The following is a 57,671-nucleotide window of genomic DNA, read 5'->3' on the forward strand; positions in this document are numbered from 1 at the left end:
TCATGTCATCCGTAAACTGGATAAAGTAACGGCTATTAACTCAGCACTGGCTATTGACCTCACAGGTCAGGTTTGTGCAGACTCTATCGGAACAAAACATTATTCCGGTGTTGGTGGTCAGATTGACTTTATCAGAGGTGCAGGGCATTCAAAAGGTGGTAAGCCGATAATTGCACTGCCTTCTGTAACGGCTAAAGGCGTTTCAAAAATCTCTCCGATTCTGTTGCCGGGTTCAGGTGTGGTTAGTACGCGTGCTAATATGCACTGGATTGTAACTGAATATGGTGCTGTTAACCTTTACGGGAAAACAATGCAGGAACGTGCCAAGCTGATCATTTCCATTGCACACCCAAGTCATCGTGAATCACTCGATCGTGCAGCATTTGAACGTTTTGGCCCACACTATCACTTCGTAAGTAAAAAATAATAGAAGACAACGTCTTTTATAACTCATAGTTATTAACCCCGGTTTTCCCGGGGTTTTTTGTTGTACTGTTTTTAAAACAAATTTGCTTTTATTGCCGTTAGTATAAAGAATTTAAAAGAGATTAGATTTTATGGATATCAGAGTTGGTTTTCTATTGCTGTTAATTGTAACGCTGGCAGGATGTAAAGAGTTAGATAAGCTGACACAGTTTGAGATGGCTTATGATGAAACGGTAACAATACCTTCAGCAACAGGTGTTAATTTACCTTTTAATATTATGAGTCCTGATATTGAAACGGATTATCAGTCTGATTTTGAGGTGAATGATACCAGAGCAGATCTGGTTGAAACCATAAATCTAAAGTCTATGAAACTGACCGTAAATTCACCTTTAAACGGAGATTTTTCTTTTTTTAAGTCTGTTTCCATTTATCTGGTGGCCGATGGATTACCTGAAATAAAAATAGCCTGGAAAGAAAATATTCCGGATACAATAGGTTCTGAACTCGAACTGGAAACAACCAATGAAGATATTAAATCTTACATTATAAAAGATAAATTTTCATTAAAGGTAAATACGGTCACCGATAAGCTTATTACATCAGATTATGAAATCAATATTCATTCTGTATTTGGGGTTGATGCAAAAATTCTGGGACAATAAATAGTTTATTTAGTGGTTTTGTAACTTCGGTTTTTGAATGATTTTTCTATTTTTGTTAAAAACATAGAACATGCCCTTTATCAATTCTTTATTTTCATGGATCAATATAAAACGATTGAACCAGATCGATGAAATGCGTAAGGATCCCGTGTTTTTTCAACACGAGGAATTTAATAAACTTATTAAAAAGGGTGAGCGGACAGAATTCGGTAAAAAATACGATTTTGAATCCATTACACATATCAAAACCTTTCAGCAAAGGGTTCCTTTTCATAAATACGATGACCTGAAACCGGATATAGAACGGATGATAAAGGGAGAGGCCAATATATTATGGCCTAAGGAGGTGAAATGGTATGCCAAATCATCGGGAACAACCAGCGATAAAAGTAAATATATCCCTGTTAGTAAGGATTCAATGGAAGACTGCCATTTTAAAGCTGGTAAAGATGTATATGCGATTTACACGGATATTTACCCCGATAATAAAGTGTTTTCAGGTAAAAGCCTCACACTGGGAGGAAGTCACCAGGTAAGTCCGTTCAGTGACAGATCACAGGTGGGCGATCTTTCTGCTATATACCTGCAACATGTTCCGTTCTTTTTTGATCTGTTCAGAACGCCGGATACATCTATCGCCTTACTGGATGAATTTGAAGAGAAGATCAATAAGATAGCAGAGGTCTCGGTGGAAGAAAATGTGACGAGTATTGTGGGTGTACCATCGTGGAACCTGATCATGTTAAAACGTGTGCTTGAGGTAACCGGTAAATCAAATATACTTGAAGTATGGCCTAATTTTGAACTGTTTGTACACGGAGGAATCAACTTTGATCCTTACCGCGAACAGTTTCGCCGGATCATACCGAGAGAAGATATGCGGTATATGGAGACATATAATGCATCGGAGGGTTTTTTTGCTATTCAGGATGACCTGAGTTCGCCGGATATGTTATTGATGATGGATTACGGTATTTTTTATGAATTTATACCGATGGAGGATATTGAGTCTTCCAATCCAAAGGTATACACGGTTGATGAAGTTGAAACCAATAAGAATTATGCTGTTGTTATAAGCACTAATGGTGGTCTTTGGCGTTACATCATAGGCGATACGGTTCAGTTTACTTCACTTTACCCGCATAAGGTTAGGATCAGCGGAAGAACCAAACATTACATCAATGCATTCGGGGAGGAACTGATGGTGGATAATGCCGAGAAAGCGCTGAAAGAAGCCTGCCAAAAAACGGGGGCTATTGTTCACGAATATACGGTAGCACCTGTGTTTATGGGAGATAAAAGCAAGGGACGGCATCAGTGGATGGTTGAGTTTGATCATGAACCGGATGATCTGAATATTTTCTCCGAAATTCTGGATCAGGCCTTACAAAAAGTAAATTCCGATTACGAAGCCAAGCGCAGGAGAAATGCAACGCTCGAACCACTCGAACTGGTTGTGTCGCGTAAAGGTCTGTTTCTGGACTGGATGAAAAAAAGAGGAAAACTGGGTGGACAAAACAAGGTACCCCGACTGGCAAATTCACGCACCTATATGGATGAACTTATTGCCATGAACCAATAGAGAATATGGGGCATTTATTCATTGTTTTTTGCTATTTTTGATCCAATTATTCAAAACATAACGATATGCATATTGCTGTAGCCGGAAACATTGGAGCAGGAAAAACGACACTAACATCTTTACTGGCAAAACACTACGCCTGGACACCACATTATGAATCTGTAGATGAGAATCCGTATCTGGATGACTTTTATGAAGACATGAAACGCTGGTCTTTCAATCTGCAGGTGTATTTTTTGAATTCCCGTTTCGGACAAATGTTGAAAATCAGGGAAACCGGGGAAGATGTGATTCAGGATAGAACCATTTACGAAGATGCTCACATTTTTGCACCGAACCTCAGGGAAATGGGCCTGATGACCAACCGTGACTACGAGAATTACGAGTCTCTGTTCCAGTTGATGGTAAAGCTGATTCAGCCACCGGACCTGCTGATTTATCTGAAGGCCTCGGTTCCTACACTGGTAAATCAGATCCAGAAGCGGGGACGCGAATTCGAAGCATCAATCCGCCTTGATTATCTGAAAAGTCTGAACGAACGGTACGAGGAATGGATCAAAAGTTATAATTACGGAAAGCTTCTGATTATTGATGTGGACAAGACAAATTTCGCTGAAAATGCCACAGAGCTAAGGAGCGTGATCAATAAAATTGATGCCGAACTACACGGTCTGTTTTAATCATATTTCATGGAACATATTACGGTAGTTAAAGTAGGGGGGAAAGTTGTAGAGGATCGTGATTCTCTACAGAAACTGCTGGAAGGATTTTGTGCCATCAAGGGGCATAAACTGCTTGTTCATGGTGGGGGAAGACTGGCTACGACCATTGGCGATCAGCTTGGAATAGAAAGTAAATACATCAACGGTCGCCGTATTACTGACGAAGAAACATTGAAGGTCGTTACCATGGTATATGGCGGGCTGGTGAATAAAAGCATTGTTGCAAGTCTGCAGGCTTTGGGATGTAACGCTATTGGACTTACCGGTGCCGATATGAATGTGATTGAAGCCCATAAGCGTCCGGTAAAAGATATTGATTACGGCTATGCAGGTGATATAGATAAAGTAAATGCAGGGTTATTAGCCGATCTGATCCATAAAGATGTGGTTCCTGTGATGGCTCCCCTGACACATGACCTGAACGGAGGCATGCTGAATACAAATGCAGATACCATTGCTTCGGAAGTAGCACGGACTCTGACGGAGTTTTATGACGTTTCGCTGGTATATTGTTTTGAAAAGAAAGGTGTGCTTCTGGATGAAAATGATGATGAAAGTGTCATCGGTGAACTGACAAGAGAACTCTATAAAAGATATGTGGATGAAGGCCGTATTTCCGGCGGTATGATTCCTAAGCTGGATAATGCATATGCTTCTATTGATAAGGGTGTAAAGAAAGTCATCATCACCCGTTCTGATTTGATACATAAAAATTCCGGTACAACAATACTGTAATTTATGAATGCGGAAAAAGCCATCGAGATCTTAAAAAAACTGATTTCCATTCAGTCTTTCAGCCGAAATGAAAAAGAGGCAGCTGATTGCCTGCAGAAAGAGATTGAAGATCTGGGATATATAGTGGACCGGCAGGATAATAATCTTGTGGTAAGAGCGCATCACTGGAATGATACGAAACCTGTTCTGCTGTTTAATTCACACATTGATACGGTAAAACCTTCGGATAAGTGGGAGAGAGATCCGTTTACTCCACAGGTGGAGGACGGGAAATTGTATGGTTTGGGATCCAATGACGCAGGCGCAAGTGTCGTTTCATTACTGGCTTCATTCATGATCCTGGATCAAAAGGAGCAGCCCTATAATTTAATTTATGTGGCATCGGTTGAGGAGGAAATTTCAGGATTAAACGGTATTGCCAGCCTGATAGAATACCTGCCACAAGTAGCCTTTGCTGTAGTAGGTGAACCGACCCAAATGCACATGGCTACTGCAGAAAAAGGACTGATGGTGCTTGACTGCACGGCGATGGGGAAATCGGGGCATGCTGCAAGAAACGAAGGAATTAATGCAATTTACGAGGCAATACCTGATATTCAATGGTTCAAAACCCATAAGTTTGATCGCGAGTCTGAATTTTTGGGAGAAGTGAAAATGACAGTGACACAAATAGAAGCCGGACGTCAACATAATGTGGTGCCTGATAAATGTACATTTGTGGTGGATATAAGGTCCAACGAACTTTACAACAACGAAGAGCTGCATGAGATTATTCAGAGCCACGTAAAGTGTGAGGTCGTTCCACGGTCGTACAGGTTGAATTCTTCTGCAACCCCGATGGATCATCCGGTTGTTTTGAAGGGACAAAAAATGGGACGTGAAACCTATGGAAGTCCAACAACATCGGATCAGGCCGTATTGCCATTTTTTTCGGTAAAAATGGGCCCCGGAGATTCTGCCCGTTCGCACACTGCTGATGAGTATATTGTTCTTAACGAGATTCGTGAAGGGGTGAATATCTACTGTGAATTATTCGATGGGTTAGCTATTTGTTGATAATTTAACTGAGCTGGATACAAAAAAGCACGTTTTTCTCTTTATTTTAGGCTAAACTTATGCTAACATGTCATCTGATAGCTTCCGGGATTCTCAGGACAAAAACGTAGTTGCGGCATCTGAAAAATATGATCTGTTTTCTGTATTGCAGGATGAATTAATTTCCGGAACAGACAGCGGGTTTTCAGAAGCATTGTCCTCTTTTATGGATGTTTTGCCCAATGCCTTATTAATTACTGATTTAAAAGGAGAGATAGTTTATTCCAATTCAGGTTTATCAAATATGTTATTGCGTATTGGTCCTGACGTTCGAAGAACACAACAAATTATCAGAGAGGAGCTTAAAGTTTTACACAGAAATACACCTGATGTTCAGGGTAGTTACACCAAGCAGATTGAAACGGTTAACGGACTATTGGTTTTTGAAATTCTTGTTTCCGGATTAAAAGGATCAACGGGAAACATTAAAGGCTATATTTATTCATTTTCGGACATAACAGCTCAGTATCTCAGCGATAAAGAGCTTAAAAGGAAGCATCATCAACTGATTGAATCACAACGCATATCTCATGTTGGTAGCTGGGAATATAATTTTGAGACAGACAGTTTTTTATGCTCCCAGGAATTTATCAATATTATTGGTATTGATTTTGAACCGGATTTAAATATCAAAAGATTGCTTGTGTCAGTCTTCGATAGACAGAAAAGATTGGAGGTCATTAATAAATATAAGCGCATAATACAGAGTGATCTTGATCTTTACACCCACGATATTACATTCAGAAATCAGTGGGGAAAGTTAATTATTCTATCTGATACGGGAAAAATTCTGCGGGATAAGGAAGGGAATGCAATACGTATTTATGCTACGACACAGGATGTGTCTGAAACACGGATGATTAACGAAGAATTGCGGAGAAGCAAGGAGAAAATCACGAGTCTTTTAAAGGCATTACCCGACAGGGTTTTGGTTATTAACAGGCAGAGTGTGTTTACGGAATATTATGATAACCTTCCCGTTTTGTCTCAAGATGCATCTGTAAATTATCGCGGATATCATATGACTGATGTGTTTAACCCGGAAACCTCTGAATTATTTCTGAATGCCTTGGATGAGACACTTAAGACAAAACAGCAGTGCAGTTTTGAATATAACGAAGGAGAGGGGCTTTTCGAAAGGTGGTATGAGGTGCGTACATCGTTATGTAATGATGATGAAGTTGTTTTTCTCGTGAGAGAGATTACTCAAAGACGAAGATCCACACAGGAACTGATAAAAGCCAAACAAAAGGCTGAAGAGAGCGATAAGCTGAAATCTTCCTTTCTTGCTAACATGAGCCATGAAATTCGTACACCTTTGAATGCCATGATGGGGTTTTCGAATCTGCTCGCTACGGAACAACTGAGTGAGTCAGAAAAAAAGAAATATGCTTCCATAATTAATAAGAACGGTGATCAGCTGACCTCATTTCTCACCGATTTGCTTGATTTCTCGCGCATCGATAGTGGACAAATGAAGATTTATAAGGAGCAGATCCATTTAAATGATGAGCTTGATAAATTGTATAACCAGTTTTCAGTTCAGGTAAAAGATTACGGGAAAACAGATTTGCAGCTTAAGCTGGTTACTCCTTTAAATGATGAGGAAGCAGTGATAATAACAGATCCCACGCGGTTTTCACAGGTGTTCTCCAATCTCCTGACGAATGCCCTGAAGTTTACGGAAAAAGGATTTATTGAGCTTGGATACCTGAAACCTCAAAACAGTAAGATAAGATTTTATGTTAAGGATACAGGGAAGGGTATCCGTAAAGAGGAGCAGGAGTATATTTTTAAACGCTTCAGGCAATCTGCCTCCAATGATGTAAAAAAGCATGGTGGCACAGGTCTGGGGTTAGCCATATGCCAAAGCCTTGTGGACCTGATGGGAGGTCGCATTTGGGTAGAATCGAGTGAAGGCAACGGTGCAACATTCTGGTTTACACTGCCATATTAATCCCTTGTTCAATCCGATAAAAAAGGTATACCTTGTACCGGTAATAAGTCAATAGTGAATGCATGTTGATTTCTGTTGTTATTCCGGCATATAACGAAGCTGATTTTCTGGAGGAAACCATCCTGAATATTCAGGATAGGCTTAATAAGCTTTTACCTGGAAAAGGCTTATGGGAAATTATTGTTTGTAATAATAATTCAACGGATCATACAGGTGAAGTCGCAAAGCGTCTTGGTATCCAGGTCGTTTTTGAATCGGTCAATCAGATTTCAAGAGCGAGAAATACCGGAGCGCATTCAGCCAAAGGGGAGTGGATTTTGTTTTTGGATGCGGACACGCATCCCGGAATGGAACTAATGAAAGATGTGCTTGACATCATCCGAAGTGGACGTTATATTGGTTGCGGTGCCACGCTGCAAATTACGGGCGGAACAAAATTCAATAAAATGAGGTTGGAACGGGTCAACCCGATTATACGCTATTTAAAACTTGCCGCTGGTTCATTTTTACTGTGTCGCAGAGATCTGTTTGAACAAACCGGAGGATTCAACGAAGATCTATTTGCCCTGGAAGAGATTGATTTTGTATTTCGATTAAAACGTATCGGCAGGAGGGTGAATAAGAAATTCGGGGTGATTTATAACCATCCGGTGGCGACATCCGGACGGAAAGATGAGTTGACTGTCTCGTCAATGTTCAGACTGTTCTTTTCTAATTTCATGGCAATTTTGTTATTTATTCTACATTTTATTCTGCCATCAAAACTAAACAGGTCTTTGGGTGCCAGGCTGTTGGGATACTGGTATAAAAAACAGAACTGAGTCTATCATTTCTCTACATAATGTTTAAAATTATTTAGTATGGCCTGCCAGCCCTCCCGCTGCAATTCAATTGGATTGCTCTGCTCAGCTTCAAATGTTTCAATGATAGTGGTCCTGTCTTTATGTGCCCTGAATTCAACGATAACCTTTCTGTCATCATCAATGGTATAGCTGATCAGTTTATTCGGGACAACCTCCGTATATGTACCACTGAAATCGAACCCGGAACTTTTATCCCTGGCTTCCATCCGGTAAACAAACCTGCCTCCTTTCTTCAGATCATTTTTTGCCTTGGGCGTATGCCAGTCATTACTGGCATTATTCCATTGTTTAATATCTTCCGGAGACGTCCAGCTTTTCCATGCCTCTTCAACCGGTACAAGAATTTCTGCCTGTACCGCTATCGTAGTTCCATCCATAATCTGTTTAATTTATTTTTTTTCAGCGCAGTTAAACATCCAGAGTACACCAAATTTATCGACACATGTTCCGAAGTAATCGCCCCAAAACATTTCCTGTAATGGCTGGGTGACTTTTCCCCCTTCAGAAAGGGATACAAAAAGTTTGTCGGTTTCAACCCTTGTGTCCGGTTCAAGATTGATATTTATATTGTTTCCTTTATGTATGTTGAAGCCAAAAGTTTCCGGTGCATCTGCGCCCATCAGTTTGAAACCGTTTAAAATTGGAAGGGAAACATGCATGACCAGATTTGCTTCTTTTTCAGGAAGTGGAGGCATGTTTTCTGAAGGAGGAACATCTTTGAATCTCATAATTCCATCACCCTCGAATTCTGCCCCGAAAACCCGTTTATAAAAATTAAAGGCTTCTTCAGTCTGATCCTTAAAATTCAGATATAAACTTACGCTTGCCATAGTATACGATTTTGTTATTTAGATCCAAAACAAATAGATTGCGTGTTTTGTTTGGTTCCTGCTTCAACAAAAACGTGAATTTTAAGGATTTAACAATTGCCGGGCCTAAAATTTAACAGGGACTATTTTGGCAAAATCACTCCATGAATCGGAGTTGACCGAGTCAGTATAATTAACATTGTAATAGATGTCCTGTTTCATATCCCGGTAGTCCTCTTCGGAAATGTTATGCTCATCGATCACAAAAAATTCGAAGGCTTCATTTTCGGTGAATTCAATGGTAAGGTCGGATTTGATATCTTCCAGGGTTTTATCGAATAATTTGCGATCCCGCTTTTTAATAAATGCAAGGGGCCGGTTGATGGTCACATGAATATCAGATTGTTTCGAAAATTGTTTAAGCCGGTAACTGTCACCGTTCTTCTCGAAATAGATCGATGCTTTGAACATATTTTCGGTGTATCCAACGCCTAATAACTGAATTGACTTTCCTGTTTTATCGGGGGCATATTCATAATCTGCCCTGAGCAAGGCATAGGTGTCGGATGTAATGTACATGCGTCCTTTGTATAATCCTCTGTTTTTGGGTGTAAAGCTTATGATATATACATATTCATCGTTAATGATGGTGCCACCCTCCAGCTTAAATTTATACCTGCCCGGTTCGTACAAGAACTGCCAGAGATCTTTATCCGAGAAACCTGTATAGCTCAGATTAAAATTAATATTCTTAAGTAGCAATACGAGCGGCTCCCTGCCCAGGGAATCATTAAGTATGGTTTTTTTTACAGTGTCTCTCGGAACCGATTTTCGGTCATCTTTCAGTTCAATTCCGATTATACCCGTTCTCATTTTCCAGTATTCGTTGGTATCCACATCCAGAAAGGAGAGATTTGTGATGGAGTCTGCCACAAGATTTAGAGCATTCATATCAGGATTTAATCGCAAAGCGTCTGTAGATTTCAGTTTCGTTTTCAACGTATCTTTTTTGTCTGCCGTTGTATAATAAGTTCCGATAAAATCGGTGTAGGATATGAATTTCCGGTTCATCATCGTATTGATGTTTTTTGCAATTTGTTTTATCGGTTCTGCTGTTCTCTTTCTCAGATCAATATCAAAATCGTTAAAGTCGGTTACCGATCGATGACGTACGAAAACCTCACGTTTCGAAGTTAAAGTTGTGTAATTTTTTGCTTTGTTTGCCAGAACTTTTTCCACTATGGCACGGGGATCAAATTTGTCAGGAAATACCGTAACCTCACTAATATTAAACGTGTTGCTCTCAAGATAAACATCAGGATTTTGAAGCAGCACACGGTAAGGAATGAGCTGGTTTTTGTACCCGATGTGCCTCAGGCAGATGGTGTCATCAGGCTCCGCATTTAGTTCTGCCGGTGAATACCTGCCCTGTTCGTTACTGATTATGCCATCATAGGTTCTCACCACAAAAATATTGACATAGGGCAGAGGCTCTTTTGTTTTGACATCAGATACGGTTCCCTGACGATACAAATTATTCGTGATCTCTGTGTTGTTTTGGGATGAAATGACTTGACAGCTGCAAATAAAGATCAAAAGAAACAAAATGGTTTTCATATACGGCATAGATAATCTGATGAACTGGAATTATTACTTTCTTTAAAAAACGGCTTTAAGGTAATTTAGTTACTTTAGAAATGTGCTGTTGTTGTTTGTTTGAACTCTTTAAAATATATAATCCATCCGGATATTCAGACAGATCAATTTGTGATGTGTTGCAAAAAGTACCTAGTTTTTCCCCGTTTACATTGTAAAGCATCGTCACAGAATTCTGCGAGTTGTTCGACGAAATGTTAATAACGCCGTTGGTTGGATTTGGATAAACCCGGAACTCATTTGTGGCGTCGATCTCATTTTTACTCAACGATGACGTGCAATCCTTAAAATTGATCACCTTGTCCCATAAATCGGATTTTTCGGACCGTACACCGCACTGACTGCCATTTGGTGTGGCTTTAATCTCAAGATAACAATCTTCAGACGCAGCATATTCCGGCCAGGTTGTAAGACCGTTTGTATTCGGGTTTCCGGTTCGTGCAAAATTGGTCCAGTATTGCAATATGTTGTTTTGAACACTGTCATCCTGCGGTTTAAATAAGAAGCCGCTACCCAGCGTTGCATTTTCCCAGTTATTGAACACGTAGAACAGTTCCATTCCATGGTAGGAACCCAAAGATGCAAGTTGAGGGACAGAGTGAGTGTATGTAAAAAAGTAGCGCCACACCGGTTCAGTCTGGTTCAGTTCGATGCATTGTGCTGTTCTTCGCACTGCAGAGGTGAACTGTGCATCTGTCAGGATTTGAACATATGCGTTTCTGGCCTCGTCCTGCGTTGATCCGGGCGGATAAAGCAACAGGGCTTCCGGCCTGAGAATTGCAGGAAGGTAAAGCGATACCAGGGCATTTACCATGGAAGGATAGACCACCAGTGGCGCACTCAGGCTCATTTCATCAGCATTTGACCCGATGATTAACGGCATATGGTTGAACTGGCCTGACTGTATGATGTTTTCAGGATTATCTGTAAATAGCACATCATCAGTTACAGGACGCCAGTTTTGCTGTACGATACCGCCGTTGATAGGGATACTCAGTGTTTCAGACAGGCTGTCCGCGGGAATTTTTCGCATGTCGGCTATTTTTTCTTCATCTGTGCCGGTGTTAACAAAGTTGTCAACCAGTTCTATACCCTTCAGTTTTGCTTGGGCATAATCATCCAAACCAGGTATGGCACTTTGTATGATGGCTTTGTGAAAAAGTCCTCTGGCTTCTTCCGTAAGGATCAGGTTTCCTGTATTTACACCGCCGGCACTTTCACCAAACAGGGTTACATTTGTTGGGTCACCACCGAAGGCTGCAATGTTGTTTTGTATCCAGTGCAGGGCCAGAATCTGATCCAGTACACCATAATTCCCGGAGATACCTGCCGTATTTTCAGCTTCCAGTCCTGGATGAACCATATAACCAAGAATGCCCAGACGATACTGGATGGTTACCACTACCACGTCACCACGTTCACACAGGTTTTTACCGTCGTACAGTTTTGTTCCACCTGTTTCCTGACCGGTTGAGCCCTGCTGGTTACCGCCGCCATGAATGAACACCATCACCGGAAGTCCGCCGCTAAGGTCAGGACTCCAGACATTAAGATAAAGGCAGTCTTCATCTCCCATGATAGTAGCAGTAGTATCACCCTGTTCAAAGTTTTTCTGCGGGCAAGCCGGGGGATAATTCATGGCTTGCAAAGTATCGGTATGATTGTCAGGAGGAACAGGGGCCCGCCAGCGTAGTTCATCAACAGGAGGTGAGGCAAACGGAATGCCCCGAAATTCAAATACATTGCCGCTTTTATTGCCCGACACCGGTCCATATGCCGTTGTCACAACCTGCGACCTGAGGCAGTTGCTATTAACAAATAAGATGAGAATGAAGAATGTAATGCTTTTTAACTGCATAAAATCTGATCCTTTTAATCTTTCGTATAACGAAATTCACCACCTCCCTGTTTTAGTACCATGGACTTATTTTCCGGATCAAACTCCATGACTATGCCGGCCTGATCGAAGTGAAACACATTGGGTGCAGTTTGCTCCAGCGGAAAGGATGACTGTCCGGTTGCCTGTGCCTTTAGTGTATTTCCTTCGGTAAAAATCTTTATCTTCAGGGCAATCTGAGTGCTGGAGTATTCTCCGGAATATTTTTGCAGATCTGCTTCGCTTGTTTCAATTGCATTGAATTCGGGAATATCGTAAGGTATGTTGTAATAGCTGTTCAGTACGTCAATCATGATGGAATTCATATTGTAATTCATGCCGTTCGACGTCATGGCTACACTCACTTTATCCTGAGTAATATAGCCGAGATTTGAGCGAAAACCATCAATGCCACCGTTATGCCCATATGCTTTTTTGTCGTGAAAGCCGTATTCAAACATGCCCATCCCATAATTGTCTTTCATGGTTTTCATCTGATCCAGGCTTTCCTGTGATATAATCTTCCCATTAAAGAGTGCGGTAATAAAACGACACAGATCCGATGGTGTGGAAACGAGGGCGCCGGCTCCTACAGGTATGGACATATCTGTTTCGGGTGCTTTTACCCAACCCTGATCATAATGGTAGGAATAACTGTCCCCATTTTTAGGGTCAGCCGGACCACCATACGCGGTGTGCTTCAATCCCAGTGGTTTTATAATATATGTTTCAACCAGTTCTTTATACGGTTTTTTATATGTTTTTTCCAGGATAAAGGTTAGCAATACATAGTTTGAATTACTGTATTCTGCTTTGCTGCCCGGTTCAAAGTCGCTTTTAAAACCGGATATCAAATCGATCAGTTGCTTTTCCGTCCGCGGTTCTGTTTCCCAGTCCGTGTAATCCGGTTCACTGGTAAGGTTGTGGATGCCGCTGTGATGGTTCAGCAGATAACGAATCTTTATCTTATCGGCATTGACTACCTTAGGAAAGTATGTTATTATAGTTTGATCCAGATCCAGAATGCCTTTTTCCACGGCCTTAAATGCAAGGGCGGCGGTAAACATTTTAGAGATGGAACCAATCCGGTATTCCGTTTCAGGCGTAGCAGGTATAGAATCCGTGAGATCTGCAAACCCGACTGCTTTGGTGTAAATCAGCTTCCCATCGTACGCCACTGCAACGCTACCCATGAATTTATCATTTTGTTCCAGTGCTGTGAGCAGACTGTCCAGTTTGGCGCTGTTCATCTCCTGCGCCTGTACTATAGGACTTAACGATATAAGTAGGGTGAAAACCAGTAAGGTTCGTTTCATAATGTTTATTTTTTATTGGTAAATACGATGTCTTTTCCTTTTTTCAACGTGATCTCTCCATGCCATTCGGTGTAGAGGTATTGTTTGTTGCTGTACCTGATTCCTGACGCTGTTGTGTCCTGGTGCAGAAGCATGGTGTCACCATCATGTACCAACTCACAGGTTCCAGCCTTATTGTTGTATTTCAGAATCAGGGAATCTCCATCCAAATTATACACCGTGGTTTTTACGTCCTGCCGGACGGGTTTTGTTTCTTTAGAACCACATGCCGTAAGTATCAGGATAAGAGCAAGGATGGTTAAAAATAGTTTGGCGAAGGTTAGTATTTTATTCGTGCGCATTTTGACATGGTTTAAAATTGATCCCAATTTACGAAAAGGCATAATGGATGTCAATTAATTCTTTTTAATGATTAAAATGGGATAAGCGTTTCCTTTTTAATCTGAAACAACTAATTTTAGCATCTGTTGTCTACGCTGGCTGCGTAAACTTTTTACGGATTAAGTTGTATTAATAGTATCATGGTGCATTTACTGGAAGAAATCAGGTCGTGGCTCGACACCATATTGCTGACAGGGAAGGATTATACAATTACCATCTCCAACCTGTTGATAGCTTTGCTTATCATATTAATTACCTTACTTGCTCTGAGGTTAATTAAAAAAGGTTTCCGTAGGTATTTTAAAAAGAAAACACCACAGGAAGCATCTTCCTTCTATTCAGTGTTTCTTATTATTAAGTACTTCATTTGGGTAATCGTCATCATACTCATTCTGGATTCATTTCATGTGAAGATATCAGTTTTCCTGGCCAGTTTTGCAGCTTTACTGGTTGGTGTTGGTTTAGGTATTCAGCAGGTATTCGGAGACGTGGCGGCCGGTATCATTCTTTTGTTTGAACGCAATCTGAGAATAAACGATGTGATTCAGCTGGATGACGGAACAGTAGGAAAAGTGACAGAAATAGGTCTGAGAACATCAAAAATAAAAACCCGGGACGATATTGTCACCATTGTACCGAATTCCAAGTTTGTCAACGATAAAATCATTAACTGGAGCCACATTGATTTTAAAACCCGTTTCAATGTTGGGGTGGGAGTGGCTTATGGTTCCGATGTGGAGCTGGTGACTAAGATTCTGCTGGATTGTGCTGATCAGGTGAAGCTGATTGCAAACACACCCAAACCCTTTGTGCGTTTCGAAAATTTTGGCGACTCATCGCTGGATTTTAAAGTCTATTTCTGGGTGAGCGATTCTTTTCATGTGGAAAATGTTAAAAGTCAGATGCGTTATAATATAGACAGGGAATTCAGAGCGCATAAGATAACTATCCCATTCCCGCAACGCGATGTTCATTTTTTTAATCCGGCTGCAAATGAAAAATAAGTTACTCATTATCTTCTTTATTCTTCCCCTAATAATACTGGGGCAGAATTTTACACCGGATCAGGCTGAGGTATTAAGTAAGCCTGCCTTAAAGTGTATTCAGAAGCCTTATCCGTATAAACCCGGAAAGGTGTTGGGATCCGATGCCGATGTAGTGGAACCCAAAGTGGATCATCCGGCCTTTTACGGCTGTTTCGACTGGCATTCCTCGGTTCACGGACACTGGACCCTGGTACGCCTGCTAAAATCCTATCCGGGTTTACCGGAAGCAAAACAGATCAGAACCATGTTAGATGAGAACCTGACAGCAGAACATATTCAAAAAGAGATTGCATTTTTTGCTGATCCTAACAATAAGACATTTGAACGCACCTACGGCTGGGCATGGCTCCTGAAACTGCAGATGGAACTGCGCACCTGGAACGATCCGCAAGGGAAGCAACTGGCTGCAAATGTGCAACCCCTGGCCGATACCATCGTGAGTCAATACAACCGTTTTCTGGATAAACTGAATTATCCCATTCGTGTGGGCGAACATACCAATACAGCTTTTGGTTTGACCTTTGCCTGGGATTATGCTAACGCGTTTGGTGAAACCATATTGAAGAACAAGATTAAGGATAAGGCTCTTGAATTTTACGAAAAAGACAAAAATTGCCCCATATCCTGGGAGCCGGGCGGCTTTGATTTTCTGTCTCCCTGTTTGATTGAGGCTGACCTGATGACACGTGTAATGAATGAAGTGGATTATATGCTGTGGCTGCAACAGTTCTTACCCGGATTGGGTGATGACGTAGGCATAAAGCTAAAACCGGCTGTGGTAAGTGACCGCACAGACGGTAAACTGGTACATCTTGACGGACTGAACCTGAGTCGTGCATGGTGTCTGTTCAATATTGCACATAAACTTCCGGGAGAAGATGAGGATATTGTTGCCATGGCCAAACAGCACCTTAATGCTGCCCTGCCTCATGTGACCAGCGGCGCTTACGAAGGCGAACACTGGCTTGCTTCATTTGCCGTGTATGCAGTAATTTGTGAATAGTATTATTGTATTTAATGATAAATTCTGGTTATGCCTGAAGAAAGCAAACTGATCTACTATATTAAAAAGTGGATACACATCACCGAAAAGGAGGAAGAAGTAATTCTATCAGCATTTGAACCGGTTTTTATTAAGAAGAAGAAAGAAATTCTGGAACCGGGAGATAATTGTGATTATATATATTTCATTATTGAAGGGTGTTTAAGGTCGTATTTTGTAGATGAAAAGGGGGTTGAACATATATATCAAATCAGGTTGGATAACAGCTGGATAAGTGATCTTGAAAGTTTCTTTTCACGACGGGCATCAAAGTATTATATTGAATCATTGGAAAATACCCGGTTACTGAGGGTATCATATGAACGGCTGGAGTCACTTTACAATGAAGTGCCAGGTCTTGAAAGATACTTCAGGATTTTATTTCAAAAAGCATATGTAAATGCCTTGCAAAGGTTGAACTCTACAATGTGGGAATCTGCTGTTGACAGGTACAATGAACTGCTAAAGGAACATAAGGATATTTTTCAGAGAGTTCCGCTCGTATACATTGCTTCTTACCTTGGCATCACTCCGGAGAGCCTTAGCAGGATACGTAAAAAGCTGTGAACACCTGTTTCTCTTAACATACATCAATTTCATTTCTTACCATAGGTCAAGTGTGCGTGGCATAACTGCACGGTAACTTTGTACCATAAAATTTAAAAACAAAAAGAAATGAAAAAGGTAAACTTAATTTTAGCAGCATTAGTGCTGATAGGTACATTAGCTGCAAGTGCACAGTCAAATAAGGAACTTGCTGAAGCAAAGAAACAACTCAATGAAATTTTAGCCGGTAATAAATTAACAGAGCAGTATCTGCAAAAATTCGACACTCTGGATTTTGTAGTTTACAGTAACCAGGAATGGGAAAGGTTGCACGAAAGTCATGCACACAACATTCTGGTTTATTATCCTGACGGGAGCACGACTGTTGGTTTGGAAGATCACATCGCTGCGTTAAAACCAATGTTTGTTTTTGCTCCGGACACCAAGATTACGGTTCATCCTATTCGTTTTGGAACCGGACAATATACTGCAGTTACAGGCTATATTGAGGGAACATTTTCAAACCCCATGCCACTTCCCAATGGCGGCTCAATTCCACCAACCGGAAAATCATTCAAATTACCGATGGTTACCATTGGATTATGGAAAGACGGTGTGATGTATGAAGAGCACCTGTTTTGGGACAACCAGGCATTTATGAAACAAATAGGACTGGCAAACTGATGATAAAGACTGTTTTTAAAGAATAAAAACGGATCATCAGGTAATTTTAATAAGAAAGAAATAAAAAACAAAGTAACAAAGATGAAAATTGGAATAACAGGAGCAACAGGTCAGTTAGGGAGTCTTGTTGTAGAACAATTAAAAAAGATTGTTGGTAAAGAAAACGTAATTGCATTGGTGCGTACACCTGCTAAAGCAGAAAAACTTGGTGTGGAATCCCGTGCTTTTGATTATGAAAAAGCAAGTGAGTTGTCCGATGCGCTGGAAGATATAGATCGCTTACTTCTTATTTCAGGAAGCGAGATTGGGCAAAGAGCACGGCAGCATGACAATGTTATTAATGCGGCCCGAAAATCAGGAGTAAAATGGATCGTTTACACCAGTTTATTGCATGCAGACTCGTCTTCACTGAATCTGGCAGAGGAACATCTGCTTACAGAAAAAACGTTGAAAAATTCAGGTATTGCTTATACTATACTACGCAATGGCTGGTATACGGAGAATTATACCGGATCTGTACAGGGTGCCTTAAATGCAGGAAGCTTTGTAGGAAGTGCCGGTGACGGTAAGATATCATCCGCAAGCAGGGCTGATTTTGCAGAGGCGGCGGCTGTGGTTATCTCTGATGAAAAACATAAAGGGCTGGTTTATGAACTTGCCGGTGATGAAGCATATACATTGGAGGAACTGGCAGCCGAAATTATGAGGCAGTCAGGGAAAACAATTCCTTATACCAACCTGCCGGAAAAAGAATATGCACAGATTCTCAAAAATGTTGGCTTACCGGAATTTTTTGCCGCAGCAATAGCCGGATGGGATACCAGTGCATCCAAAGGCGATTTATTTGACGATTCAAAACAGCTTTCAAAACTTATAGGCAGACCGACTGAATCCCTTGCGAATGCAGTGAATGCTGTATTATAATTAACAGAAAAGCCTGGTTATTTTGCCTGCAATATTATGTTGCAGGCAAAACCAGAAGCTTGATTTAAAGAGCGGTATAATGAAAAGCACTATATATAATATGACGGAAGGCAGACTCTCACCGGATGCAAAAACATTTCTGATGATGGAAAATGAAGTCCTGCGATTTCAAATTTTTCAGAATAATGTACTGAATCAGGAAGTTGTTTTAAAGGCTGGTTATGAATTTATATCCGGAAAGTTTTTCAGGCAGGATATCCCAACATATGATGAAACGGATTATGCCATTAATCATATCGAGGATCAGTTGATGACACATAAATCCCGTATCCAAAACAGCAGGATATTGTATACATCAGATGAAGCACTCAAAAATGTATTCAGAAAAAATGACCTTAATGAGAATTTGTACTCTCGCGAAAGTATTGAAAAACTATTTAGTAGTTATGCCCGCGTAATCATGGGTGCGCCTGTTTCGGAGCTAAAAGCAGGCATCGCACAAAAAGATTATGCAATTGTTCTGGTATTGCGGGAAATAATGCACCACTTAGACTTTGAATATTTAAACTTTTCGAATTAACATGCAGTATATTAATATTATAGTATGTTTGACTAAATTGTCTGTTGACGCTTCTTAATCCCTTATTCTATTGTTCCTCTAGTAATAATGAACACCCGCTGTCAAAAAGCGGTTATATGTTAACTGACAGCTAATTAAAGCAATTGAATTTCACATAAATAAATGGCAGGTTACGACAGGTATTATAAGACTGAGGAATTGTTTGGAGAACCTTATCCTGAGTTGTTGGCATTTTTCAGGCAATATGAACCCAAAGGTACGGTGATTGACCTGGGATGCGGACAGGGCAGGGATGCTATTCATCTGGCCGCACTGGGATACAGGGTCACCGGAATGGATGCTTCCAAAGTCGGGATTGACCAGTTGAATGCAGTGGCTGAAAAAGAAAAGTTAAACGCAAGGGGAGTAGTCGGTGATATTTATAAGTTTGAGAACTACGGGGATTTTGATATCGTTCTGCTTGATTCCATGTTCCATTTTGATAAACGTGATAAACGGAAGGAGACGGACCTGATTTTGAGAATCGCTCAACGAATAAAACCCCGGGGTGTGATCTGCTTTTGCATTCAGGATACTGGCAAAAAAGTTAGCATTCTCAAGGATACACTGAATAGTGCTGGGGCTGAATTTGAGGTGTTAAATGATTCTTCGATGGTTTATAAATATGAGGATAAGCAAAGTGGACATACATCAGAAACGAACTATTGTATGTATATCGTGCGAAAATGTTAAGCACAGTGGTTTTTCGGTAGGTACGTTGTAGCGGCATGGGTAATACAGATCTGACAATTTAATTATGGTAATTCTAAAATCATGACATTATGGGAATAGCAGCAGGTATAATGATCATTTTAATCAGCATTGCACACAACGTGTATGGTGAAAAGAAACAGGTTCCCGAACTTAAAAAGATAACCAGTAATCCTGTCATGATTGGTTCTTTACGCATTATGATCTTCCAGGGAGGGCTGTTGTTACTGGCCGTCGGAATCATTCAGGTACTGGTTTCGGCGGGAACCATTCACCTGCCAGGCATATCTGCCTATTTCCCGGTAGGAATTGTGCTCATCAACTTCATCACCAGTCTGGTCATTGCTGCGCTTATTCACAGTGAAGTTTTTAAAGTCACTCTGCCGCAGTTTGTGTTTTTTGCCGTCATCATTGTGCTGCAGATTCTGTCTCTATCCTGAACCGTATCATTGTGTTCTTCGTGGTTTTTCATAGTGTTACTTTATGGTTTATTTTTACCACACAGGGCACGAAGGAGGCACAAAGTTCACGGAGAATATCTGTTGAACAGATGAATATTAGGTTTTGTCTTTATTTGATAATTCATGTTGTATAGTAGAAACAAAAAACTGACAGAACCAAATACATTAACTTATAGCTTGGTTGAGACGTTGATTCAACTTGTTTTCTCTTTGTGTCCCCTGTGAATTCCCTTTGTGTTGCTTTGTGGTTTAGTTATTACAAAGGATAGTATACTGTAGCCTGAATTTTCAATGCTGCAGATACGTTCCATATTTTGATGACGATCCTTGAGGCCGGATCCCTATATAAGCTGACTAAATTCGTTTAATACTTTATTGACGTTTTGTAACCGAGATCTTAAATACGCCTTTACCCTGACGAACTATATAAACGCCGGTTGGTAAACTGATATAGGACAACCTACCATGCGCAACCCTAATTCCGGACAAATTGTACACCTCAGACACAGCGTTATAATCTATGCCGGCTGTAATAGATACATTTCCGATACCGGTAGAGGTTCCGTTTTTCACTTTGATGTTGTCTATGCCTACGGTTCCTGTACCACGACCGGCAAGAATCCAGAGTCCCATAAGGATTCCATTCCCGTTTACCGCAGTTGTACCGTTATAGATGGAGTTCCCTGTTGAACGGTTGATGATAGTGACATCAACCGTCTTCGCAGTAACATCAACTTTACCACTTATGGTGATCCAGGTTCCGGATGCGATTGAGAGGGCAGACGACGCTGAACCGTTGACATACCATATGCTACCATTGCTACCGTTATAAGTCGGTGTTACAAGACGGAATATAAAACCTGAATTTGTCGTACTATTGTTTGAATTGTTATTGTCTGTACTTATTAAAGCGACTTCACTCACTGAACGATCGATTACATTGCCGGGCGTCAGCTGTACATCAAACGAAAAATTATAGCTTGTAAGACCACTAACACCGCTGAATGTATTCAAGGCACTGCGATTACCCGTACCGCCGTTAGTGTTTAATTCTATATAGTTGCTCTCAAGCGATAAGTCGTATAAGCTGGAGATAGAGCCATTAGGAGTAATCCAAGAAGATGCCAGACCTGCGTAGTCATAATCTTCGTAGAAAACATAATCAGACAAATCGACTGGTTCATAAGTTGACAGGTCGAGGTCGGCTGCATAGCCCAGGACGATATTCTTTACATCGTAATCGAAAATCAGTTTTTGGTTGCGATAGTAGCTTATGACAGCTGATACGATCTCGGCAGGAGTTGTTCCTGATCCATAGCTTGGCGTTACAGAAGCCGGGAATGTGAGCATCAACACTCCGTCTTTATAATAGGCAATGGTCTCGTCAGTATTATACGATACTGTCACATAGCAACTGGTATTCAGAAAAATCCTCCAGGCCGTCGACGAAGAATACCCTGCAGATATGGCTGCAGATGATAAGGTAGCTTTAGCTTCGTAGAAATCTGCACTGTTGTAGCGTAATACAGACAGAAACAAACTGTATATGTTGTCAGTAGAATGAGCTATTAATTCCCAGTCGCTTGTAATGTTATCCAGGTAAAAACTCAGCGACATGCCTGTCTGGGAGTTGATACGGCTGCTTGGTGCTGCTGCATTGTATTCTCCGATATCAGCGTACGATTCCAGTATAGCTCCTTCTTCTATGGGAAGGATGTCAGCTATGTTATTGGCTGATAACTGAATGGGTGATGTTCTGGTATAAACGTAATTGCCGCATGTTATGGTCAGTGTCAGAACCGTTGATGTATTGGATGTCAGATCCTTCACTACACCTTCTGAACTTATCAATGTGGTATCCCATTTCCATGCATACGTAGCTCCGTAGTAGCCTTCGGTAGGTAAGGAAATTTGTGAGCCACTGTAAGCCTCCGAGGGAACAGTACCATTCATATTCATTACATTGTAAGCGACAGTTGCATCTTCGGGAAACGGCTTTCCTTCTCCCGCCATCTTATAACCCCATATTGAGATATCGTTGCCGACAGCGGTGAAACACAGGGTGCTGTAATCCAGTCCTTCCATTTTTTGGGTCAGTAGCACACCCTGAAATGTCACATTGTTGATGCTTATAGTAATATACGGACCATCTGATGCCTGTGACCATGAGCCGGTATAGGCTCCTGTAACGGAACCGTCTGAATTCAGTTTAATCTCTTTCTCTGTTACACATTCCAGGTTGGCATAATCGGTGCCGGAACCGTGATAAAGTATGCTGTAGCTTCCTGCCACATCATTTGCAGAATAAGGTTCTGTTGCCAGGGTTTCACCGGCATACTCGAACGGTGCTGCAGTGATGTATCCGTTTTTAGTCTGGAAGAGTTGATGTACACGTACCTGATGGCCTTCTGTTCCATTGTCGAAGCGGGTGTGATAAACAAGATAGCTTTTTCCGTTTTCATCTGTAAACGCTGAATTATGGCCTTGAGCAGTGTAGCCGTCATCCATCCAGCCCCACTTATAATAGGACATCAGGCGCAGTCCTACCTGTCCGTTAACTTTTCCAACACCGGTGTTCGTTGATGAGTAGCGGGCATCCTGTCCGGTCATATCAACATAAGGTCCTGTAGCCTGATCCGAAGCAAAAACACGCATGTTGTAACCTCCTGCAGCGGTAAGGCCACCGTTGGACATAAACAGGTAGTAGGTATCGTTGATATACTGTATATATGAACCTTCACCGGACACATGATTGCCTCCTGCTACTTTGATACCCTGGTATTCATCAGATACGGCATTGGCGGCAGTCCCGTCGTTGGTGGTGTAGGTGTATGCATAATCGCGTAAACCGGTCTCAGCATCCAGACGCAGCATATATATTCCCCCGAACCATGACCCGTAAGACATCCACAGATTGCCGTCTTCATCGTAAAATACGCAGGGATCAATGGCATTTACGCCATAAGTGTGGTTCCCGTTTCGAACGATGTTATAACGCGAAGGAAATCCCTCTGACGGGTTGATCACATCATAAAAATCTGTTTCAGCGGCCTCGCTCTGGTTTGTAAAACCTGAATATACCACCGGGCCTACATAGGTCCAGTTACCATCGAGGGTGGTTGCAGTCAGTAAAACGATGGAACTGTACCAATTCTCCCCGTTGATACTCATATACATGCACCACTTCTGCATATCCTTGTTCCAGATAACATCGGGTGCCCACATGTTACCACTCACATTGTAGCTGTCGCTTCCTTTGGCAGACCAGGCAGCCGGTGCGGCAAACATAGTTGTATACGAATTGTTAATATTGTTTCTGAATGTACTCCAGTTTTTCAAATCTGTAGAATTAGCCCAGGCTCTGTGTGAACCAAAAATATAATACACCTCGGAGGCATCTGCTGAATATTCCCCGGAAATCGTGCTTCCAGTTTTATAGCCAACAACAACCGAAGGGTCATGTACGGACACATAATGGTACGATCCAGCGTTAAAGTAGGTGTTGTATAATGTTGTAATTTCGCTGATTGTAAGCGTATCGGCAGCAGTTGCTTTCACACATAAAAAGATGAGTACTGTAACCAGTACAGAAGTTGTCAGCTTTTTTATTCTCATTAGTCCTTAATTTGAAGCAGATTCTACATTTTTAATAAGTCATTAAAAATATACAAATATTCAATAAGGATACCTTTTATCATCTAAATTATTGCTTCTCCCGGTTTAGCTGCCGTGTTTTAAAACAACATAAAATAAGAGGATAATAGCTCCCAAGCATGTTTCAACAGGTAGTGCGGTTAGTGTATGAAAGCAGGATCATATTGGCCAAGATCCATCGTCACCCTCACACTCACTCTCACTCTCACTCTCACATTCCTTCATACCATCATTGCAATCTGAAGCTTTATGCGAAAGATTGGGGTTACATTCACTACGCTCATTTCCGGGGTTACAAACATATCACCCCAACGGGGTTATGAAGATTCATTAGGGTTTAATTGCAGGTTGGAAGTACGATGTAGCAACCTTCTGTATGTTAAGTCTCACACCTCTTCTCTCACACTGTTGCTCACTCTTATTTTCTTTTTATATATCCAAATTCTCCCGGAGCGGTTCATCGTTCAGTACTTAACAGAAAAACGTTAACTTTAAACCCGTAACTGACAGATACATCAGGTTTGAATTGATGGTAAAATGTTATGATGCCTGAATATCGGGTCACATTAAAAAGCAGTGGTACACTTAAAATGGACGTATTCAAAACATTCATAGAAAAACATACGCCTTTGCCGACGAAAGACTGGGAAACCATACAACGGGCTTTTACAAAAAAGGAAGTCTTAAAGAATGAACTGATCCTGAGCGAAGGTGAGATTTGCAGGAACTTTTACTTTTTAGAACGTGGCCTCCTTCGGTATTTTTACAATATTGATGGAAACGAAGTGGTTAAAACCTTTACGATTCCACCCTTCTGCTTTACCTCTAAAATCAGCTTCAGAAATCAGCGTCCGGCACAGGAAAGCATCCAGGCTCTGGAAGACTCTGTGGTTTGGCTGACCAGCTACGCACAGTACCGCGTGCTTGAAAAGATGGATGCCTGGAACCGGTTCATCAACAGTTTGTTAAACGAAATTGATGAATTCTCTGAAACAATGATAATACAATCTAAAACCTTAACACCCGACCAGCGCTACCAGTGGCTCACAAGGAACTTTCCGTCAAGCGTATTGCAACGGATTCCACAAAAGGATATTGCCTCATTTTTAGGCATTGCGCCGCAGTCTTTGAGTCGGATCAAACACAACATGCTTAAAAAAAGATGAGGCACACCCTTTTGTCCGGATGTGCCTCATTAAATTTAAATGCTTAAAACTTTCTGCCGATATAAAAGGCATAGCCGTAGTACTGATTGTTCTTCCGGTACAACGTTTCTTCGTGCCTTTGATTAGCAATAAACCCTTCGGCAAAGGTATTGCCGGCATGGTTTTTCAGAAAGTTTTCCCTGGTCTGAACCTGCTGGTCGTAAAAGTGCTCTGTCCAGCAGTTGACCGGCAAAACAAAGGCTGCAACAGGATAATACCCTGCCTTTTGCATCTGTGCTACCTTATTGGGGATGGTATCAATACCCGGATAGGCATCCATCCAGAAGTCTTCAATCTCGGCCGGACGCTCGTCGGTGAACCAGCTTGCTTCTGATACCACAACGTATCCACCTTTTTTAAGGAAACTATGCCAGTACTGCAGGCCCTTTTCAAAACCAATGTTGTAAATTGCCCCTTCAGACCAGATAAGGTCGAGCGATTCCGCCTCAAATGAGAGGTCGTCCATTGAACCGACAAGGCCCTTTACCCGGTACTGAAGATGTAATGCTTCGGCGTTCCGGTTAAAAAGATCCACAAAGGTTGGAAACAGGTCAACGCCTGTTATCTTTCCACCGGTATGCTGTGCCAGTACCATGGTCTGGCCACCGGTGCCGCAGCCAAGGTCTGCAATTTCCGGCTCGTCAGGAAGATGTTCCAGAAAACTGAGGGCTTTCAGTGTCATTTCAGAACTACCCGGTCCCTGGCGTTCTGTGCCTGAATAATATTCGACGATAAGGTTTACATCGAAATCGTGGATTGAATTAGTATCGTTACTCATGATGTTTAAATTTAATTTAAGGCCTGATTCGTGATTTAGTCGCGCTTTGTCAAACCAGTTTGTACGTATATGTATATGAAAATAACTCCGGCAGGAATTTGCCTGAGTGTGCTAAGGGATAATCAAAGCCAGGAAAGACAATGATTATTTACGATACCGAATCCAAATTTAATATAAACATCCAAAGATTTTACAGCGTCAAAAGTATATATATTTTTTAGTACAGAGGCGCAATATTTTTCATATTTTCTAATAAAAAGTGAAAGAAATTAACTTAGGTGCATTTTATTGCCGTTTAAAAGCCTAACCTTTGTCGGAAAAATTAAATGAATCCCAGTGGCAGGTTTTAAAGCAAAACTCATCCTGTATCTCTTAAGGCACAGGCATGTTTTAAAGGGACAACTCAGACAGAAAGACTTTGAACAAAGTATTGAGGCGGTATTGAAGTTCAGGGAAACATGTGAGAAAGGTGGTGAACGCTTTGGTAAATTACCGGCGAATGTCAGGGTGAAGCAGGAAATTATAAACATGGTACGGACCGAATGGATTGTTCCGGATCATGCCCCCGATCATAAGCTGTTGTTTTATGTGCATGGTGGCGGATACGTGTCCGGTTCATGCAACGACCATCGTTCAATCGTTTCAAAGCTTACCCTGAAAACGGGCATCACCACAATGTTGTATGAATATGGTCTGGCGCCGGAACATCCATATCCGTCTGCCCTGGAAGATTCCATCAGCACTTACCAAGAAATTCTAAGAAAGGGCTACCAACCTGAAAATATTATTGTTGTAGGAGAATCGGCTGGGGGAGGTTTGGCCCTGGCCTTATTGCTGGCGCTCAGGGATAAAAATATTGACCTGCCCAAAGCGGCTGTTGCCATCTCGCCATGGACGGACTTAAGCTGTTCGGGTTCATCGTATAAAACAAAGTGGAAGGTTTCTTTGGCTCCGCCTGAAAGCTGGAATGTATTCAGCCATTTTTATGTGGGAAAGAACGATGTGAATGATCCGTATATCTCACCCTTAAAAGGGAGCCTGGAAGGTCTGCCTCCATTGTTTATCAATGCCGGAGATGCGGATGAACTCTTCGACGATAGCCTGGTTTTTTATGAAAAAGCCAAACGTGCCGGAGTCGATATCACATTCAGAGCCGGAAAAGGAATGGTGCACTGTTATCCGCTTATGGCTCCGTTGTTTAAAGAAGCCACTGAGGCACTGGATGAAATAGCAGAATTCATTAAATTAAAACTTAACGCTTAAGATGACCACAAAGGAACTATACACAAAACTTTCGGAGGCCTATTCCGATAAAAACCTGAACCGGATAACTGCAAAGCTCATCCTGCTGTACAAAAACAGGAATTACAGCAAAATCAGGGAAATGGCGAATAAAATATCACGGATCATTGCCATTGATGAAGAGAATGATGCGCGCTGCTTTTCAAAGCTCATCATGTTATACCATCCCGATAAGGGCGGGCAGATCCGAAGTGCGATAGAGCGCTTATATGCGCAAAACGATGAAGCACAATTGCGTGCCTTTTCGCATATCTTATTACTGGGTGATCCGGACCTTGTTGTGGTAGAAGACGTTGCGGAAGATGTGGATTACCATCCTGAATACGTGTGGGATGTGGACGTGCAGGACGGATTTGATTATGAGGATCACGATGGCGAAGGTGAAGGATCTGCCGATGTGGATTATGAAAAATCTTTTTACAACCTTATTAAGATACGGGAATACGGGGATGTAAGCATTGAATTTCCCTCGTACTATCTGGAGGATTTTGAGGAGTTTGAAATGGCATACAGCGGACTCGAATCTCTGGATGGCGTGGAGTACTGCATTCATGCCAGGATTCTTGATCTGTCGGACAACCGGATAAGCGACATTGGTAACCTGTGGAACCTGCATCATTTAGAGGAACTGTATCTGGGAAACAACCAGATAGGGTATATTGACGGCTTAAGCAACCTGACCAGCCTGAGGGTGCTCGATCTGTCCGGCAACAGAATTGACGATATTTCTCCCCTGATGCACCTGGAAAATCTTGAACTGGTTAACCTCATTGGTAATCCCGTTCCCGCAAGCCAGATCAAACAGTTAAAAGACAAAGGCATCATTATTATGACCAGTAAGGTGTGACCGTAGGATAGTTTCCTGCTCTTGTCTCGTTCTCCGAAGTCCTGACGTAGGAGAACTCTTACCCTCTTCTCTCACTCTGTTACTCACACTGATTTTTCCCTGGTGTTAATCCTCTAATATCCATTCTGAAAATCAGTTTTACCCCGGCCCTAAAGGGAGTCTGGTTTTCAATAAACGGTACTTGCATTTTAGAAATTTATATTCGCGCTCTCTCTGTTGCTCATACTGCTGCAGTTGCTATTTGTTTTATTCCCTAAAATACTTACCTTTAAACCTTTAATGTAACGACCCCGTTCCTGTTTGGATTAGCTGTGAAAAGAATGAACCCATAAAGAAATTATTGAGAACAAAATCTGATTTAAGGTTGGTATATACTTGTTTATTGTTAAGCTAACAAGTTTTGAACGAAGTATTTGACATAGTAAGTTGTGACGAGAATAGAGAAAGTCAGGAAAAACTTTTTAAGCTAATAGAAAGTGGAGAGGGCGTTTTATTTGTAGGCTCAGGGAGTAGTGTAAGATTAAATTATCCTTCATGGGAAGGTGTTCTTCGTGATTTATCCAACAAAATTACGGAAGATGCTGTAAAAAACATTATAGAAGATAAGATTGGAAAAGGAGAGCTACTTCTAGCAGCTGAAATTATCAAAAGTAAGATTGATTCAACAGAATACAATAGTGCATTTGAGAGCTTTTTTGGTCCAAAAAAAACAACTCATGATGATTTTCACAAATTACTAGTAACTGTTCGATTTAAAGGTTTCGTAACTACAAATTATGACTCGGTAATTGAGAGCGCTCTAAAGGAAATTCAAAATCCATTATCGAATTATGGTATCATAATATCTGAAGAATATAAATCTCGAGTTCATTATTTTCTGAATTCAATTGTAAATGCGATTAACTATTCTGAACGTTATCATCTCTATTTACATGGAAAATATAATGACCCTTCTTCTACAATATTGTCGTATGGAGACTATGTAGAAAAGTATGATGGCCAAGATATTAAAAACGCTGGGAATTTATATGATGAGTTAATAGCCGGAAATCTTGAAATAGGAGAATTCGAATCAAAGTCCAAATTAAAGAATAAGGCTTTTAGAACTTTACATTATAAAGCAATCTATTTATTGTTTGCTAGTCAACGGTTGGTGTTTACTGGGTTTGGACTTAGGGATGATTACTTAAATAAAGTAATTGATGATATCCAAGAAGATTTTGATCCTGTTTATCCAAATCATTTTGCATTAATGAGCAACAATGGTTCAAAATCTTGGACTAGGTTGGATTATTTGGAGGAAAAAAAGAAATGGAAATCTAAAGGTGTTGAGCTTGTTTTCTTTAATGATGATGCAAACTATGGAGGAATTTTTAAGTTCTTCCAAGGATTATCCCCAAACAGCTTTCTTTCTGATTCAATTCAACCGGATCATTCTGCTTCAGAAGTAGATACTATAACTGTAGAACCAAAAACGTCTGAAAATGAGGAGGAAGATGAAAGTATAAATTCTAAGTTACTTGCAAAAACAAGAAAAACTGTTGAAGAACTAAAAGGAAAATGAAAATAGACCGCTCACATATAATTGAGAGATTATTCCAGTTTTCGCAAGAAGGAAATGGAGTGATTATCGGTAAACCGGGTATTGGTAAAAGTTATTCAATTGCAGAGTTAGCAGAAATACTAGTCAATAAGAATATCCCGGTGGTTATTTTGCCAATTGATACTATTCTTGATGGAACAGATTCATCTATTGAATCTGAAATAGAATCTAATGGGAATTGGATATCATACTTAGACAAAATAAAACTATCTGAAGGAGAAAAAGCGGTTCTAGTATTCGATGCTTATGATGCTGCAAGAGATGAAAAGCTAAAAAAGGAAATATTAATTCAGATCAAAAAAGCAATTTCGAAACTACATAAATGGAATGTTTTAGTAAGTGTCAGAACTTATGATGCAACCAAATCACCTCAATTATTAAGGCTTTTCGGTAATCAAAATGTTGGTAATGGCCTGTCTTGTAGATATTTTGAAATTCCGGATTTAACTGACTCTGAATTGGATAGTGTATTTAAAGACAATCCTACTCTTGAAAAATTATACCAAACGGCAGATATAGAATTAAAAAGAATATTAAAGATTCCTTTTTTTCTTAGACTATTAGAAATAGTAGAGGAAAATGCAAGTTCATCAGAGCTTGAAGAAATAAAACTGATTAAGTCAGAAACTGAATTACTCAACAAGTATTGGAATAGCAAAATTACCAATACAGATGACTCATATAAGAAAGAAGCATTCTTAAAAAGCCTTGCGGAACAGCTTGTTGAGAACAAAAGCCTAAGCTGTAAAAAAGAACAATTTCTAAGTGATGAAGAAACATTCAAAAAATTGAGGAGTGATGATTTGATAAGTGAAGTAGGAGTGGGAGAGAGGAATATTGCTTTCTCACACAATATTTTGTTTGATTATATGGCGGGAAGATTAGTTATTCCAATCGAACCTAAAGAGTTGCTTAATTTCATTACGGAAGATAAGTCTCGTCCATTTTTTTTAAGGCCAAGTTTCATATTTTATTTTACCAATCTGTGGTATCAATATCGAGATTCATTTTGGAAAAACTATGACTATCTTGGCAAAGAATCAGATTCAAATATATTGCTCTTTAAAAGGTTAATACCAACTTCTGTAATTGCAAATGAATATGATAGTATAAAGGATATTGAACCTGTTTTTAGAGATCATGATATTATTCAACAGTTACTTCAATCGATTCGATTTCTTTCAAATAGAAAGATTGAGCAAAAAGATATTGAATTATTGTATAATCTATCGAACCAGTTAGATGTTCATTTCCTTTGGGATTATGCATTCATATTTGAAAGGATACTTCTAAATGAAAGTGTTAATGACATAGAAAAATTTGGCCTAATTAGCAGAAGGTTTCTTGCATATATTCTAGAAGAACAAAAAAAACAGGCTGAGCGAAATCAATCTTTAGACAGGTTAGGAAGTACTAGAGGGGTTGAATTTGTCTCTAAGACATTTAAATCAAATCCAGAAGAATCTATCAAATTATTTCGGGAAGTTCTCAATTTACTAAAAGAACCAAATTTTGAAATTTGGTATTTCTCAAGCCTGTCCGATGATTTAGAATATTTTGTTGCAGATGCTCCTGAATTTGTAGCAGAAATATATCAAAGAATATTCTTTCATTCTGAAACCAGTGACGCCAAGACAAATATGGGAACAGTCACTTTAAATCTTGTAAGCAATAGAAGACAGGATTTTGACATGTGCTATTATCGGTTGGTTGAGTTGTTTCCAAAATTCCTCTCAGCATCACCAAGTATAGCCATCGAAACTGGAATTAGTATAGTAAATATGTATGTAAAGCAAGATAAACTGTATGTTATAAATGAGAATTATGAAAGCCTAAATGAGGTTAATATTAAGAATTTATCAAGTCATTTTTTACCTGATTTGTCTTCTATGTGGCATGATTCACTTGCCTATAACAAACCTGCACAATTAATTGAGAAAATAATTGATTTCTTTATACTATTAGCGAACGAAAATAAGGTAACGGAATTAACTCAGTATCTTGATGTTTATGTATCTAATGCAATAGTTGGCTTTATTTGGAAAAAATTGTTAGAATTCGCAAATGAATACCCTAAATTATTATGTAGCTATTTATATGAATTACTACTTAACCCAATTATTTTAACGAGTAGTGATACTACATATGAATCTGGAATTTCTATTAATAAGATTTTCCCTTTATTAAAAGTAGAACAGCGTGAAAAACTTGAAGAAACAATATTGAAATTGTTAAATGAAAAAGGGGAAGAAGGAAAAAAATACGCAGAAAATAAAGTAAATAGGCTCTTAAATTGTATACCAAAGGAATTATTAGAAAGTGAAGACGCAATAAATATTGTTGAGCATTCAGCTCCTATAAGAAATGAACCAACTTTTAAAACTTCTTGGTCAAGTGAACCATATACGACAGACAAATGGCTTAAAGATCAGGGAGTTGATTTAGAGAAAGAGAAGAATAAACAAATTTATGATCTAATAAGTGAGTTGCAGCCATTTAATAGTCAAAGGATGAATGACTCTCCGTCTCGAGGTGACTTTATTAAACTATTACCGATTGCAAACGAATTGTTTGAGTTGACCAAAAATGGTGGGTATGAAAAAGACTTAGAGTTTTCATCATTTAAAGAGGTTTTTCAATTTTATTCTATTATTACTCGGAATGCCTCACAAATTGAAGAAACAGATTATCAACAGGCTTGGGAAGCCATTCAATTTGGGTTAGAATACATATCCGAGTATGATGAATCTTTTGATGAATCCAACTCACCATCATCAGGTTATTCTCCAACTCCGCGAATTGAAGCTTCAAATGCATTAATAGGACTCTTTTCTTTTAAGAACGAAGATTCTATTTATGAAAACATAAAAGCAGCTGTTAAAGATTCAAACCCAGTCGTAAGGTTTAATGTATTAAAGAATATAGCTCTTTTATGGGAATCTAAGCCTGAAGGCTATTGGGAAATAGTATTGGAACGCCTTCAAAATGAAACTGATTCCTTTACAATCGCAACTGTTTTGAATAATGTTTATCGAAAGAAGATCATTAATGAAGAGGAAAGAGTTATAAATGTTATTGAAATAGCTGCAACCAGAATCAAAGAGTTCAAAAAAAGAGATTCATTTACGAAGACTTATTCAGGTTTACTATTATTTCTACTGGATAACAAAAAAAATAAAGTTGCTCAGAAGATTCTATATGATAATCTCAATAGTACAGATTTTATTCAAACTCTTGTTTCTAGGTTATTTGACTTTATCGATCCTAAATATACGGACAATGATTATACAGTAGAATCGACAAGAAAGGAACTAATACAGCTATTTAAGGATGCAGCATTTGAAAATATCAAAATGTTAAAAAATGATGATCCTTCTAAATTTTCGATTGAGGATAGTCCAGAAAGAGATCGATTGTTCCTTATTGATTTTATAATTCAGCGTATTTATTTCGGATTGCATATTAATGAAAGAATAGATAAGAATGATTTAAGACCAAATCAAAAAAACAAGAGAGCATTCTATGACCGAATTAAACCAATCTTGACCGATATCGTTGATAACTCAAAGGAAATTGGAGGAGGGATTATGGTGGCTCATACGGCTCACTATTTAGTGCAAACGTTAAATGGTGTAATTAGGTTTTATCCAGAAGAAGCTCAATCTATTTTAGATATGGCTTCAAAAATCACAGAACTTTCATATAAGACAGGTTATACATTTGATCCTTCTTCAATCACAGAAATCGTAAGCCTTACGGAAGTGCTTCTCGCTGATCACAAAGAGTTATTAAGAGATGATAAATCCCTAAATCAATTAGTTTCAATTCTTTATCTATATGTTCAAAGTGGATGGACTGAAGCATTAGAGCTATTATGGAAACTGGATGAAGCATTCAAATAGAAGTGACCACGAAGTATTGTGAGCAATAGAATCCAGAGAAAATCTATAATTCCTAGTCAAACCGCACTTGTATTCAATCACCTCCCTACCTTTTCAAAAAAAGTCTGGACATTTTGTACAAAAAGTCCGGACCTTTCATGTAAAAAGTCCAGACTTTTTTTGTGAAACATAAGGTCAAGGAGAAAAACAGCTAACCGTTTTCTGGTAAGACGCTGTTTTTTCATTTGCAACCAGAATATCTCCGGCCTTGATTTACATTCACTTTGCTCATTTACCCGGGGTTACAAATCTGTCACCTCTACGGGGTTGTTGTCATTCAGTATTATTTAAATGTGGGTTGGCTGCTCGAAAGGGTGCGGATTAAAGCGATGGAAATCTTACTATGTGAAAGGATCAGGTAGGTTGTTGCGGTTCTTTCGGGCAAGCTTTTTTTGTCTACTTTTTGAAGCATCAAAAAGTAGAAACCGGGTGAATCCTGAGCAAAGCGAAAGAGAGGGTTACTGAGTTTATCGAAGTAGGGTGTTAAGCCCCTCCATTCGATGCAGTATTCAGAATAGCCCGGTTGTGGTAACATCAGGCCTTGCTTTATTCTCCGAAGTCCTGACGTAGGAGAACTCTTACCCCTCTTCTCTCACTCTGTTACTCACACTGATTTTTCCCTGGTGTTAATCCTCTAATATCTAATCTGAAAATCAGTTTTACCCCGGCCCTAAAGGGAGTCTGGTTTTCATAAAGCTTCGTATTTGCCATTTAGGTATTCATATTCACTCTCACACCCACTCTTTTAATCCGTCTGTTTGGTTAAATTCCTGAAATAATTATCTTTAAACCTTTATTTGAAGCGCACTCACAATACATTTTGTTGAGTATACGTGCAAATGCGGGTTAAACCTATCCTGTTCCTGTTTGGGTCAGACGGTGAAAGAATTAAAATGGTATACTCCATATGTATCAACCTGAGTTCGGCACGCTTTAAAATTTAAATCACATATAAAACCGGCAGATATAGCGATTCAATTACATGGTTTCATGAAAAAAATTCTAATTACAATTACACTGTCCATAGTTCTGATGGCAGGCTTTGCACAAAAGAGAATCCTTTTTGATAATACAAAAAATGAAACGGCTGGTAATGCCGACTGGATAATTGACGATAATCAGGCTGCTCCCAGTCCGGATCAGGCATACATTACATCAGCAACGCCGGAAAACTACTGGCAGGGAGCTTTGTCAAGTTGGGGTGTTGAGATGGTAAAGCGCGGGTTTTATGTTGAAACCTTGCCCGGTGGCGGGTCCATTACATATAATAATTCGTCTAATGCACAGGATTTGTCAAATTATGACATTTTTGTGGTTTGCGAACCCAATAATCCTTTCAACAGCACAGAGAAGCAGGCCATGATCAGCTTTGTACAAAATGGAGGAGGCTTATTTATCATTGCAGATCACGCCATAGCCGACAGGGATGGCGATGGCTGGGATGCGCTTGAAGTATTGAATGACTTTTTTACCTCCTATAACAATCCGTTTGGTTTTACTTTAGACGCCGGCAGTAATATAAGCAGGGACCCTGCAACCAATGTGGCAGATCTACCGTCAAATACTATCCTGCATGGACCTGCAGGTGATGTTGATGGCCTGGCTTTTTACAACGGTGCAACGTTTACATTAGACAATGTTGCCAATTCAACAGCTGTTGGTCTGGTTTTTTATGATGGATATTCAAATACCGGTACCAGGGGTGTCATAGCTGTTTGTGCAAGTTTCGGCAAGGGGCGTGTTGTTGGACTTGGAGACAGTTCTGTAGCAGAAGACGAAACGGCTCACGATGGATCGAACACCTATCCCGGATGGTCTCAACCCTTGAATGCGGGTGATGCAACCGGCGATGATGGTGTATTTATGACCAATGCCACCATATGGCTCAGCATGTCGGATAATGGTAATAATAATGATGACAGCGAAATATTAAAAGAAGATTTTTCTACCTGTCCGGCTACCGGTTGGACAAGTTATTCAGTCACCAGCAATATCAACTGGTCATGTAACAACCAGGCCATGTCTGTTAATGCATATAATGGTGATGTTGCATCGAACGACTGGCTCATTTCTCCGGTTATGGATTTCTCACAATTTTCTGACATCACACTGAAGTTTGATTTATGGACCAAATACAGCGACAATGGAATTACGGATCCGGAAGTGAGGGTAAAATATTCTGTGGATTATCCGGGAAGCGGAAATCCTGAAAGTTATACATGGACAGGTTTACCCTTTAGTTTTCCGGTTGAAAATTCACAGACATGGATAAATTCCGGTACTATCGATTTATCTGCAGTTTCAGAACCCAATGTTTGTATTGCCTTTCAGTACACCTCTTCGGGAACCGGAGCCGGTACATCGTCGTGGTGGCAGCTAGATAATGTAGTAGTTACCGGACAGACGGCAATGACGCCGTTTATAATATCCACTACTGTAAATCCGGTAAATTCGGGTCTTATTACCGGATCAGGCAATTATGAAGAAGGTGAGACCGTTACGCTTTCAGCCACTGCAAACGGAGGCTTCACTTTTTTAAACTGGACCCATAACGGGAATGTAGTTTCAACGAGCTCAGAGTACACATTTACCGCTGCTGAAGATATGAACCTGGTTGCCAATTTTGAAGATATTACTGATATTGGCTCTGATATTGTTAACAGCAGCATAAGGGTATTTCCTAATCCGTCAGATAAGTATATAGTTGTTAGTGGTTTACCGGATCGTAAAAATCATAGAATTTCCATTGTAAGCATTAACGGTATGGAAGTGCAGCATTGTACGACCAAGGAGAAAACGGAGGTCATCATCGATTTAAGCAGATTAAATGCTGGCATGTATTTTATGCATATAAACGGTGAAGGATTCAATGAGACATTCAAATTTATTCATATAAAATAGGGTGGCATTCACTTTGCTCATTCATCCGGGGCTACAAACATATCACACCTACAGGGTTGTTGTCATCCAGTATTATTTAAATGCGGGTTGGCTGCACTAAAGTGTGCGGATTAAAGCGATGGAGGTCTTACTATGTGAAAGGATCGGATAGATTGAGACGGCGATTAGTCGCGTCTCTAATATTCATACAACCCGTTTGCTTTTAAAGTTTTAATTATTAATTTTAATGCATTGATAACCAGACTGGAAAGCCTGTGATTAATTAAGATGATGGAAAGTCAGTTTTTCATTTCAAAATGGATGATAAATTGGAATGAAATTCAACGTATTAATAGTTAGTTGAAAATGAACCGATACCGGGTAAAAAAAGAAATGACATGAATGATTTTTGGGAATCAATGTTTAAAAAGGAAAAAACAACATGGGGATTTGAACCATCTGATTCCGCTATTATATCAAAGGACTTCTTTCTGGAAAAAAATGCAAAGGAAATTCTGATTCCCGGAATTGGATATGGGAGAAATGCCAGGATATTCTGTGAGAACGGAATAAATATCACCGGAATAGAAATATCGAAAACCGCAATTGATTTGGCTAAGAGCACGAACAAGTTCAATATAAAAATCCATGAAGGTTCGGTAACAGATATGCCCTTTGATACTAGCATATATGATGGGATTTTTTGTTACGCCTTGATCCATCTTTTAAATCAAAACGAGAGAAGAAAGTTTTTAAAGGACTGTTTTCTCCAACTGAAGCCAAACGGATATATGATTTTTACGGTTGTTTCAAAAAAGGCTTCAATGTATGGAAAAGGAAAACAATTAAGTAAAGATAGATTTGAAGTAATGAAAGGAGTAGGGGTGTTCTTTTATGATTCAACTTCTGTAAAAAGAGAATTCGGGAAGTATGGACTGGTAGAATTCTCGGAAATTGATGAACCAATAAAACATATGGAGAATGAACCTCCATTAAAATGTATTTTAGTGAAATGTAAAAAAATATGAAATATATTGATTTAGAAAACTGGAATCGTAGAGGTCACTATGAGTTTTTCCATAAAATGGATTATCCCCAATTTAATATTTGTATGGATATTGATATCTCAAATTTTATATCATTTGCCAAACAAAACGGACTGTCATTTTACTATTCAATGGTTTATGCCAGCACTACAATAATAAACCGGATTGAAAATTTTAAATACAGGATTCGGGATGACAAAGTTGTATTACATGATAAAATACATCCCTCGTTTACCGATATGAGCAATGCTGAAAGCAATGATTTATTCAAAATGGTGACCGTTGATTTATCAGATGATATTCATGATTTTGTAAAAATAGCGAGGCAAACGAGCGAAAACCAAAAGGATTATTTTGTTCCGGAAAAGTTAATGGGAAGAGATGATCTGATATATATTACCTGTATCCCATGGATTTCTTTTACACATATTTCTCACACCATATCACTGAATAAAAACGATTCGGTTCCGAGAATATCCTGGGGAAAATATTATAAACAAGGGAAAAGGACTTTGTTACCTTTTTCCGTACAGGCGAATCATTCATTAATTGATGGGTATCATGTTGGAAAATACATTGATAAATTACAGACTTTTATCGATGAAATAAAATAAACAATAAACACAGAATTTTGGATGTGTAATGGCTCGTGATATGCTATTATTTATCCCTCACATTACTTAATCATGGCGCTGTTAAAACAAGAATTTCACATTTTAGTCGCAATTTTTTCATTGTGTTTGTTGCTTATTCCTGTTGCAGGCAAGTGTCAGTATACCTATGGTGTGATGACTTTTAAATCTGATTCTCTTAGTCAGGAGATATGGACCGCTTATGGTGGCGGGTATGGTGCAGTAAACCTGGTTAGTGCAAACTGTGTTGATCCTAATTCCAATGTCTATGTTGCAGGTAGAATTTTTATTAATATATGGTTTAATGACATTAATCTGCCTATGGGATTGTTTGTTACGAAGTATGATTCGCAGGGAGATCTTCAGTGGTGCCGGTCTTTGACCGGTGGAACTATGGTCATAAACAGTATCGTAGCAGATTCAGATGAGAATTGCTATGTCCTTGGTAAATTTTCCAGGGGTATCTACGCCGGTACTGAAGAATTACACAGTGAACACTTTTGGGACGTTTTTATAGCCAAATATGACAAAACAGGTGAAATAAAATGGCTGAAAAGTGTATTGCAATATGAAGGCAGGATTGAGCCTGGTGATATGTCAATTAATGAAAGATACAGGCACATTTATGTTACAGGATTACAGGATTCATCATTGAGCATGAAATACAATTTTTCCAGAATATTTATTGCGAAGTTTGATCTGGATAATGGGGAATTAATGAAAAAAGACTCGATTGGGTATTATTTCGGTTCACCTACTGCTTATGATAATGCAGGTTATGGTATTACAAATGATGGTTCTGACCTGTATATATCCGGCTCAATTAAAAACACGGATAGAATGGCGGATATCTATGTTGCAAAACTTGATACTGGCCTTAATATCATATGGGAAAAACAATTTGGTGATAATTATGACGGAAACTGGGGGTACGATATCACCATGGATGATGATCATTGTCTGTATGTAACGGGTGGTTTTTCGGATACTGTGAATTTTGATCATAAGATGCTTGCTGCCAGTGACTTATCAGACCTGTTTGTTGCAAAACTAACGGATGCAGGCGATGTTTTATGGGCGAAAAGTGCCGGTTCCAACGGAGGTGGTTACCGGGGAGAGGATTTCGGATATTCCATTGCTTATGATCATAAAAACAGCATTTATGTATCCGGTTATGTCGGAGCAAATGCCAGCTTTTCTGGGGATTTAAATACGTTATATCAGGGGCCATTTCTGATGAAAGTATCTAAAAGTGGAGATATCAGGTCCGCTGTTTCGTTTTACAGTATGTATGATTCAAATTACGAAAGGGGCGTTGGGTTTGTATCATGCGACAAGAACTCCAATTTGTATTTTTCAACACATTTTATCGATACCTTACTTAGTGACAGAAGTACAGGCATGATGATGAATAGGATTGACGATAATCTGAAGATATACTCCGATAATAACAGAGGACAACTAAAGATAAGTTATGAAGCGAATGAAAGTGAAACGCTTGATTTAATGATTACTGACATCTATGGTCGAAACCTATATCAAGCAGTTAAGAAACCTGTTACAGGAACAAATACCTTTAATCTGGATTTAAATGATTTTCAATCCGGGATTTATATCATATCGGTTGGTAAGAGTCACAATGGCTGGCTAAGTAAGAAGTTTTATATTTGGAAATAATAACATGCTTTTAAGTCTAACCAAATTTACAGGATCATGAAAAAAGTTCTGAAAATAAGTCTTTACACACTTCTTGGTATTATTGTACTTGTTATTGGGGGTTCTTATGTCAGCTACCGCAATTTTTGGGCAGAGGATCCTCTGGTTCAGGTTGACTCCACTTATTTGTCCTATTATCATGAAACCTATAACGAATGTAGGGATGCCTTTGTGAGAAGTGTTGAAAATATCGAGACTGATTTTGACAGTGTGGAAACAGGAAAGATGTATGTCCCGGGAAACACAGATGATGATTTAACCATAGACTGGTGTTATATTCCGGCAAAAGGAGACAAGGAAAAACTGTTGATCCTTAATTCAGGATTGCATGGCATTGAAGGTTATACCGGAAGTGCCATACAAAGTATGTTTATCGATAAAGTTCTGAAGCAGCAGTTGACAGATAATATGGGAGTCCTGTTTTTACACGGACTGAATCCCTATGGGTTTAAATACCACAGGAAGGTTACAGAAAATAATGTCGATCTAAACAGGAATTGTTTAATTGAGGGAGAACCGTTTGATATAAAGAACGAGGGTTATTCGGAAATGACTGATTTTTTGATGCCGTCAGAACCTGTTAATTACAACAATCTGCATAACCGTTTTTTCCATCTTGTTTCAATTTACATGATACTGCAGAAGTCAATGTCTGTTTTGCGTCAGGCAGCGCTTCAGGGACAGTACGATTATAATAAAGGCATTTACTATGGCGGTAAAGACTACGAACCACAGGTTAAATCACTCAAACCATTTTTAACCCAAAGGATTCAAAATTATAAAATGGTACTTAATGTGGATTTGCATACCGGATACGGCGAACGGGGTAAAATGCACCTGTTTATCGATAAACCGGATGATGAGTCAGTGGAGAAAGGGATAGAAACCATATTTAAAGGCTCGGAAATTGACTGGGGCAGCAGTGACGATTTTTATACGATCAATGGTGAATATATTACCTGGGTTAACAATCTGGTTCCTGATGTACTCTGTATTCCCATGTGTTTTGAGTATGGAACCCTGAATAGCCAGGAAACCTTTGGATCATTAAAATCAATTCAGATTATGATTCTGGAGAACGAGGGTGCGCACTATGGCTATAAAAACAAAAAAAATGAAGCCGCTGTAAACCACCTCTTTGATGAGATGTATTTCCCCTCATCGCCTGCATGGAGGTCGAAAGTAATGTCAGATTCATACACTAATATGGGTATGATGATGGAGAATTTTAAAAATTTCGAACTGGATTAATATTAAAAACAATTTTATATTGGTAAAATAAACTAAGAACCTGGAAATTAAAGTCCCGTAAGGGATGTCATATAAAAAATTAAATTGAGTTTTTCTTTTAACCCTAATAACATTGTTTCACATTTAATATTTTAGTGCTATGAAAACCTATAAAATTTTTATTCTGTCATTTTTTACTCTACTGGTTTCCTGTAATATGAAGGAAGTTAAACCGAAAAATCAAGTGAAGCCAATTTAGATTGAAGTCACAGAAAACAATACTGTTTCACTCAATGGAACGGTCGTGGAAATTGACAGCATTGGGCCGTATGTTTCCAGATTATTTTCAACATATTCAGATGAACAGAGAAGAAAAGTGGTTGTAAATCTGACGGTTGAAAAAAATGTAAAAACAGGAGTCATCTCTGACATAAAATACCAGTTAAGAAAGGCTAAGGCCCTGAAACTTAATTATAGTGTAAAATAGAATAATCAACCGGGCAGTCTTTCGGAAGAGAATTATATTTTAGCTAGCTTTTGAGTGACGAGCTATTTATCCCATTTTATGACGAGCTCATTAATCATGGTTGTAGCGCCACCGTTATACTCGATCCCAAAACTTCCTTCCCGGTTAGGCAAAACAATTGCTTCAAGATCCACATGATCTTTTACTTTCGGTGGATAAGCGGCTTTGTAATAGTCATTCAGGCAGAATGCATGAGCCGTTAATTTATCTCCTGTAAGTTCAATTGTGATCCGGCACTGAGGCCTGAAACAACTTGTAGAAACAGCTTCCGTCAGTTGGTTTACATAACCATTATTATACTCAACCAGGTAAGCCTCTACTGTATTGGCAAATTTCGTTTTTCGGATGAACCTGATGCCATAGCCTGTTTTTGTTACTGGGTTGTAACTGATCAGAACATCCATGTAAAGCGGTGCCACACTGAAGCCTTGTCCGGCTGTTTTGAATGGCGTTATGGTAAGTTCAGCGCGCATATCACCAAATGTCGGGCCAACCGGTGTATAACTCATGGACGCATATCTGCCGGTTTGCAGTAATCCGGTCATGCCTTCAGAACCTCCGCTGCCTTCGCCAACATACCAGGCATCCCGGTTGAAATCTTTTATGGCAGAAGTGTCGAAAGGAGCAAAGCGCCAGAAGCCGGGAATCACTTCGGGCTGATTTTTTACACAAACATTCATAAAATCTGTTTGCAATGTGAGCGGATCTGCATTAACATCTTTTTTGCGGATTGGTTTTTGAAGAATGTATGATTTAAGCGGACCGGCATCACTGCGTAAATGTTTTGGTGCCACTTTTACCATGATATAATATCCGATATCTCCTGCCGATAATTCGTAGTGGAGCAAGGGTTTGTTTTGCCTGGAAACAGCGGTCTCAATTGGATTTTCACAATTGGCATCACTACATCGGAACCAACTCACCAGGGACTCGTCTTCGTATTTCATTTTTTCAAGTCGGTAGTTTACAGACAAAGTCCCATCAATATTCTTCTCAATCTTTGGGAGAGAAACAAACGCAGGTGGATTCAGTTTTGCAGGTTTAATGCTTAAACTAATGGCACCTTCAAGCCCGGATATGTTGGAGGCTGTCAGTAAAACCTTTTGAACACTGTCACTCGTATTTGCCGGAATCACCTCACAAACGTTTCCGTTTTTGGATATTTCCGTTTTAATGAATGCTTTATCCCGTTCAGAGATATTCCAGTTAACCGATTCTGCTGCTGCTTCATAATTTCCGAACCGGATCAGGTCAACCTTTAGAACCGAGGCATCTTTACCTGTTTCAATGGTATTTTCGGAAGCTTTAATCTTTAACTGAACCGGAATTTTGGTAAGACTGATTTTGTTTTCTTTTTCAGCCTTTAAAACAGTTTCTTTAATGCCTTCCGGGTCCCAGTCATCATTGCCCTTAAGCAGGTTAAACGTGTTATAGATAACTTTACCCTTGTAGTTAAATTTATACGCATTTAACTCTGGTGAACCTGTAATATCTATGGTGTTTTGCGGATCATTTTTACTGATGGTAATTTGCTTCCCGTTCAATGTTACATTACTCTGGTAATTTTTCATGAAAGGTGGCGGAAAATCACGCCAGCCGATATAATTTAATGCGTCGGCATGAAAGCGTGTGTCTATAACGGCAACCTGACCGTTAGCTTTTGTAAAATATTGTGTCCCCCGCGTATATGAACGGATGTCGCAATTCAGAAAAACAGCACCGGTACCGGAAGTGTGGTAGAAGGGTTTGGAACTGTAAAAGTCAAACGTACAATCTTTATATACACCTGTCCCGCACAATGCGTCGTCGGTACATTCCATGTGGCAGTTCTCGAACAATATGCGTTTGGCTCCCACAAAATTACACAGGTTCAAACGACTGATAAAGTGCGTATTGCGGGCAATTATTTTGTCGCCATTGCAATGGATCAGCTGAGCCTGAACAATGGCATCGGACCTTTTTTTTCGGTTCAGCTCAGGATTTAGAGGATATTTCAGATCCACGTTACAGTAATTACCAAAGGTGATGTTTTCAGATGAAGTGCCATTTCCCCAAAAACGGAACATGGTAAAATTACCTTTAGCACCTAATGTTTGACCACGATTACACGCCAGAACTACATTTTCAGGATTTTGGTTCAGCCCGTAAAACCTTAGCCAATCACATTTTATAACCAGGCCGTAAGGCACCGATCCGTCGCCCGGATCACGCACTTCAGGATCATCAGGATTGTCTATCCAGTATACCCAGGGCGCAATATAAAGAACCATAGGTTCATCTTCGGTTCCGTCAGTCAGATGTTTGGCTGCTTCATTAATGGTATTGAACACAAACGGATTGTCCGCAATTTCTTCACTGGTCAATCGTCCGTCAATAAAAAAGGCTTTGGGGCCTAGTTGTATTGTATTGTTACCATAGATGATATAAGTGGCGAAAAATTGTACCGGATCATTTATATCCAGCGGATAATAGGAATTGTTCTGAGCGTTTACTGTTAAGGATAACACAAATAAGGCGAGAAGAAAAAAGGATTTTTTCATAACGAATCACTTGAATATTAGCTTTGTAAATTTAATTTAAAATCTGCATAATACAGATTTTAGTATTGTTGAATTTACACTTAATGGGAAACAAAACTATATAATAACTTTAATTTCAGGTTGTAAGGTGTTATATTTGTCGGTTATAAGGTAATTGTGTTTGGTAGTGAATCCTCTTTCCTGCACGCACATTGGAAAAAATCTCAATAAGGTTGGTGATGAAAAAATATGTATTGATATTCACTGTAATTCTATTTTCTGCCATTGTTAAAATATCAGCTCAAACACACTGGGAAAGTATTGTGACAGAGTCGGATGAATTTAAATACCTGGTACCACAAACAGAGCCATCTGCCGACTGGATACAGTCTGACTTTGATGATTCTTCGTGGAGCAGCGGGCAAGGCGGTTTCGGATTTGGTGATAATGATGATAATACCATTGTGGAAACCGGTTCATCGCTATATCTCAGGAAAAAATTCACAATGCCATCTTCGGCGGTATTATTTACACTATACCTTGATATTGATTATGATGATGCGTATGTGGCCTATCTGAATGGGGTGGAAATTGCACGCTCTTCAAATTTGCCGGCTGGAACACCTGGGCTTACCGCAAGCCTGACAACCGATCACGAAGCAATGCTGTATTCAGGTGGAATGCCGGAAAGAGTTATGCTGAATCCTGATATTTTGCTGGATGGTGATAATATTCTTGCAGTTCATATTTTAAACTGGAGTACAACATCCTCGGACTTATCGGCCAGGGTGTTCCTGAATGCTGAGATTAATGGTGAGGATATTTTATTTCACCCGGTTCCTGATTGGTTTGAGTTGCCCGCAGAACAGGAGCTCAGCAATCTGCCGCTTATAAAATTCGATACACAGGGGCAGGCCATACCGGATGAACCTAAAATCATGGCAAAAATGCAGGTATTTAACAGTCCTAAAGGAGTGAATAGTTTTAACGATACGGTGTATGAATACAATGGCTGGGTTGGGATTGAAATTCGGGGAAATACGGCTCAGATGTTCCCCAAAAAGAGTTATACCGTTGAAACCCGTCTTGAAGATGGCTCAAATAATAATGTGGAATTGCTCGGGATGCCAAAAGAAAATGACTGGGTTCTTCATGGTCCTTATTCAGATAAAACATTAATGCGTAATGTGCTGGCTTATCATATCGGAAACAGAATGGGGAAATGGAATCCTCATACACGGTTTGTGGAGGTAATGATCAACGGGGAGTATCGTGGTGTATATGTATTTGAGGAAAAGATAAAAATTGATAAAAACAGGGTGAATATCGCAACTCTGAAACCGGAAGATATTACAGGCGATCAGCTGACAGGGGGTTATATCATGAGTATTGACAGGGAACAGGTTGGCAGTTTTGATTCTCCTTATATAGGCAGAACCGGAACGTATCCGGTCACTTTTTCCTATGTTGATCCCAAATATGACGAACTAAACGATACACAGCGGAATTACATCAAAAACTATATTTTTAGTTTTGAGGATGCTCTGAAAAGCGATGACTTTAAAGATCCCGAAATTGGTTATCGCCATTATATAGATGTTGTGTCGTTTATCGATTATTTTATTATTACAGAGCTTAGTAAGGATATTGACGGATATCGCGTAAGCGTCTATTTCCATAAAGATAAAGACAGCAAGGGAGGTAAACTGACCTTGTCTCCATTCTGGGACTACAATCTCTGTTTTGGGAACGCGAACTTCTTAGGAGGTGATATTACTACCGGCTGGATGAAAGATGATAAACCGAACGGTATAGGTTCGGGTGATTTTGGGAATGAGATTCCCTTCTGGTGGGATCGGTTCAGGGAGGATCCGTTTTTTGAAACCGTGCTGAAATTCAGATGGGAAAAACTGAGGGAAGGTGTGTTAAGTAAAGACTCGTTGAATAATTTTGTTGATTCATGCGCCTTTGTGTTACGCGATGCCCAGGAGAGAAACTTCGATAAATTCAACATCCTGAGCACTTACGAATGGCCAAATCCTTATGTTGGAGGAACCTATGCAAATGAAATAAGTCATCTTAAATCGTGGATCAGTCAGCGCATTGACTGGCTGGATGCGCAGATTGGTGCTATTGAAGAAGCATTCCCAAATGGTATTGAAGAACAGTATGTACCTGAAAATAGTGTGGCGGTTTATCCGAATCCTTTTAATGACAGATTTACTATTTCATTTGACTTACAGTCAGGCAATGATGTTGTTGTTGTCATTAGGAATGTGCTTGGTCAGGTAATTTCAGAGCAAAGCAGATTATGCAGTACAGGTAAGAACACATTTGAATTTTCTCCTGAAGATCTTGGGTCAAACGGTAATATTTTCTTTTATTCCATCAGGGTAGGAGACCAGATGTTTAAAACAGGAAAATTAATCAGAAGATAAAGTCCTGTTTAATAGCCCAAGTTTATAAAAATCGAATAATGGAATACTGACATAACCATGTGACAGAGAGTAGTAAATTACGGGTTTCATTAAAGTAAACAGTATAGAAATCAATGGTTTGTAGTTTTTGAGACTGAAAAAGATTCTTAAAAGAGTAATATCTTCAATAAGCCCAGGATTTGAATTTGTAAATTCCAACACGTATTTCAAATTACAGACAGCTTTTTCTGTTTTATCGAGGTATTCCATGTTATTTTCCAGATCTCCATTTAATATGGCATTCTCAATGTGAAGAATTTCAATGCCTCGTTTTTTAAGCTCAAAACCGAACAGTGTGTCTTCATGACCATATTCCAGAAGTCGTTCATCAAATTGCAGAGTCTCAAAAAGTTCCCGATTAATCACAAAATTATTGGTCATAAATGATGCGTTGGGTTTTTTCGAGCGTATCAGGGCAGGTTTACTCTCTTTTTTAATTCCGTATTTCCAGCGCAGTAATCTGGATCGATCCGGCTTTTTACTGTCGTAAACACGGCCACCGCAAATGATTTCAGGTTTGGAACTTTCAATTTCTATGATGTAGTTTTTCAGGAAGTTATCTGATATTATTAGTGAATCGCAATCCAGAAACAGCAGGTAATTGTATCTGGTATATTTCAAAAACAGATTTCGTATGGCCGATCTTCCAATATTTTTCTTCAGTTTAATGTAATTATGTGTATTGCAACATTTCTCGTTTTCCTTTCTGAACACTTCAGATGAACAGTCATCAATCAGAACAATTTCTGCCGGAGCGGAGAGTTGATTGATCTGATCCGAAAGTGCATTTACCAGATCACATACATTATAATTAAATATGGGAATGCAGATTGAAAGCATATGTCAAATTAAGCCTGCAATTTAACGATTAATTTAAAATGTATAGGTATATGAAATTCCCAATCCGCCAACGTAACCATACGATTTAAAAACTTCATCCCATAAAAGTGTATTTAACCGTGCATTTATTTTATCAGCCGTTTTTTCATTTATGGTCAGTACCGATTGGGTAGAAATATATTTATACGCAGATAACTCTATTTTGATGCAATGGTTGTTGGCCTCCCCAAAAAACAGTTTCCTGCCAGTCCGTAATCCCATGCCATACATGTTCATCCCCAGCTTTGCGTTTGTTTCTGTAAAAGTAAAAGGAATGAAAGAATTGAATTTTAGGCCAGTAACGGATTCAATCAAATTTGCAGGGGTGTCGGATGCGGTGAGTTTATCATATCTGAATTCCGGTCCGGCATACCAGTTTTTTTCCCTGCCGAAATTATAATGAACACCAATCGTGTTCATCCACCCAAAATCGTATGCAGAATTAAGGATATCGATATAAATTCCTTTTATTCCAATGTTGTCCAGTTCATTAATGATGATATCGGAATACGGGGGAACAAGGATGCCTGTCTTTAAAGAAAATTCAAAGTTCTGAATCTGATAGTTGAATCCTGCATAATGCTGGTATGGAAAATCTGTTCCTATTGAAAAGCTTGTTTTTTGGGCACTCAGAATATTGGTGTAAAGTATCAGATTTAAGGAAACCAATAGGATAACGAAAGTCCTGTGTTTTATCCTTAGAGCCCTGGATTGTTTATTCATGGTAAATTGAGTTTTGATTTTTCTAATATGCAAGTTTATGAATCTAAAACTCAAATAAACCTTTAAAGTTCAATCTTAGGTAATTGTTGGTTTAAAAGTTGTATCGGGTTTTAACTCCGTGGTTCTTAGTCCAATACTTTTAAGTATCAAACCTATGACAGGTTTATTCAGCAGGTTTTCTCTGTCAGTGGTATTTGTTTGTTCCAGCCATTCCCCCAATGAATCTATTTCAGAGCTTAATATTTTTCTCCGGGTGTCATAGGAAATTGTCTTTTTATCATCCAGGTAAACTATGATATCCTTTTTTCTGAGTCTTCTCATAAAGCTTTTAATCCTGAGAATTGGTCTTGAATATGCAAACAAATGCTTAACATTTTTTTCGTTAAATGTATATTCCCCACATTCACTGCAAACCGAAGTTTCTATTCTGTGAAATTTAAGTGTTTTATTTTTAAAATCCTTATGGCACGCAGCACAATACTGCACATGAGTTTCACCGGTTTCGGTAAACAGACCGGCGACTATTTTCTCTCTGAATTCAGAGAAACCAAGTGCAGCTTTTAACACCCTGAACTGCAGAATGATCAGTAGGATGAAAATAAATATAAAAAGGAAGTTCAATTCTTTGTGAAATAATACACCATCATAAAAACCGTGAGCTATGGCTGCAATAAGAATGGAAATTAAAATGCCGGAATAATTTTTTCGGATCCGTTTATGAATATAAAAAGCAATACCCATGTACCCCGAAAACGTAATGTGACCAATGACTGCTGATATGGATCTTTGAAATAAAATAAGATAATGGTTTTCATAATTAAATGCATAAAAGATATTTTCAATGACCGCAAACCCCAGAGATATTGCCGTGATGTATATGAGTCCGTCCACGATTTCGTTAAAATCTTTTTTTATAAATGAATACACGATAAGGAGTGCGATAAACTTTGATAATTCCTCGATGATCCCAACTTTTATAATCGCATCCAGAAAGTTATATTTTACAGGCGTAAAGCTGTAGAAGACCGTTGACGTAATTATGGCGATAATTCCTCCCATTGCCATAACCAGAAGAAGTTTAAAGAAAGGCTCTTTTTCATACATATCATAGTTTCTGACTCTGAGCAGGTAGGCAACTCCAATAAGTATTGCCAGCAAAATAATGGTGATGGACTGAAGATTCATTACAGATAATGTTAAACCTGGTTAGAGGGCTCAAGATATTTATTTTTTATCATTTATTAATTTCAGGGTAAACTCTAATACTCTGTCTTTATGATTTATATAATCTTCTATTGAGTTCCTTACTATAAAATCAGGTATTACGCCCCGTTGATTATCTGTACCGCAAGCACCAAATGCCTGTTCCCATGAGGTCATAATTTTTAACCCTGTATCCGGAAGTCTGAATATGTGCACATCTCCAAAGTTCACGGTTGCGCCACCTGTTTCTTCTCCTATTATGGTGCCTTGTCCGTAACACTTATATGCTGAAGCAAACCCCTGTGCAGCCGAAAAGGTTCCGTTATTGGTTAATAAATATGTTTTCCCTTTGTATCGTAAAGGAAGTTCTTTTAACTGGCGCAATCCCGGAATTCGTGTGTAAGATTCCCCTGCCTTAGCATCTTTAATATACGGTAGCTTCTTTTTTACCTTTCCTGTAGCAATAAGTTCATTACTTACTTTTACAATTGCAGAATCAATATCATTATGAGGTTGATTGAAAATATATTGTTCAAGCCATGCTGTTATGATAGTATATCCTCCGCCATTATCCCGTATATCGATGATTAAATGTTCAATCCCCTTATTTTTTAATTTGCTGAACGTAGTTTTGTAGAAGCTTTCATAGTTCTTTAAATCCATACAGCTAAAAAAGCCAATATATCCTGTTTCAGGGGTCAATTCCCTGTAAAATAATTTTTGAGGTTTCTGAAATTTTGACTTAAAAAAATGAAACATATTTGAGGCAACACTTCCGTTCACTGTTTTTTCAATAATTTCTTTACTGCTATATTCAACGTATTTAATTTTAAAAGGCTTGAAATCATTCCAAATACTGATGTTGACAGGTTTGGTTATCAGATAATTTCTAAAGGCTTCGTTTTCATAGCTTACCAGCTTACTCCATTCATCAATTACCTGTTTTATGCCTTTATTATTTATCTCAATAATTTCTGAACCAAGCGGAACAGAGCTCAATAACGATAAATTAGTCGTCACAAAAAGTCTGCCATCAATAATTTTTGTTTTATAAGGGAAAGTTCTTCGAAACATAGATTTTGACGCTAAGAGATTTTCCATGGGTCTGGTATGACCTGTCCTGAAATGTGAGGTTAAGCGTGCACAAACTTTAAAAAATTCCAGCTCAGAAACCTTTTCCGGTAAATTATTTATTTCGTTGTTATATTCAATTAAGAAGGAATCTTTGGGTATCACATGGTAAATATCCGGATGAATATTTTCCAATGATTCAATCATATAATTCAAGTCATTGATGGCAGTTTTTCTTGAAGTTGGCTTATCCTGCATATAATAGACCAGAAAGCCAAAGCAAAATAAAATTGTGAATAGATGCCCAAACACTTTACCTTTTAAGAAATCCTTAAATCGTATTTTCCTTCTGATGAAATATTCGATGCTTATAACGATTATTGTAGGAATCAACACGAAGAGGTATAGAGAAATTATATCTGTGAGTGTAAACAATCCACTTGCTATCATATAGATAACGAGGAGTCCAAGAATGATTGAGGTAATCCGGATTTTCCACTTCATTTTATAAAATTTAAGCTATTGAAAGGTTAGTTTCGTTTTTCCATTTACTTCGTTAAAATAAATAGATTACAAACTATCTAATTTACAAATAACGAAACTTTAGAATGAATATACGACTAAAATTTAGTTAATTCAACAATCGGTCTGAAGCACAACCTTGTAATATAATGACGATTAAATACCGTTTAAATGCATTTCATTTTATACATTGTTATAGGCTGTCTTTGATTACCATCCGAAAGCGACAATTTGATTACTTTCATTGAACTGCAGGTCAAAACATGGGGTTAAATCAACAACTTTTCCATCTTTCGATTCCAAAACAATATCGTAGCTCATATCCCCATATTCTAAAATATGGTTCAGCCGATATCCCAAAAACTCTTTCTGCATGTCCTTCATCCACATTTTGAATCTTCGTTCTCTTTCTTTACTGGCGACATGTTTGTTGATGAAATCATCTATGTTCTTGTCATCGTTCAAAATTAGTTTTACAAACTGATGTATGATTTCAAGTTGTTTATTTGTAATATCGGTACTGCCATGTTTTATACTTTTCATTTTAGGTACAATGGGAGTATAGTTTTCCTTAAATAGTAATTGCTCTATTTCCCACGCAACTATTTGAGTGTCGTATCTTAATTCGTTGGTCATATATATGATTACAGTATTTTCTACAGGTAGTTGTATGAAATCGGCATAAAATACACCATTTGAGCCGTTGTGTGCTATAATTTTTGTATTCCTGTCACTATTCATTATGGTCCATCCGTAAGCATAGTGTGAATTTCCTGATTCATTTTCTTTTACATAGGGAAAAGTGAGTTGTTCAAATGATTTTTTAGAAATTATTTTGTTTTCTTTTAATGCCTTATACCATTTATATAAATCGGAAGGATTAGAAAGTATGCCTCCATTACCTTTTAAATGCCACGAGATTTGATTTGAGTCTGCCTGCCACTTCATAAGGTGAGTTCCCCAATCTTCCCCGCATTTATAACCGTGGGCAATTTGAGTTGTATCCCATTTGGGGAAAAGATAACCTGTATGTTTCATCCCTGCTTTTTGAAAAAGATGTTCCTGCAAATAGGTCTCATAATCTGTTTGCGCAACTTTTTCAATTATCATAGCTAGAATACTGTAACCCACGTTGGAATAACTAAACTGTGTTCCTGGTTCAAAATCCAATGGTGAATTATAAACTTCGCTTAAAAACTTCTCTTTTGAGATGGGAACGAAATCCACTCCGTAACCAAGATTTCCCACTATTCCTGAAGTATGGGTAAGCAATTGATGAATAGTAATGTTTTGTTTGTCTTTAGGAATGTTTTCAAAAAAATTGTAAATAGAATCGTTTACCGATAATTTGCCTTTTTCCTGTAATTTTAGAATAGCAGTTGCTGTAAACTGCTTTGTCAATGAACCTATTGTAAAAATGGTTTCTTTAGTTACAGGAAGATTTTCGTTTTTGTTTCTTAATCCAACACCACCAGAGTAAAGTATTTCTCCGTCTTTAGCGACTAAAACACTTGCAGAAAGTCCATTTTCATTACACTCGTCCATATAGGATTCAAGTCTGATTTTTAAAGAATTAGCTCTGTCATTTGAGTTGGTTTTGTTTTTGCAGGAAACACTAAGTGTTATAATTGCTACAATTATTGAAATATATCTTTTCATGGTCCTTTATATGGTTTTGTTTAAATTACCCATAACGTTGTAGTATAATGCCTATTAAATATATTTAACATATCGTTTTAAATTTTGTTAACAATATTCCGGGGATATGCCTTAATATTCGTATGTTTTTAAGTTTTTTTATTCAGGATCCTATGTTTTATCAAATCCGAAGCTCAGTTTTTTAAATCAGGTTTCAACTCAATCTTTTGCTACAGATTTATGTGGTTTTTACCTTGGTTCTTTGTTACCAAACGTTATGAATCGAATTCAATTATTGGGAAATGAGGTTTCCACACTTTGCCCAGTTTATCTGTACTTTCTGCAAACCCTATATCAGTAATTTTAGCTAATTCTAATTTATTTTTTAATCGTTCTGAGATATAAACTCCCCAGGAATAATGAGGAATCTTAAATAAATCTATATCTGCATTAAAGTTATTTTTAAAGACTATCTTTTTTGATTCAAATGAATAGCTCTTGTTAGAGTCAGACTTGTTTTCTTCTATCAAGTCAAGCTTGTGCTGATGAGATTGAATCTTAATCCTCTTTCCCAACTTATTAATTGCCACAATATCACTTTTATTAAAGTCAATCCAGCTATAACACTCTGTTGTTTTATCATCGGGAAAGCTTAATTGATAGTAATCATAAGATTTATATTTTTTCAGAAACCCAAACATCTTTTCCTTCCGTAATACTTTGGCAGGTCTTAATTCAAAAGGAAGTATACTACTACCTTTTAGAATGTTTAATGCTTTTTCATTCAAAATATAATCATGCAAAGAATGCAGGATGTCATTTAAATTATTGAATTCATCGTCATCGTACAACTTACAAATTAAAGATGTTTTACCATTTACGACTTTTTCGTCCGCATCTTCAATTGCTCCTGAATCATCAATATGAAGTGTGTAGTATGTCATTCTTTAATGGTTGCTAACGTTCCCGCGGTATGGTGTCGTGGCAGTTTCTGTCCGCCTCGCCTTGCGAAGCTTCGGCGGAGCAAGGTAGGATAGGAACTGTCAGGACGAAAGGCGCTTGCAGCGAACGTTGATATTTTTGGTTTAAAAGTACTGCCATGCACTATGACCGCGTGTTGTGGTTAGTGTTTTATTCTTTTCGTTTTTCTATTTATTTCATATTTTGTTAATAATTGCGCTTCATTAAATTTCTCAAGGTTCATTAAACAATGATATTCTGAAGTCTGTATGTATAAAAGTCCTTTCTCTGTCTGTGCTTGATTTTTAAGTTCTTGATATTTTTTTAATGCAATTTCAAATTTTCTGTCTCGATAGATTTTATCTGCTTCTATCAGTTTGTTTTTAAATATTTTATTCTCTTTTCTAAATTCTTTCTTAATATATCTTTTTATGCTTTCATCTGTTTGATTTGCAATAATAAACCTTTCTAAACCAAGTCTTATAAGTTCAGTATTTATTTCTTCCTCAGAATCAATTTGCAAAACAGAGTCAAGATACTTATATACTTGTCTATTGTATTCATCTTGTTTTTTTAGAACAAATTCTGTTGGAACTTCAAAATAATCATGCTTAAATTTAAATCCGAAACGATTTTCCACATATTCCCTTTCTTCGTTTATGTTTAATGATTCATAAAAAACATCAAATCCACACAAATCCAGAATAAATATTGAATCATTATTTAGGTCATCAATTGCTTGTAAGGAATCATATGGAATGATTTTTTCTAAATACTTAATAACAATGCTATCATTCTGGGCAAATAAATTATTTGCAACAATCAAAAAGACAGATAATATTGGGATACTTGATTTCATTTCAACATTAACCACAACTAGTATATATACAGATTATTATGCAGTTTTATGCATCATTCAAGGCGATAAAGCCCATTTCTTATCTGCTTTATTTTTATTGAATGTTATGACCATTTCGCATGACAGGTTATATCAGAGTGTATCCATGTGATACAGGTTCTTTTCAGTTTGGTGAAACTAAAATACATAAAAAAAGCGATACAACAGACAAAAGTGGAGGGGCAAAACTTAAACATACCGGAACGGCAAATGTGTTTGAAGGTGTGGTTGGATTATCAAATAGCACGCAATATTCCTACTATGCCCGTGTATTGTCAATAGTACATTTTTAGTAATGGTTTTAATATCAAACAATTAAAGAATATTATTTAAATCCTGCATTCCAACAATTGCCATGATCTCAACAATATTATCATTTACTCTGAAATATATACTATCGGAACCACAAGCACATCTTCGATATCCTTTTTTTATATAATCTACAGATTCAAATGCAAAAGGTTTTTGGGCAATAATTTCAAAATACTCAAAGAATGATTCAAAGTATAAATCTGCTTGTGTAATGCCAAATTTTCTTACTCCGTAATGGTGAATACGTATCAAATCTTCTTTAGCTACGTTACTTAGTCTGTATTTAGCCATTAAGTAACGACTTTGATTGTTTTAAGATTTGTTCTTTCGTATCATCCGTAAAACCACTTCTTTCAGATCTTTCAAGTTTTGCTCTAATCCAATCTATATGAGCCTGCTGTTTTCTGGCCTGTCTGATCAAGTCGTTAACAAGTTCACTTTTACTCGAATATTCTTCGCTTTCTACTTGTGTTTTTAACCACTCATCGTTGGGTTTTGAAAATGATATACTTTGTCTTGGCATAATTTTTTATTTTGTGATGTAAATTTACACCAAATTCGAATCACTTGCAACTTTCTCAGTATTATTGGCTGTTGTGTAAATTACTTTATTACAATCTATCATTTTTTCTAAAATTCCTAATCATTTTTAGAGTCATGTTTTTATCAATGAAACCGAAAATTTTTGTCAGGTAATAATAAATCTTAAATGATGTCGGAAATATTATCAATGATTTATTTTTCTTTACTCCATATAGAATTATTTGAGAAGCATATTCTGGAGGAATACCTTTTTCAATAAAGTCAATTGGTCGTTGTTTTCCTTGTTGATTTGTATTAATAAGCTCCATGTTTTTCCCAATCATTGTTTTTATTGTACCAGGACAGACAGTCGTTACTTTTATATTAAAATCTAAAGCTTCTAATCTTAAAGCTTTCGAAAATGAAACAGCTCCATGTTTTGAAACAGAATATGGAGTACTTACTGCTGTATATTCTAAAAGTCCTGATATTGATGTTATATTGACAATATGTCCTTGTTTTACTTTACTCATTAACTTGAATGCTTCTGTTGCACAAGATATTAATCCAAATAAATTTACATCAATTACTTTTTTCCAATGATTTATACTTAAGTCTCTAATTTCTCCTCCTATTGTAATACCTGCATTATTAAACATGTAGTCAATACGTCCGAATTCTTTGCTAACATTGGTAATTACATCTCTTATTTGTTTAGTATTTGTTACATCTAATTGAATAGCCTGGGAATTGTTATCCTGAGTTTTAGAATGTATTATTTCTATAGTATTTTCTGCTAATCTTAAATCTTTATCTGTACATATCACTATAGCATCGCATGTTGCAAGATTTAAACAGATAGCTTGTCCTAGCCCAGAACCACCACCTGTAACAACAACAATCTTGTCTTTATAGAAATCTGTAAATTTCAAAGGATGTAGTATGTTTTAGTATTTTACGCTAACAAGTATATATACAAATAGTTATGCTGTTCTATTTTATGGGTTGTTCTGATCATTTCGCAAGACAGTTTATATCAGAGCGTATCAATATGATACAGGTTCTTTTCAGTTTGGTGAAACTAAAATACATAAAAAGATGATACAACAGACAAAAGGGAAGGAGCAAAACTTAAAAATGCCGGAACGGCAAATGTGCTTGAACGTATGGTTGGATTTTCAAATGGCACACAACTTTTCCACTATGACCGTATGTTGCATGCAGTTGTTTCTTTTAGGCAATTTCAAGGTGAGAATCTGAATCGAAATCAATCGTCATTTTAACTTTAGCTTTTAATGCTTCAAAAACTCTTAAAACAGTTGAGAATCTAACATCTTTGGTATTGTTCTCAATTTTGGAAATCTGAGCTTTTTGAACTCCAATTAAATGACCAAGTTGTTCCTGAGTAAGATTTTGTTCTTTCCTGGCTTTTTTAATCATATCCCCAAGAATATCTAATTTCAATTCAAATTCAAATTTTTCTCTGTTTTCAGTTCCTCTTTTACCGATATAATCATCAGTCAATTCTTCAAGAGAATATGTTTTAATTTTCTGTTGTTTCATGATAAATTTCTTTTAATCGTTAAAATAATCATTTTTAAGTTTCTCAGCTTTTTCAATCTCTTTTTTGGGAGTTTTCTGAGTTTTTTTGATAAATCCATTGGTTGCAATGATTAAAGTATTTTGATTATCTCTCTTATCCCAAAATGCAAGAAGTCTGATTTGTTTATTTTTAAACCTCGTTCTGAACTCCCAAATTTCACCATCCAGTTTTTTAAACAATTCAGGATCGTTAGTTGCTTTAGATTTCCAAATATTGAAAAGAATTTTTTCCCTTGTCTTTGAGTCTAATTTATCTAAAAATTCTTTGGCATTAATTAGAAATATTACATCGTATTTGTTCATTCTTGATTATTTAACAAAAATACAAATAATTTCCTTATTGGGAAACATTATTGAAGGCTAAATTCGTCATTCCATAATTCCCTACGTCTATCATATATACTGACAGTCATGCTGTTTAAAGAGTCATTCAAGGCGATAAAGCCCATTTCTAATTTGCTTTATTTTTGTTGAATGTAATGTTCATTTTGCATAACAGGTTTTATCCGACTGTATCCAGGAGATACAGGTTCTTTTCACTTTGGTGAGACTAAAATACATAAAAAGATGATACAACAGCAAAAGGGAAGGAGAAAATATTACATGCCGAATCAGGTTATCCGGATTTGCTTTATGAGTGTATTTAATGCATGGTTTTATGATGAATCACCTGATGTGTAAGCACGCATGCAAAAAATGGCCCTGCATTGATTCAACATATCAAAACTTTAGTACATTTGTACCAATGATTTACCTCAATTTACATATCATCCAGAATAATGCAAGCGGCAAAGGTCTCTTTGAATGCCGTATGTATTATAACCTCTGATAGCGTTCCCATCCGGAACATTTCCTCTTTTCGTTTTCTA

50 protein-coding genes (1 of these 50 cut by a window edge) are annotated in these 57,671 nt (G+C 38.2%); 29 read left to right on the plus strand and 21 right to left on the minus strand.

The window, feature by feature from the left end; all coding sequences use genetic code 11:
• From ACE01N_RS12540 to ACE01N_RS12575, 8 genes are all read left to right on the plus strand, one after another.
• Positions 1-427 carry the 3' portion of an acetyl-CoA hydrolase/transferase family protein gene (locus tag ACE01N_RS12540; RefSeq protein WP_380589345.1) on the plus strand. The gene continues 881 nt to the left of window position 1, outside the view, so only the last 427 of its 1,308 coding nucleotides appear in the window; its start codon lies beyond the left edge, outside the window; the stop codon is at positions 425-427.
• Between the two features lie 130 nt (positions 428-557).
• Positions 558-1,091, plus strand: a complete 534-nt coding sequence (locus ACE01N_RS12545; RefSeq protein WP_380589348.1) for a hypothetical protein — start codon at positions 558-560, stop codon at positions 1,089-1,091.
• A 70-nt stretch (positions 1,092-1,161) separates the two neighbouring features.
• Positions 1,162-2,673: a GH3 auxin-responsive promoter family protein gene (locus ACE01N_RS12550; protein WP_380589351.1), complete on the plus strand. Its 1,512-nt coding sequence runs from the start codon at positions 1,162-1,164 to the stop codon at positions 2,671-2,673.
• A gap of 65 nt (positions 2,674-2,738) precedes the next feature.
• The gene (locus tag ACE01N_RS12555; RefSeq protein ID WP_375728110.1) at positions 2,739-3,353 is read left to right on the plus strand and encodes a deoxynucleoside kinase; all 615 of its coding nucleotides are present in this window, start codon (positions 2,739-2,741) and stop codon (positions 3,351-3,353) included.
• Positions 3,354-3,362: 9 nt separating this feature from the next.
• Positions 3,363-4,130, plus strand: a complete 768-nt coding sequence (gene argB / locus ACE01N_RS12560) for an acetylglutamate kinase (protein WP_380589355.1) — start codon at positions 3,363-3,365, stop codon at positions 4,128-4,130.
• Between the two features lie 3 nt (positions 4,131-4,133).
• Positions 4,134-5,186, plus strand: coding sequence for a M20 family metallo-hydrolase (locus ACE01N_RS12565; RefSeq protein WP_380589358.1), 1,053 nt, complete (start codon positions 4,134-4,136; stop codon positions 5,184-5,186).
• Between the two features lie 67 nt (positions 5,187-5,253).
• A complete protein-coding gene (locus ACE01N_RS12570; RefSeq protein WP_380589361.1) occupies positions 5,254-7,182 on the plus strand; it encodes a sensor histidine kinase in 1,929 nt (642 codons plus the stop codon).
• 62 nt (positions 7,183-7,244) lie between these two features.
• Entirely contained in the window at positions 7,245-8,003 is a 759-nt protein-coding gene (locus tag ACE01N_RS12575) for a glycosyltransferase (RefSeq protein WP_380589364.1), read from the plus strand.
• Between the two features lie 5 nt (positions 8,004-8,008).
• Here the strand turns inward: ACE01N_RS12575 and ACE01N_RS12580 are convergent, their stop codons facing one another.
• The 6 genes from ACE01N_RS12580 to ACE01N_RS12605 all read right to left on the minus strand — a co-directional run bounded on the left by ACE01N_RS12580 (position 8,009) and on the right by ACE01N_RS12605 (position 14,043).
• On the minus strand, positions 8,009-8,422 hold the full coding sequence (locus tag ACE01N_RS12580; RefSeq protein WP_380589367.1) for an SRPBCC family protein: 414 nt from the start codon (positions 8,420-8,422) through the stop codon (positions 8,009-8,011).
• 12 nt (positions 8,423-8,434) lie between these two features.
• On the minus strand, positions 8,435-8,875 hold the full coding sequence (locus ACE01N_RS12585) for a VOC family protein (RefSeq protein WP_375728116.1): 441 nt from the start codon (positions 8,873-8,875) through the stop codon (positions 8,435-8,437).
• Between the two features lie 105 nt (positions 8,876-8,980).
• Positions 8,981-10,471 (minus strand): carboxypeptidase-like regulatory domain-containing protein, encoded by a 1,491-nt coding sequence (locus tag ACE01N_RS12590; RefSeq protein WP_380589370.1) that lies wholly within the window; start codon positions 10,469-10,471, stop codon positions 8,981-8,983.
• A 55-nt stretch (positions 10,472-10,526) separates the two neighbouring features.
• Entirely contained in the window at positions 10,527-12,368 is a 1,842-nt protein-coding gene (locus ACE01N_RS12595; protein WP_380589373.1) for a carboxylesterase family protein, read from the minus strand.
• 14 nt (positions 12,369-12,382) lie between these two features.
• Positions 12,383-13,702 carry a serine hydrolase domain-containing protein gene (locus ACE01N_RS12600; RefSeq protein WP_380589376.1) on the minus strand — a complete coding sequence of 440 codons (1,320 nt, stop codon included), beginning with the start codon at positions 13,700-13,702 and terminating at the stop codon, positions 12,383-12,385.
• Between the two features lie 5 nt (positions 13,703-13,707).
• Positions 13,708-14,043 (minus strand): MliC family protein, encoded by a 336-nt coding sequence (locus ACE01N_RS12605; protein ID WP_380589379.1) that lies wholly within the window; start codon positions 14,041-14,043, stop codon positions 13,708-13,710.
• Between the two features lie 180 nt (positions 14,044-14,223).
• Here ACE01N_RS12605 and ACE01N_RS12610 point away from each other — a divergent pair, with 180 nt between their 5' ends.
• The 8 genes from ACE01N_RS12610 to ACE01N_RS12645 all read left to right on the plus strand — a co-directional run bounded on the left by ACE01N_RS12610 (position 14,224) and on the right by ACE01N_RS12645 (position 20,095).
• Entirely contained in the window at positions 14,224-15,087 is an 864-nt protein-coding gene (locus tag ACE01N_RS12610; RefSeq protein ID WP_380589382.1) for a mechanosensitive ion channel family protein, read from the plus strand.
• Entirely contained in the window at positions 15,077-16,132 is a 1,056-nt protein-coding gene (locus ACE01N_RS12615) for a DUF2891 domain-containing protein (protein WP_380589385.1), read from the plus strand. The genes ACE01N_RS12610 and ACE01N_RS12615 overlap by 11 nt, the downstream gene beginning before the upstream one ends.
• Positions 16,133-16,162: 30 nt before the next feature.
• Entirely contained in the window at positions 16,163-16,738 is a 576-nt protein-coding gene (locus ACE01N_RS12620) for a Crp/Fnr family transcriptional regulator (RefSeq protein WP_375728123.1), read from the plus strand.
• A 108-nt stretch (positions 16,739-16,846) separates the two neighbouring features.
• Entirely contained in the window at positions 16,847-17,401 is a 555-nt protein-coding gene (locus ACE01N_RS12625; RefSeq protein WP_375728124.1) for an ester cyclase, read from the plus strand.
• A gap of 81 nt (positions 17,402-17,482) precedes the next feature.
• A complete protein-coding gene (locus ACE01N_RS12630) occupies positions 17,483-18,325 on the plus strand; it encodes an SDR family oxidoreductase (protein ID WP_380589390.1) in 843 nt (280 codons plus the stop codon).
• A gap of 79 nt (positions 18,326-18,404) precedes the next feature.
• Positions 18,405-18,905, plus strand: a complete 501-nt coding sequence (locus tag ACE01N_RS12635; protein WP_380589393.1) for a hypothetical protein — start codon at positions 18,405-18,407, stop codon at positions 18,903-18,905.
• 162 nt (positions 18,906-19,067) lie between these two features.
• Positions 19,068-19,637: a class I SAM-dependent methyltransferase gene (locus tag ACE01N_RS12640; RefSeq protein WP_380589396.1), complete on the plus strand. Its 570-nt coding sequence runs from the start codon at positions 19,068-19,070 to the stop codon at positions 19,635-19,637.
• A gap of 89 nt (positions 19,638-19,726) precedes the next feature.
• Complete coding sequence (locus ACE01N_RS12645) at positions 19,727-20,095, plus strand: hypothetical protein (protein WP_380589398.1); 369 nt, start codon at positions 19,727-19,729, stop codon at positions 20,093-20,095.
• A 393-nt stretch (positions 20,096-20,488) separates the two neighbouring features.
• Here ACE01N_RS12645 and ACE01N_RS12650 read toward each other — a convergent pair whose 3' ends face one another.
• Entirely contained in the window at positions 20,489-23,731 is a 3,243-nt protein-coding gene (locus tag ACE01N_RS12650) for a family 43 glycosylhydrolase (RefSeq protein WP_380589402.1), read from the minus strand.
• Positions 23,732-24,312: 581 nt separating this feature from the next.
• On the opposite strand from ACE01N_RS12650, the gene ACE01N_RS12655 reads away from it, so the two are divergent.
• A complete protein-coding gene (locus ACE01N_RS12655; RefSeq protein ID WP_380589405.1) occupies positions 24,313-24,936 on the plus strand; it encodes a Crp/Fnr family transcriptional regulator in 624 nt (207 codons plus the stop codon).
• 43 nt (positions 24,937-24,979) lie between these two features.
• Here the strand turns inward: ACE01N_RS12655 and ACE01N_RS12660 are convergent, their stop codons facing one another.
• On the minus strand, positions 24,980-25,753 hold the full coding sequence (locus ACE01N_RS12660) for a class I SAM-dependent methyltransferase (RefSeq protein WP_380589408.1): 774 nt from the start codon (positions 25,751-25,753) through the stop codon (positions 24,980-24,982).
• A gap of 336 nt (positions 25,754-26,089) precedes the next feature.
• On the opposite strand from ACE01N_RS12660, the gene ACE01N_RS12665 reads away from it, so the two are divergent.
• The 10 genes from ACE01N_RS12665 to ACE01N_RS12710 all read left to right on the plus strand — a co-directional run bounded on the left by ACE01N_RS12665 (position 26,090) and on the right by ACE01N_RS12710 (position 41,437).
• Positions 26,090-27,016 carry an alpha/beta hydrolase gene (locus tag ACE01N_RS12665; protein ID WP_380589411.1) on the plus strand — a complete coding sequence of 309 codons (927 nt, stop codon included), beginning with the start codon at positions 26,090-26,092 and terminating at the stop codon, positions 27,014-27,016.
• 1 nt (position 27,017) lies between these two features.
• Positions 27,018-27,902 (plus strand): leucine-rich repeat domain-containing protein, encoded by an 885-nt coding sequence (locus ACE01N_RS12670; RefSeq protein WP_380589414.1) that lies wholly within the window; start codon positions 27,018-27,020, stop codon positions 27,900-27,902.
• Positions 27,903-28,302: 400 nt separating this feature from the next.
• Positions 28,303-29,466, plus strand: a complete 1,164-nt coding sequence (locus tag ACE01N_RS12675) for an SIR2 family protein (RefSeq protein ID WP_380589417.1) — start codon at positions 28,303-28,305, stop codon at positions 29,464-29,466.
• The gene (locus ACE01N_RS12680; RefSeq protein ID WP_380589420.1) at positions 29,463-33,407 is read left to right on the plus strand and encodes an NACHT domain-containing protein; all 3,945 of its coding nucleotides are present in this window, start codon (positions 29,463-29,465) and stop codon (positions 33,405-33,407) included. Before ACE01N_RS12675 ends, ACE01N_RS12680 begins: the two co-directional genes overlap by 4 nt.
• A 1,029-nt stretch (positions 33,408-34,436) precedes the next feature.
• Positions 34,437-36,347, plus strand: coding sequence for an InlB B-repeat-containing protein (locus ACE01N_RS12685; protein ID WP_380589423.1), 1,911 nt, complete (start codon positions 34,437-34,439; stop codon positions 36,345-36,347).
• A 377-nt stretch (positions 36,348-36,724) separates the two neighbouring features.
• Positions 36,725-37,354 (plus strand): class I SAM-dependent methyltransferase, encoded by a 630-nt coding sequence (locus ACE01N_RS12690; protein ID WP_380589426.1) that lies wholly within the window; start codon positions 36,725-36,727, stop codon positions 37,352-37,354.
• Positions 37,351-37,986 carry a CatA-like O-acetyltransferase gene (locus ACE01N_RS12695; protein ID WP_380589429.1) on the plus strand — a complete coding sequence of 212 codons (636 nt, stop codon included), beginning with the start codon at positions 37,351-37,353 and terminating at the stop codon, positions 37,984-37,986. Before ACE01N_RS12690 ends, ACE01N_RS12695 begins: the two co-directional genes overlap by 4 nt.
• 72 nt (positions 37,987-38,058) lie before the next feature.
• Positions 38,059-39,681, plus strand: coding sequence for a T9SS type A sorting domain-containing protein (locus tag ACE01N_RS12700; protein WP_380589432.1), 1,623 nt, complete (start codon positions 38,059-38,061; stop codon positions 39,679-39,681).
• Between the two features lie 36 nt (positions 39,682-39,717).
• The gene (locus tag ACE01N_RS12705) at positions 39,718-40,971 is read left to right on the plus strand and encodes a M14 family metallopeptidase (RefSeq protein ID WP_380589435.1); all 1,254 of its coding nucleotides are present in this window, start codon (positions 39,718-39,720) and stop codon (positions 40,969-40,971) included.
• A 283-nt stretch (positions 40,972-41,254) separates the two neighbouring features.
• Positions 41,255-41,437: a hypothetical protein gene (locus tag ACE01N_RS12710; RefSeq protein ID WP_380589438.1), complete on the plus strand. Its 183-nt coding sequence runs from the start codon at positions 41,255-41,257 to the stop codon at positions 41,435-41,437.
• A gap of 62 nt (positions 41,438-41,499) precedes the next feature.
• Here ACE01N_RS12710 and ACE01N_RS12715 read toward each other — a convergent pair whose 3' ends face one another.
• Positions 41,500-44,016: a pectinesterase gene (locus ACE01N_RS12715; protein WP_380589441.1), complete on the minus strand. Its 2,517-nt coding sequence runs from the start codon at positions 44,014-44,016 to the stop codon at positions 41,500-41,502.
• 218 nt (positions 44,017-44,234) lie between these two features.
• Between ACE01N_RS12715 and ACE01N_RS12720 the strand changes: the two genes are divergently transcribed.
• Positions 44,235-46,433, plus strand: coding sequence for a CotH kinase family protein (locus ACE01N_RS12720; protein ID WP_380589444.1), 2,199 nt, complete (start codon positions 44,235-44,237; stop codon positions 46,431-46,433).
• Here ACE01N_RS12720 and ACE01N_RS12725 read toward each other — a convergent pair.
• The 7 genes from ACE01N_RS12725 to ACE01N_RS12755 all read right to left on the minus strand — a co-directional run bounded on the left by ACE01N_RS12725 (position 46,419) and on the right by ACE01N_RS12755 (position 54,327).
• Positions 46,419-47,312, minus strand: coding sequence for a glycosyltransferase family 2 protein (locus ACE01N_RS12725; RefSeq protein WP_380589446.1), 894 nt, complete (start codon positions 47,310-47,312; stop codon positions 46,419-46,421). The genes ACE01N_RS12720 and ACE01N_RS12725 overlap by 15 nt on opposite strands.
• Positions 47,313-47,345: 33 nt before the next feature.
• Positions 47,346-48,074, minus strand: a complete 729-nt coding sequence (locus ACE01N_RS12730; RefSeq protein ID WP_380589449.1) for a hypothetical protein — start codon at positions 48,072-48,074, stop codon at positions 47,346-47,348.
• 75 nt (positions 48,075-48,149) lie between these two features.
• Positions 48,150-49,259 (minus strand): PrsW family intramembrane metalloprotease, encoded by a 1,110-nt coding sequence (locus ACE01N_RS12735; RefSeq protein ID WP_380589452.1) that lies wholly within the window; start codon positions 49,257-49,259, stop codon positions 48,150-48,152.
• Positions 49,260-49,298: 39 nt separating this feature from the next.
• Positions 49,299-50,852 (minus strand): S41 family peptidase, encoded by a 1,554-nt coding sequence (locus ACE01N_RS12740; RefSeq protein ID WP_380589455.1) that lies wholly within the window; start codon positions 50,850-50,852, stop codon positions 49,299-49,301.
• 228 nt (positions 50,853-51,080) lie between these two features.
• A complete protein-coding gene (locus ACE01N_RS12745; protein WP_380589458.1) occupies positions 51,081-52,529 on the minus strand; it encodes a serine hydrolase domain-containing protein in 1,449 nt (482 codons plus the stop codon).
• A 254-nt stretch (positions 52,530-52,783) separates the two neighbouring features.
• Positions 52,784-53,452, minus strand: a complete 669-nt coding sequence (locus ACE01N_RS12750) for a hypothetical protein (RefSeq protein WP_380589461.1) — start codon at positions 53,450-53,452, stop codon at positions 52,784-52,786.
• 179 nt (positions 53,453-53,631) lie between these two features.
• On the minus strand, positions 53,632-54,327 hold the full coding sequence (locus tag ACE01N_RS12755) for a hypothetical protein (protein WP_380589464.1): 696 nt from the start codon (positions 54,325-54,327) through the stop codon (positions 53,632-53,634).
• Positions 54,328-54,446: 119 nt separating this feature from the next.
• Here ACE01N_RS12755 and ACE01N_RS12760 point away from each other — a divergent pair, with 119 nt between their 5' ends.
• Positions 54,447-54,659, plus strand: a complete 213-nt coding sequence (locus ACE01N_RS12760) for a hypothetical protein (RefSeq protein ID WP_380589467.1) — start codon at positions 54,447-54,449, stop codon at positions 54,657-54,659.
• Positions 54,660-54,681: 22 nt separating this feature from the next.
• On the opposite strand, the gene ACE01N_RS12765 is transcribed toward ACE01N_RS12760, so the two are convergent.
• The 5 genes from ACE01N_RS12765 to ACE01N_RS12785 all read right to left on the minus strand — a co-directional run bounded on the left by ACE01N_RS12765 (position 54,682) and on the right by ACE01N_RS12785 (position 57,105).
• Positions 54,682-54,969 (minus strand): type II toxin-antitoxin system RelE/ParE family toxin, encoded by a 288-nt coding sequence (locus ACE01N_RS12765; RefSeq protein WP_380589470.1) that lies wholly within the window; start codon positions 54,967-54,969, stop codon positions 54,682-54,684.
• The gene (locus tag ACE01N_RS12770) at positions 54,962-55,201 is read right to left on the minus strand and encodes a ribbon-helix-helix domain-containing protein (RefSeq protein WP_375728169.1); all 240 of its coding nucleotides are present in this window, start codon (positions 55,199-55,201) and stop codon (positions 54,962-54,964) included. The genes ACE01N_RS12765 and ACE01N_RS12770 overlap by 8 nt, the downstream gene beginning before the upstream one ends.
• 88 nt (positions 55,202-55,289) lie before the next feature.
• Complete coding sequence (locus tag ACE01N_RS12775; RefSeq protein ID WP_380589473.1) at positions 55,290-56,132, minus strand: SDR family NAD(P)-dependent oxidoreductase; 843 nt, start codon at positions 56,130-56,132, stop codon at positions 55,290-55,292.
• A gap of 301 nt (positions 56,133-56,433) precedes the next feature.
• Positions 56,434-56,763 carry a helix-turn-helix domain-containing protein gene (locus ACE01N_RS12780; protein WP_375728172.1) on the minus strand — a complete coding sequence of 110 codons (330 nt, stop codon included), beginning with the start codon at positions 56,761-56,763 and terminating at the stop codon, positions 56,434-56,436.
• 12 nt (positions 56,764-56,775) lie between these two features.
• Positions 56,776-57,105 carry a type II toxin-antitoxin system RelE/ParE family toxin gene (locus ACE01N_RS12785; protein WP_380589478.1) on the minus strand — a complete coding sequence of 110 codons (330 nt, stop codon included), beginning with the start codon at positions 57,103-57,105 and terminating at the stop codon, positions 56,776-56,778.
• Positions 57,106-57,671 lie beyond the last annotated feature (566 nt).

The organism is Quyinboa ferrireducens (assembly GCF_042436675.1).
Taxonomy (GTDB): domain Bacteria; phylum Bacteroidota; class Bacteroidia; order Bacteroidales; family UBA5342; genus JBHJHP01.

Bases quoted from the DNA above. Each gene is read 5' to 3' on its own strand.
- ACE01N_RS12590 (WP_380589370.1), bottom strand. From the start codon at position 10,471: ATGAAAACCATTTTGTTTCTTTTGATCTTTATTTGCAGCTGTCAAGTC.
- ACE01N_RS12610 (WP_380589382.1), top strand. From the start codon at position 14,224: ATGGTGCATTTACTGGAAGAAATCAGGTCGTGGCTCGACACCATATTG.
- ACE01N_RS12555 (WP_375728110.1), top strand. From the start codon at position 2,739: ATGCATATTGCTGTAGCCGGAAACATTGGAGCAGGAAAAACGACACTA.
- ACE01N_RS12545 (WP_380589348.1), top strand. From the start codon at position 558: ATGGATATCAGAGTTGGTTTTCTATTGCTGTTAATTGTAACGCTGGCA.
- ACE01N_RS12725 (WP_380589446.1), bottom strand. From the start codon at position 47,312: ATGCTTTCAATCTGCATTCCCATATTTAATTATAATGTATGTGATCTG.
- ACE01N_RS12650 (WP_380589402.1), bottom strand. From the start codon at position 23,731: ATGAGAATAAAAAAGCTGACAACTTCTGTACTGGTTACAGTACTCATC.
- ACE01N_RS12585 (WP_375728116.1), bottom strand. From the start codon at position 8,875: ATGGCAAGCGTAAGTTTATATCTGAATTTTAAGGATCAGACTGAAGAA.
- ACE01N_RS12690 (WP_380589426.1), top strand. From the start codon at position 36,725: ATGAATGATTTTTGGGAATCAATGTTTAAAAAGGAAAAAACAACATGG.
- ACE01N_RS12645 (WP_380589398.1), top strand. From the start codon at position 19,727: ATGGGAATAGCAGCAGGTATAATGATCATTTTAATCAGCATTGCACAC.
- ACE01N_RS12570 (WP_380589361.1), top strand. From the start codon at position 5,254: ATGTCATCTGATAGCTTCCGGGATTCTCAGGACAAAAACGTAGTTGCG.
- ACE01N_RS12550 (WP_380589351.1), top strand. From the start codon at position 1,162: ATGCCCTTTATCAATTCTTTATTTTCATGGATCAATATAAAACGATTG.
- ACE01N_RS12605 (WP_380589379.1), bottom strand. From the start codon at position 14,043: ATGCGCACGAATAAAATACTAACCTTCGCCAAACTATTTTTAACCATC.
- ACE01N_RS12600 (WP_380589376.1), bottom strand. From the start codon at position 13,702: ATGAAACGAACCTTACTGGTTTTCACCCTACTTATATCGTTAAGTCCT.
- ACE01N_RS12730 (WP_380589449.1), bottom strand. From the start codon at position 48,074: ATGAATAAACAATCCAGGGCTCTAAGGATAAAACACAGGACTTTCGTT.
- ACE01N_RS12615 (WP_380589385.1), top strand. From the start codon at position 15,077: ATGAAAAATAAGTTACTCATTATCTTCTTTATTCTTCCCCTAATAATA.
- ACE01N_RS12635 (WP_380589393.1), top strand. From the start codon at position 18,405: ATGAAAAGCACTATATATAATATGACGGAAGGCAGACTCTCACCGGAT.
- ACE01N_RS12695 (WP_380589429.1), top strand. From the start codon at position 37,351: ATGAAATATATTGATTTAGAAAACTGGAATCGTAGAGGTCACTATGAG.
- ACE01N_RS12640 (WP_380589396.1), top strand. From the start codon at position 19,068: ATGGCAGGTTACGACAGGTATTATAAGACTGAGGAATTGTTTGGAGAA.
- ACE01N_RS12630 (WP_380589390.1), top strand. From the start codon at position 17,483: ATGAAAATTGGAATAACAGGAGCAACAGGTCAGTTAGGGAGTCTTGTT.
- argB (WP_380589355.1), top strand. From the start codon at position 3,363: ATGGAACATATTACGGTAGTTAAAGTAGGGGGGAAAGTTGTAGAGGAT.
- ACE01N_RS12760 (WP_380589467.1), top strand. From the start codon at position 54,447: ATGACAGGTTATATCAGAGTGTATCCATGTGATACAGGTTCTTTTCAG.
- ACE01N_RS12720 (WP_380589444.1), top strand. From the start codon at position 44,235: ATGAAAAAATATGTATTGATATTCACTGTAATTCTATTTTCTGCCATT.
- ACE01N_RS12785 (WP_380589478.1), bottom strand. From the start codon at position 57,105: ATGAACAAATACGATGTAATATTTCTAATTAATGCCAAAGAATTTTTA.
- ACE01N_RS12655 (WP_380589405.1), top strand. From the start codon at position 24,313: ATGATGCCTGAATATCGGGTCACATTAAAAAGCAGTGGTACACTTAAA.
- ACE01N_RS12700 (WP_380589432.1), top strand. From the start codon at position 38,059: ATGGCGCTGTTAAAACAAGAATTTCACATTTTAGTCGCAATTTTTTCA.
- ACE01N_RS12575 (WP_380589364.1), top strand. From the start codon at position 7,245: ATGTTGATTTCTGTTGTTATTCCGGCATATAACGAAGCTGATTTTCTG.
- ACE01N_RS12670 (WP_380589414.1), top strand. From the start codon at position 27,018: ATGACCACAAAGGAACTATACACAAAACTTTCGGAGGCCTATTCCGAT.
- ACE01N_RS12660 (WP_380589408.1), bottom strand. From the start codon at position 25,753: ATGAGTAACGATACTAATTCAATCCACGATTTCGATGTAAACCTTATC.
- ACE01N_RS12680 (WP_380589420.1), top strand. From the start codon at position 29,463: ATGAAAATAGACCGCTCACATATAATTGAGAGATTATTCCAGTTTTCG.
- ACE01N_RS12685 (WP_380589423.1), top strand. From the start codon at position 34,437: ATGAAAAAAATTCTAATTACAATTACACTGTCCATAGTTCTGATGGCA.
- ACE01N_RS12770 (WP_375728169.1), bottom strand. From the start codon at position 55,201: ATGCCAAGACAAAGTATATCATTTTCAAAACCCAACGATGAGTGGTTA.
- ACE01N_RS12765 (WP_380589470.1), bottom strand. From the start codon at position 54,969: ATGGCTAAATACAGACTAAGTAACGTAGCTAAAGAAGATTTGATACGT.
- ACE01N_RS12625 (WP_375728124.1), top strand. From the start codon at position 16,847: ATGAAAAAGGTAAACTTAATTTTAGCAGCATTAGTGCTGATAGGTACA.
- ACE01N_RS12705 (WP_380589435.1), top strand. From the start codon at position 39,718: ATGAAAAAAGTTCTGAAAATAAGTCTTTACACACTTCTTGGTATTATT.
- ACE01N_RS12715 (WP_380589441.1), bottom strand. From the start codon at position 44,016: ATGAAAAAATCCTTTTTTCTTCTCGCCTTATTTGTGTTATCCTTAACA.
- ACE01N_RS12755 (WP_380589464.1), bottom strand. From the start codon at position 54,327: ATGAAATCAAGTATCCCAATATTATCTGTCTTTTTGATTGTTGCAAAT.
- ACE01N_RS12595 (WP_380589373.1), bottom strand. From the start codon at position 12,368: ATGCAGTTAAAAAGCATTACATTCTTCATTCTCATCTTATTTGTTAAT.
- ACE01N_RS12740 (WP_380589455.1), bottom strand. From the start codon at position 50,852: ATGAAGTGGAAAATCCGGATTACCTCAATCATTCTTGGACTCCTCGTT.
- ACE01N_RS12780 (WP_375728172.1), bottom strand. From the start codon at position 56,763: ATGAAACAACAGAAAATTAAAACATATTCTCTTGAAGAATTGACTGAT.
- ACE01N_RS12580 (WP_380589367.1), bottom strand. From the start codon at position 8,422: ATGGATGGAACTACGATAGCGGTACAGGCAGAAATTCTTGTACCGGTT.
- ACE01N_RS12750 (WP_380589461.1), bottom strand. From the start codon at position 53,452: ATGACATACTACACACTTCATATTGATGATTCAGGAGCAATTGAAGAT.
- ACE01N_RS12565 (WP_380589358.1), top strand. From the start codon at position 4,134: ATGAATGCGGAAAAAGCCATCGAGATCTTAAAAAAACTGATTTCCATT.
- ACE01N_RS12745 (WP_380589458.1), bottom strand. From the start codon at position 52,529: ATGAAAAGATATATTTCAATAATTGTAGCAATTATAACACTTAGTGTT.
- ACE01N_RS12735 (WP_380589452.1), bottom strand. From the start codon at position 49,259: ATGAATCTTCAGTCCATCACCATTATTTTGCTGGCAATACTTATTGGA.
- ACE01N_RS12620 (WP_375728123.1), top strand. From the start codon at position 16,163: ATGCCTGAAGAAAGCAAACTGATCTACTATATTAAAAAGTGGATACAC.